This is a genomic window from uncultured Winogradskyella sp. (assembly GCF_947496485.1).
In the GTDB taxonomy this organism is placed as follows: domain Bacteria; phylum Bacteroidota; class Bacteroidia; order Flavobacteriales; family Flavobacteriaceae; genus Winogradskyella.
On the sequence record NZ_CANMCZ010000003.1, the window covers coordinates 346,030 to 403,700 of the forward strand.

Annotated in this window: 48 protein-coding genes (2 of these 48 only partly in view); 37 read left to right on the forward strand and 11 right to left on the reverse strand. The window is 32.2% G+C overall.

Annotation, left to right across the window (positions count from 1 at the left end; genetic code table 11):
* A protein-coding gene (locus tag Q0822_RS11910) for an aminoacyl-histidine dipeptidase (RefSeq protein WP_299123888.1) crosses the window boundary here: on the reverse strand, positions 1-786 show its 5' portion. The gene continues 678 nt to the left of window position 1, outside the view; the window shows 786 of its 1,464 coding nt (coding positions 1-786); it begins with the start codon at positions 784-786; its stop codon lies off the left edge, out of view.
* Positions 787-882: 96 nt separating this feature from the next.
* Here Q0822_RS11910 and Q0822_RS11915 point away from each other — a divergent pair, with 96 nt between their 5' ends.
* From Q0822_RS11915 to Q0822_RS11925, 3 genes are all read left to right on the forward strand, one after another.
* Positions 883-1,950 carry a DUF3810 domain-containing protein gene (locus Q0822_RS11915; protein ID WP_299123890.1) on the forward strand — a complete coding sequence of 356 codons (1,068 nt, stop codon included), beginning with the start codon at positions 883-885 and terminating at the stop codon, positions 1,948-1,950.
* 168 nt (positions 1,951-2,118) lie between these two features.
* Complete coding sequence (locus Q0822_RS11920) at positions 2,119-5,082, forward strand: amidohydrolase family protein (protein WP_299123892.1); 2,964 nt, start codon at positions 2,119-2,121, stop codon at positions 5,080-5,082.
* A gap of 11 nt (positions 5,083-5,093) precedes the next feature.
* On the forward strand, positions 5,094-6,404 hold the full coding sequence (locus Q0822_RS11925; RefSeq protein ID WP_299123894.1) for an amidohydrolase family protein: 1,311 nt from the start codon (positions 5,094-5,096) through the stop codon (positions 6,402-6,404).
* 120 nt (positions 6,405-6,524) lie between these two features.
* Here Q0822_RS11925 and Q0822_RS11930 read toward each other — a convergent pair whose 3' ends face one another.
* Both Q0822_RS11930 and Q0822_RS11935 read right to left on the reverse strand, forming a co-directional pair.
* Positions 6,525-7,322, reverse strand: a complete 798-nt coding sequence (locus tag Q0822_RS11930; protein WP_299123896.1) for a DUF6503 family protein — start codon at positions 7,320-7,322, stop codon at positions 6,525-6,527.
* Between the two features lie 164 nt (positions 7,323-7,486).
* The gene (locus Q0822_RS11935) at positions 7,487-8,233 is read right to left on the reverse strand and encodes a hypothetical protein (protein ID WP_299123898.1); all 747 of its coding nucleotides are present in this window, start codon (positions 8,231-8,233) and stop codon (positions 7,487-7,489) included.
* A gap of 329 nt (positions 8,234-8,562) precedes the next feature.
* Here Q0822_RS11935 and Q0822_RS11940 point away from each other — a divergent pair, with 329 nt between their 5' ends.
* From Q0822_RS11940 to Q0822_RS12005, 14 genes are all read left to right on the forward strand, one after another.
* Positions 8,563-9,360, forward strand: coding sequence for an RNA methyltransferase (locus Q0822_RS11940; RefSeq protein WP_299123900.1), 798 nt, complete (start codon positions 8,563-8,565; stop codon positions 9,358-9,360).
* Positions 9,361-9,363: 3 nt separating this feature from the next.
* On the forward strand, positions 9,364-10,596 hold the full coding sequence (locus Q0822_RS11945; protein ID WP_299123903.1) for a M48 family metallopeptidase: 1,233 nt from the start codon (positions 9,364-9,366) through the stop codon (positions 10,594-10,596).
* Between the two features lie 55 nt (positions 10,597-10,651).
* Positions 10,652-11,155: a hypothetical protein gene (locus tag Q0822_RS11950; protein ID WP_299123905.1), complete on the forward strand. Its 504-nt coding sequence runs from the start codon at positions 10,652-10,654 to the stop codon at positions 11,153-11,155.
* 169 nt (positions 11,156-11,324) lie between these two features.
* A complete protein-coding gene (locus Q0822_RS11955) occupies positions 11,325-11,846 on the forward strand; it encodes a hypothetical protein (protein ID WP_299123907.1) in 522 nt (173 codons plus the stop codon).
* A 292-nt stretch (positions 11,847-12,138) separates the two neighbouring features.
* Entirely contained in the window at positions 12,139-14,346 is a 2,208-nt protein-coding gene (locus tag Q0822_RS11960) for a RelA/SpoT family protein (protein WP_299123909.1), read from the forward strand.
* A 114-nt stretch (positions 14,347-14,460) separates the two neighbouring features.
* The gene (locus Q0822_RS11965; RefSeq protein WP_299123911.1) at positions 14,461-14,913 is read left to right on the forward strand and encodes a transcriptional repressor; all 453 of its coding nucleotides are present in this window, start codon (positions 14,461-14,463) and stop codon (positions 14,911-14,913) included.
* 13 nt (positions 14,914-14,926) lie between these two features.
* Positions 14,927-16,207, forward strand: coding sequence for an adenylosuccinate synthase (locus Q0822_RS11970; RefSeq protein WP_299123913.1), 1,281 nt, complete (start codon positions 14,927-14,929; stop codon positions 16,205-16,207).
* Positions 16,208-16,293: 86 nt separating this feature from the next.
* A complete protein-coding gene (locus Q0822_RS11975; RefSeq protein WP_299123915.1) occupies positions 16,294-18,126 on the forward strand; it encodes an OstA-like protein in 1,833 nt (610 codons plus the stop codon).
* 7 nt (positions 18,127-18,133) lie between these two features.
* Positions 18,134-19,309 carry an aspartate aminotransferase family protein gene (locus Q0822_RS11980; RefSeq protein ID WP_299123917.1) on the forward strand — a complete coding sequence of 392 codons (1,176 nt, stop codon included), beginning with the start codon at positions 18,134-18,136 and terminating at the stop codon, positions 19,307-19,309.
* Positions 19,310-19,470: 161 nt separating this feature from the next.
* Positions 19,471-20,877 (forward strand): tetratricopeptide repeat protein, encoded by a 1,407-nt coding sequence (locus Q0822_RS11985; RefSeq protein WP_299123919.1) that lies wholly within the window; start codon positions 19,471-19,473, stop codon positions 20,875-20,877.
* A 37-nt stretch (positions 20,878-20,914) separates the two neighbouring features.
* Positions 20,915-21,883 carry a DUF368 domain-containing protein gene (locus Q0822_RS11990; RefSeq protein WP_299123921.1) on the forward strand — a complete coding sequence of 323 codons (969 nt, stop codon included), beginning with the start codon at positions 20,915-20,917 and terminating at the stop codon, positions 21,881-21,883.
* Complete coding sequence (locus tag Q0822_RS11995; protein WP_299123923.1) at positions 21,883-22,902, forward strand: DUF368 domain-containing protein; 1,020 nt, start codon at positions 21,883-21,885, stop codon at positions 22,900-22,902. Before Q0822_RS11990 ends, Q0822_RS11995 begins: the two co-directional genes overlap by 1 nt.
* Entirely contained in the window at positions 22,871-23,632 is a 762-nt protein-coding gene (locus tag Q0822_RS12000) for a shikimate dehydrogenase (RefSeq protein ID WP_299123925.1), read from the forward strand. Before Q0822_RS11995 ends, Q0822_RS12000 begins: the two co-directional genes overlap by 32 nt.
* 91 nt (positions 23,633-23,723) lie before the next feature.
* Complete coding sequence (locus Q0822_RS12005; RefSeq protein ID WP_299123927.1) at positions 23,724-25,760, forward strand: DUF349 domain-containing protein; 2,037 nt, start codon at positions 23,724-23,726, stop codon at positions 25,758-25,760.
* Between the two features lie 317 nt (positions 25,761-26,077).
* On the opposite strand, the gene mazG is transcribed toward Q0822_RS12005, so the two are convergent.
* Genes mazG through ruvX form a run of 4 tightly spaced genes read right to left on the reverse strand, consistent with a single transcriptional unit; the run spans position 26,078 to position 28,335 of the window.
* Complete coding sequence (gene mazG / locus Q0822_RS12010) at positions 26,078-26,851, reverse strand: nucleoside triphosphate pyrophosphohydrolase (protein ID WP_299123929.1); 774 nt, start codon at positions 26,849-26,851, stop codon at positions 26,078-26,080.
* Positions 26,852-26,853: 2 nt separating this feature from the next.
* Positions 26,854-27,282, reverse strand: coding sequence for a DUF5606 domain-containing protein (locus Q0822_RS12015; protein WP_299123931.1), 429 nt, complete (start codon positions 27,280-27,282; stop codon positions 26,854-26,856).
* Between the two features lie 10 nt (positions 27,283-27,292).
* Positions 27,293-27,883: a peptide deformylase gene (def, locus tag Q0822_RS12020; RefSeq protein WP_299123933.1), complete on the reverse strand. Its 591-nt coding sequence runs from the start codon at positions 27,881-27,883 to the stop codon at positions 27,293-27,295.
* Between the two features lie 38 nt (positions 27,884-27,921).
* On the reverse strand, positions 27,922-28,335 hold the full coding sequence (gene ruvX / locus Q0822_RS12025; protein WP_299123935.1) for a Holliday junction resolvase RuvX: 414 nt from the start codon (positions 28,333-28,335) through the stop codon (positions 27,922-27,924).
* 394 nt (positions 28,336-28,729) lie between these two features.
* On the opposite strand from ruvX, the gene Q0822_RS12030 reads away from it, so the two are divergent.
* A complete protein-coding gene (locus Q0822_RS12030) occupies positions 28,730-29,545 on the forward strand; it encodes a 2,3,4,5-tetrahydropyridine-2,6-dicarboxylate N-succinyltransferase (RefSeq protein ID WP_299123937.1) in 816 nt (271 codons plus the stop codon).
* 3 nt (positions 29,546-29,548) lie between these two features.
* Here the strand turns inward: Q0822_RS12030 and Q0822_RS12035 are convergent, their stop codons facing one another.
* The gene (locus Q0822_RS12035; protein ID WP_299123938.1) at positions 29,549-30,295 is read right to left on the reverse strand and encodes a glycosyltransferase family 2 protein; all 747 of its coding nucleotides are present in this window, start codon (positions 30,293-30,295) and stop codon (positions 29,549-29,551) included.
* Positions 30,296-30,345: 50 nt separating this feature from the next.
* Entirely contained in the window at positions 30,346-31,350 is a 1,005-nt protein-coding gene (locus tag Q0822_RS12040) for a glycosyltransferase family 52 (RefSeq protein WP_299123939.1), read from the reverse strand.
* Between the two features lie 271 nt (positions 31,351-31,621).
* Between Q0822_RS12040 and Q0822_RS12045 the strand changes: the two genes are divergently transcribed.
* A complete protein-coding gene (locus Q0822_RS12045) occupies positions 31,622-32,383 on the forward strand; it encodes a glycosyltransferase family 2 protein (RefSeq protein ID WP_299123940.1) in 762 nt (253 codons plus the stop codon).
* Here the strand turns inward: Q0822_RS12045 and Q0822_RS12050 are convergent.
* Positions 32,380-33,150 (reverse strand): lipopolysaccharide kinase InaA family protein, encoded by a 771-nt coding sequence (locus tag Q0822_RS12050; RefSeq protein WP_299123943.1) that lies wholly within the window; start codon positions 33,148-33,150, stop codon positions 32,380-32,382. The genes Q0822_RS12045 and Q0822_RS12050 overlap by 4 nt on opposite strands.
* A gap of 224 nt (positions 33,151-33,374) precedes the next feature.
* Between Q0822_RS12050 and Q0822_RS12055 the strand changes: the two genes are divergently transcribed.
* The 12 genes from Q0822_RS12055 (at position 33,375) to Q0822_RS12110 (ending at position 44,696) form a co-directional block, all read left to right on the forward strand.
* Positions 33,375-34,562 (forward strand): UDP-N-acetylglucosamine 4,6-dehydratase, encoded by a 1,188-nt coding sequence (locus Q0822_RS12055; protein WP_299123945.1) that lies wholly within the window; start codon positions 33,375-33,377, stop codon positions 34,560-34,562.
* A gap of 3 nt (positions 34,563-34,565) precedes the next feature.
* Entirely contained in the window at positions 34,566-35,705 is a 1,140-nt protein-coding gene (locus Q0822_RS12060; protein ID WP_299123947.1) for a LegC family aminotransferase, read from the forward strand.
* 10 nt (positions 35,706-35,715) lie between these two features.
* Positions 35,716-36,366, forward strand: coding sequence for an acetyltransferase (locus tag Q0822_RS12065; protein WP_299123949.1), 651 nt, complete (start codon positions 35,716-35,718; stop codon positions 36,364-36,366).
* Complete coding sequence (gene neuB, locus Q0822_RS12070; protein WP_299123951.1) at positions 36,359-37,360, forward strand: N-acetylneuraminate synthase; 1,002 nt, start codon at positions 36,359-36,361, stop codon at positions 37,358-37,360. Before Q0822_RS12065 ends, neuB begins: the two co-directional genes overlap by 8 nt.
* Positions 37,357-38,514: a UDP-N-acetylglucosamine 2-epimerase gene (neuC, locus tag Q0822_RS12075; RefSeq protein WP_299123953.1), complete on the forward strand. Its 1,158-nt coding sequence runs from the start codon at positions 37,357-37,359 to the stop codon at positions 38,512-38,514. Before neuB ends, neuC begins: the two co-directional genes overlap by 4 nt.
* Before the next feature lie 9 nt (positions 38,515-38,523).
* The gene (locus Q0822_RS12080) at positions 38,524-39,561 is read left to right on the forward strand and encodes a nucleotidyltransferase family protein (RefSeq protein WP_299123955.1); all 1,038 of its coding nucleotides are present in this window, start codon (positions 38,524-38,526) and stop codon (positions 39,559-39,561) included.
* A gap of 1 nt (position 39,562) precedes the next feature.
* Positions 39,563-40,243, forward strand: a complete 681-nt coding sequence (locus tag Q0822_RS12085) for an acylneuraminate cytidylyltransferase family protein (protein ID WP_299123957.1) — start codon at positions 39,563-39,565, stop codon at positions 40,241-40,243.
* A gap of 109 nt (positions 40,244-40,352) precedes the next feature.
* Positions 40,353-41,768 carry an HD domain-containing protein gene (locus Q0822_RS12090; protein WP_299123958.1) on the forward strand — a complete coding sequence of 472 codons (1,416 nt, stop codon included), beginning with the start codon at positions 40,353-40,355 and terminating at the stop codon, positions 41,766-41,768.
* Positions 41,768-42,232: a GNAT family N-acetyltransferase gene (locus tag Q0822_RS12095; RefSeq protein WP_299123960.1), complete on the forward strand. Its 465-nt coding sequence runs from the start codon at positions 41,768-41,770 to the stop codon at positions 42,230-42,232. The genes Q0822_RS12090 and Q0822_RS12095 overlap by 1 nt, the downstream gene beginning before the upstream one ends.
* Positions 42,219-43,235, forward strand: a complete 1,017-nt coding sequence (locus Q0822_RS12100) for a COX15/CtaA family protein (RefSeq protein ID WP_299123962.1) — start codon at positions 42,219-42,221, stop codon at positions 43,233-43,235. Before Q0822_RS12095 ends, Q0822_RS12100 begins: the two co-directional genes overlap by 14 nt.
* A gap of 25 nt (positions 43,236-43,260) precedes the next feature.
* Positions 43,261-43,779, forward strand: a complete 519-nt coding sequence (locus tag Q0822_RS12105; protein WP_299123964.1) for a hypothetical protein — start codon at positions 43,261-43,263, stop codon at positions 43,777-43,779.
* Between the two features lie 125 nt (positions 43,780-43,904).
* Positions 43,905-44,696, forward strand: coding sequence for a hypothetical protein (locus Q0822_RS12110; protein ID WP_299123966.1), 792 nt, complete (start codon positions 43,905-43,907; stop codon positions 44,694-44,696).
* Positions 44,697-44,712: 16 nt separating this feature from the next.
* Here the strand turns inward: Q0822_RS12110 and Q0822_RS12115 are convergent, their stop codons facing one another.
* On the reverse strand, positions 44,713-45,774 hold the full coding sequence (locus Q0822_RS12115) for a hypothetical protein (protein WP_299123968.1): 1,062 nt from the start codon (positions 45,772-45,774) through the stop codon (positions 44,713-44,715).
* A 140-nt stretch (positions 45,775-45,914) separates the two neighbouring features.
* Here Q0822_RS12115 and Q0822_RS12120 point away from each other — a divergent pair, with 140 nt between their 5' ends.
* The 6 genes from Q0822_RS12120 to Q0822_RS12145 all read left to right on the forward strand — a co-directional run.
* Complete coding sequence (locus Q0822_RS12120) at positions 45,915-46,832, forward strand: ATP-binding cassette domain-containing protein (RefSeq protein ID WP_299123969.1); 918 nt, start codon at positions 45,915-45,917, stop codon at positions 46,830-46,832.
* A 36-nt stretch (positions 46,833-46,868) separates the two neighbouring features.
* A complete protein-coding gene (locus Q0822_RS12125) occupies positions 46,869-47,693 on the forward strand; it encodes an ABC transporter permease subunit (RefSeq protein WP_299123971.1) in 825 nt (274 codons plus the stop codon).
* Between the two features lie 109 nt (positions 47,694-47,802).
* On the forward strand, positions 47,803-51,219 hold the full coding sequence (locus Q0822_RS12130; RefSeq protein WP_299123973.1) for a T9SS type B sorting domain-containing protein: 3,417 nt from the start codon (positions 47,803-47,805) through the stop codon (positions 51,217-51,219).
* Entirely contained in the window at positions 51,216-53,675 is a 2,460-nt protein-coding gene (locus tag Q0822_RS12135; protein ID WP_299123974.1) for a T9SS type B sorting domain-containing protein, read from the forward strand. The genes Q0822_RS12130 and Q0822_RS12135 overlap by 4 nt, the downstream gene beginning before the upstream one ends.
* Before the next feature lie 38 nt (positions 53,676-53,713).
* On the forward strand, positions 53,714-55,495 hold the full coding sequence (locus tag Q0822_RS12140; protein WP_299123975.1) for a gliding motility-associated C-terminal domain-containing protein: 1,782 nt from the start codon (positions 53,714-53,716) through the stop codon (positions 55,493-55,495).
* A 525-nt stretch (positions 55,496-56,020) separates the two neighbouring features.
* Positions 56,021-57,671, forward strand: the start of a protein-coding gene (locus Q0822_RS12145; protein ID WP_299123977.1) for a choice-of-anchor L domain-containing protein. 3,116 nt of this gene lie beyond the right edge of the window; the window shows 1,651 of its 4,767 coding nt (coding positions 1-1,651); its start codon is at positions 56,021-56,023; the stop codon falls past the right edge of the window.

Consider the following 57,671-nt stretch of genomic DNA (forward strand, 5'->3'; position numbering starts at 1 on the left):
TTCTCTAGGTATGGCATTTCTTAAGCTTCCTCCATCAATCTCTGATATACGCAATCCAAAATTTTCGAAACCATCAAATAATAAACGATTCATTATTTTATTTGCATTTCCTAGCCCTTCATGGATTTGCATACCAGAATGGCCACCTTGCAAACCTTTTACAGTTATTGAATAGCCGATCTTAAATTCAGGTGTTTCTTCCTCTTTATATCCGCGCGTAGCAGTAACATCTACTCCACCAGCACAACCTACTCCAATTTCATCATCTTCTTCTGTATCTAAGTTTAAGAGAATCTTACCTTTAAGTAACCCTCCTTTTAGACCCATAGCACCTGTCATCCCTGTTTCTTCGTCAATAGTAAATAAAGCTTCAAGAGCAGGATGCGCAATCGTATCGCTTTCTAAAACAGCCATAATTGTTGCCACACCAAGACCATTGTCAGCACCAAGAGTTGTTCCTTTTGCTTTTACCCAGTCATCTTCAATATACATTTCTATGCCTTGTGTATCAAAATCGAAAACCGTATCATTATTCTTTTGATGTACCATATCTAAATGCGATTGCATAACAATAGATTTACGGTCTTCCATACCTTTAGTTGCTGGCTTACGAATAATGACATTACCAACCTCATCTTCTATAGTTTCTAAACCTAGTTTTTCACCAAAGTCTTTCATGAATTGAATCACACGTTCTTCCTTTTTAGAAGGTCGAGGCACAGCATTTAAATCTGCAAAATTATTCCATAATTCTTTTGGTTCTAAGGCTCTAATTTCTGAACTCATATATCTTTATTTTGTTATTGCAAATTTACAAAATACTAGCTACTATTTTTTATCATTCTAAACTTGTTTCAGAATCTCTTTTCTTATTTTTGAAACATGCGTATAAACAAAAAGCTAGGTCTTGTTATTTTTCTTGGAGTTCAAATTATTGCCATTGCAATATTGAAAAATTACCCTGAGTTTGTTGAACAATTCTATAGTAATGGAATTTACGTTTTCTTATCTAAACTAATGCGTTATGTTTTTGGATGGCTACCGTTTTCTGTTGGTGATGTTTTTTACACTTTAGCTAGTATTTATCTTATCAGATGGTTTTTTATAAACCGAAAACGCGTTGTTAAAGACACTTTAAATTGGTTATTAGATATTGGTGCAACATTATCAGTTGTATATTTTGCCTTTCATATACTTTGGGCTTTTAACTATTACAGGCAACCACTTTATAAATCATTAAATATTGAAGCTGAATACTCTACTGAACAATTACTTTCATTTACAGAAAAACTTATAGCAAAATCGAATATAATTCATAATAAACTTGCCCAAAATGATACTGTAAAAGTTGAATTCCCATTCACAAAATCTGAAATTTTTGATAAAGTAAAAAACGGTTACGAGATACTTTCAGTAGAATATCCCCATTTGGATTATCAACCAAAAAGTATTAAAAAATCCATTTACAGTATTCCATTAACCTATATGGGATTTTCAGGTTATTTGAATCCATTTACTAATGAAGCGCAGGTTGATGCTTTAATTCCCACTTACAAGTTCCCAACAACATCATGTCATGAAGTTGCTCATCAGTTAGGTTATGCTGCAGAAAATGAAGCTAATTTTATTGGAAGTTTAGCTGCTATACATAACGAAGATATTTATTTTAAATACTCAGGTTACACGTTTGCGCTCAGACATAGTTTAGCCGAATTATATAAGAGAGATTCGGAAGCGTATTATAAAATACTAGAAACCGTAAATAAAGGGATTATTAAAAACTACCTAGAAGTTCAGGATTTTTGGATGGCTTACAGAAACCCTTTAGAGCCTGTTTTTAAAAAAACATTTGATAATTTTCTAAAGGCAAATAATCAATCTAACGGAATGAAAAGTTATAATTATGTGGTGGCACTTTATGTCAATTATTATCAGGATAAAGAACTGTGAATATATCATAATCTCAGGTTGAGCGCAGTCTAAACCTATAATATGATAGACTTTTCGACTTTAGTGAGATGGCATACCGTTAATCTTGAAACGTTAAAATATTCAAATTAAATTCTTCTTAGAGCTATAATTCCTATCTTTAAGAAGTTAATTAACCAATCCAATTTTATGATAAAATTACATTTACGGCTGCTCATTTTTATGTGCAGTTTTTCGCTATTCGCGCAAGATTACTTTCCTAGTAATTCTGGAGTCAAATCGAAAAATTCAAATTACACAGCATTCACAAATGCTACGATTCATGTTTCACCAACCGAAGTTATAGAAAACGGAACCCTCTTAATCAAAGAAGGGAAAGTTGTTGGTGTTGGAAATTCTGTAAATATTCCGAAGAATACAACAAAAGTTGACCTTTCTGGTAAAAGTATTTACCCATCATTTATTGATATGTACACCACATTTGGTGTAAAAAAACCTAAACGAGGTGGAAATGGACCACAATACGGAGCAAGTCGCAGTGGTTTTTATTGGAATGACCATATCATGCCAGAACAAGATGTGATGGCTAGTTTTAAATATGATTCTAAATCAGCTTCCGAAATGCACAAACTAGGTTTTGGAGTTGTCAATACACATATGCCAGATGGTATTGTTCGTGGAACAGGAGCTTTGATTGCACTCAATAATAATGCTGATAATTCAATGCGAGTTGTAGATGGCGAATCTTCTCAACAGTTATCATTTAGCAAAAGTGTTACATCACGTCAAAGATATCCATCTTCTATTATGGGAAGCATGGCATTACTGCGCCAAATGTATAATGATGCAAAATGGTATAGCGGAGGAAATGTTGATACGAAAGATTTATCATTAGAAGCTTTAAATAAGAATAAAAATCTCATCCAAATTTTTGAAGCTGGTAGTAGAGCAAATCTATTACGCGCTGATAAGGTTGGTGATGCTTTTAATATTCAATATACCATCGTTGGTGGTGGTGACGAATACGAACGTATCAATGAAGTTAAAAAAACCAACGCAACAATTATTCTACCTATAAACTTTCAACTGGCTTATGATGTTGATAACCCTTTTTTAGCAAGTACATTATCTCTAAGCGATATGCGTTCATGGAATCAAGAACCACACAACCCAAAAATACTAGCAGAAAACGGAATTAATTTCGCATTAACGACTCATGGTTTAAAGTCTAAAAAATCCTTTAAATCTAACTTAATGAAAGCTATTGAAAGTGGACTTTCAAAACAAAAAGCCTTAGAGGCATTAACAACAATTCCTGCTAAACTATTAGGAAAATCAGACATTTTAGGAACATTAAAAACGGGAAGTTATGCCAATTTTTTGATTACTGATGGAGATATTTTTAAGGAGAAAACTAAGCTCTACGAAAACTGGGTTCAAGGTACACCTCATGTTATTACAGATATGGATACTAAAGATATTGATGGTGATTACACATTTAAATTAGCTGGTGATAATTATAAACTTTCAATATCAGGAAGTACAGATAAACCTAAAGCAAAATTAGAATCTGGAGATAAAAGCTTAGGTACTAAAATGAGTTATAAAAATGATTGGATCAACCTCACATTTAAAACCGCAGACAGTACTAAAAAAGAGTATATAAGAATTGCTGCTCATACAGGCAGTGGAAAAAGTTTAAATGGTAAAGCCACATTACCAAATGGTAACGACTTATCTTTTTATGCTAACAAGGAACCAGAAATATTAGAAACTAAATCTGGTGTTGATGGAAAAGTTAAAATTCCACCAACAATGAAACCAGTAACTTATCCGAATATGGCTTATGGATTTACAGAAAAACCTAAATCAGAAACTTTACTGTTTAAGAATGCCACAGTTTGGACAAACGAAATAGATGGCATTTTGGTGAATACAGATGTCCTGATTAAAGACGGAAAAATTTCAAAAATTGGAAAAGATTTATCAGATAGAAATGCAAAAGTAATTGATGCTTCAGGTAAACATATCACTGCTGGCATTATTGACGAACATTCACATATTGCCGCAGCATCAATAAACGAAGGCGGTCAAAACTCTTCTGCAGAAGTAACTATTGAAGATGTCATAGATGATGAAGATATCGATGTTTATAGAAATTTAGCTGGTGGTGTAACTTCAATTCAGATTTTGCATGGCTCGGCAAATCCAATTGGTGGTCGTTCTGCCATTATAAAATTAAAATGGGGTGCATCTGCGGATGATTTGATTTATGATAATTCTCCAAAATTTATCAAGTTTGCTTTGGGTGAAAACGTTAAGCAATCACGTAGTAGTACTAATTCACGTTTCCCACAATCGAGAATGGGAGTTGAGCAAGTTTACATGGACTACTTTAGTAGAGCCAAAGCTTATGACCAACTTAAGAAAAGTGGAAAGCCTTATCGTAAAGATGCCGAAATGGAAGTCTTGGTTGAAATTCTGAATAAAGAGCGCTTTATTTCGTGTCATTCATATGTACAGAGTGAAATTAATATGTTGATGAAAGTTGCAGAGAGATTCAATTTTAACATTAATACGTTTACTCACATTCTTGAAGGTTATAAGGTTGCGGACAAAATGAAGGAACACGGAGTTGGAGGTTCAACTTTTAGTGATTGGTGGGCTTATAAGTATGAAGTTAATGATGCGATTCCTTTTAATGCAGCTATTATGCATAATGCTGGTGTAACTGTTGCTATTAATAGTGATGATGCAGAAATGTCTCGTCGTATAAACCAAGAAGCTGCAAAATCTGTAAAGTATGGTGGTATTAGCGAAGAAGAAGCATGGAAGTTTGTGACTTTAAATCCAGCAAAATTATTGCACTTAGATGACAGAGTTGGCAGTCTTAAAGTAGGTAAAGATGCTGATGTGGTGTTATGGTCGGATCATCCATTATCTGTTTATGCTAAAGCTGAAAAAACCATTATTGAAGGGGTTACTTATTTCGATTTAGCTAGGGACAAACAAATGCGAGAAGCTATTATGGAAGAAAAAAGTGAACTTATAAATTTGATGCTTCAAGACAAAAACAAAGGCTTAAAAACACAGCCTGTTAAGAAAAAAGAAAAAGAACTGTTGCACTGCGACTCAATAGATTTACACAACTAAAATATTTAGACATGAAAACATTAAATAAAATATATAGCCTAATATTTCTATTGTGTTTAACATTAGGATTTGCACAACAAACACCTGCACCAAAGCAAACCAAAGATTTTGCTATTGTTGGTGCTACTGCTCATATTGGTAATGGAACTGTTATTGAAAACAGTACTATAATTGTAAGTGATGGAAAAATAATTACTATAGGACCAGAAGCTTCTACTCCAGTGACCAAACAAGCAATGGATATCATTGATGCCAAAGGCAAACATGTTTATCCAGGATTTATTGTTTCTAATGGCACCTTAGGTTTAGTAGAAGTCGATGCTGTAAAAGCCTCAAATGACCTTTCAGAATTAGGAACTTTTAATCCCCATATTAGAAGTATTATTGCTTATAATGCCGAATCAAAAATTGTAGAATCTATGCGTCCAAATGGTGTTCTCCTTGGGCAAGTTGTACCAAGAGGTGGACGTATATCTGGCACATCGTCTATTGTTCAATATGATGCCTGGAACTGGGAAGATGCTGCTATTAAGACAGATGATGGTATTCATATCAATTGGCCAAGTAGTTTTAGTCGTGGACGTTGGTGGTTAGGAGAAGATCCTGGATTAAAACCTAATAAGAACTATGATAAACAAGTTAAAGAATTAGTAGATTATATGAATGAATCTAAGAGCTATAACAAAGGTGGTAAAGATGAAAGTCATTTACCATTTGAAGCCTTAGCAGGATTATTTGATGGATCAAAGCGTTTATACATCAATGTCGATGATGAAAAAGGGATTACTGATGCTGTCAATTTTGCAAAAGAACAAGGCATTAATAATATTACCATTGTTGGTGCTTACCAAGCTGGGAATCTTACTAATTTCTTAAAGCAAAACAATGTGTCAGTATTTTTAAGACGCGTACATACTAGGCCAGAGATGGAAGACGATGATTACGATTTACCGTTCAAGCTAGCTAAAAAACTAGTTGATGCTGGTATTTTAGTGTCGCTAGAGCCAAGTGGACAAATGGAGCGTATGAACTCTCGTAACCTTCCTTTTTATGCCGGTACAACAGTTGCTCATGGTCTAACTAAAGAACAAGCATTACAGTTAATTACCGAAAATGCTGCCAAAATTATGGGCATTGATGATTTGTACGGAACTTTAGAAGTTGGTAAAAGTGCTACACTTTTCATCAGCGAAGGAGATGCCTTAGATATGCGTACCAATCAATTATCACATGCTTTTATTGATGGTAGAAACCTGAGTTTAGAAACACATCAAACTGAACTTTGGAAACGGTATTCTGAAAAGTATAATCAGCAAGATTAAAATAAAAAAAGCGAGCCAATTGGCTCGCTTTTTTATTCATACTGTGTCAATCTGAACTTGTTTCAGATTCTTATTTATAGCATAGATTCTGAAATAAATTCAGAATGACATTATATAGACTTATTCAATTAGTTTAGCACCTTCTTGCATCATAAATATGTCCTTTTTTGGAGCATCTTCAGAAAGTGTAACATCTAAAAATTCAACTGTATTTCGTAATTCTATAGGAGTATTGTTTTCATATGTATACCAACTAATACTTTTTGGTAATACCAAACCATTAATGGTTTGCCAGTCATTGTATCTGATATATTTAAAGTTTTTACTCTTTCCGTCTTTACCAAAAGTCACCGTATAACTCAGCCATTCCATTTGTGCAGTTTCAGCATCATAATAAACAACATATTGATCATCTGGTGATACTCCCACTCCAGCCTCGTAAGAAATTAAAATTCCTGGATAGGTTTTACCTTCAAAAGTCAGTGGTTCTGTATCTTCATATATAATTCCTTGATCACCAACTATAAAGGGCATGGCATAGAAATACATCATCAAACCTTTGTAGAATCTCGCATTCCCTTTATATTCATTTCCATCTTTTTCATTCACCCAAAGTTGATTTCCATCATAACCCATTGTGTATGTTGGAGTATCTATAAGTTCTGCTCTGGTTTTTAAATCTGTGGTCGTCACTTCTTTACCATTTGGTTTTTCCATAGTAAAGGATAGCGTTTGCATTTTATTCCAATTATCTATTCCTCCATGGGCATCGAATACTTTGGTAATAGATTCTGGATAAATGCTTGTCGTAATATCTTCTTTAGAAAAATCTTCTACAATAGTTGATTCTGTTTTTGATTCATTTTTACATGCCGTGATTAAAATTGTAAATAAAAATAACAATGCTATTTTTTTCATAATATGATTTTTTAGTTGATGTTTTTGGACGAAATAAAATAGAACTTATTACAAAAGAATGTGAAATAATGAGATTTACGACTTCAAACTTAAAGACTCCTTCAAGACAAATTAACTAAACTACATTAAAACTTTATTCTTAAAATAACTGGATTCTTAGAAAACTATTCAGACTTCGATTCATACGTCGCTAAATCCTTAGAGTTATAGATTGGTGAGACGTTAAAGAATTTTGATTTTTTAGACTTATAATACTTACGGTTTTTAAGTTGCTTTTGCATAAATTTTGATTTGTCATACACTTCGTAAACTTTCAATTTATTATATCTTCCGTATTTAGTCTTCAATTCTAATTCAATTTTAGAAATTAAGTCTTGAATCTCGTCAATATATTTTAAGCCCATTGTTTTTCCAGATGAAAATTGAGAATTATTCTCATATACAACCCAATACATTTTATTTTCTTTAAGTAAATACTTATCTGAATTCTGGTCAGGTTTTGAGACATTCTCATCTGTAATTATAACTTTTTCTGAATCATGGCTGTCTTTAGTCTCAGTATCATTCAAAATTTCATTTATATCCAGTTTTTTTTCCATATACATAACAATCCAGTCCCTACCTACCTTTGCTTGGATAACATAATTACCAATAGCTAACTTTTTAAGGTCAACTTTTACTTTAATAGTATCAACTTCTATCGTCTCTAAATAGTCGTCATTTAGTATATCTACTTGTTGTATCGGTTTTCTCCCACTTTCTAATATTAGACTATCTCCACTTTTATTTAGCTTTTGTACTAAATTTAATTTACGGGCAGCATAACTCGTATTTTCATGAAACGTAATTTCTTGACCATAAGAAAATATGGTTGTTAATAAGAGTACTAGGAAGCAATAACCCTTTATCATTATTCTTTATTAATGTATTACAAATTTATATCTATATGCTACTAGAATTAGGCTCTATTGATTTAAATTTTGATTTATCTAAGTGTAAAAAGTAATGAATCAATAAATCAACACAAACCTTAATATCGTGGTCTTGGTCACATTATTTTAATACAACATAAATGATGCCAATGTTGCTCATAAATTCAGATATTCTTTCATATGAAATCTAAAGTATTAGTTCCAAAATAGGTTTGATGAAGAAATCACCCTAAAATATGACGTAAATTCATAACTTTAGCTTCGCTTATAAACCACCAAATAACGACTAGGTTTAATCAATATTAAATATGCACAAAATTATTTCGAGTACGCAAAACTCGTTAGTAAAACAATTCGTTCTGCTAAAAGAAAAATCGCGAGAACGTAAAAAGTCTAATCTATTCTTAATTGAAGGAAAACGCGAGTTATCCCTTGCGATAAAAGGCGGTTATAAGATTGAAACCTTATTATTCTTTCCTGATTTATTCTCTGAAAGTGAGGCTAAAGCCATGAGCGCATATGGAATTGAAATCATAGAAATCTCAAAAGAAGTCTTTCAAAAGTTGGCTCACCGCGATACTACTGAAGGAGTCATAGCAGTAGTAAAATCAAAAACCCACCAGCTCGAAGATTTAAAACTAAAATCTAAGAACCCATTAATTTTAGTTGCAGAAGCACCTGAAAAACCAGGTAATATTGGAGCACTACTTCGTACAGCAGATGCCGCTAACGTAGAAGCTGTAGTTATTGCCAATCCAAAATCAGATTTATATAATCCTAACATTATTCGTTCTAGTATTGGTTGTGTGTTTACAACAGAAGTTATAATGGCTAGCTCTGAGGATGTAATCGCATTTCTAAAAAAATACAATTTCAAAATTTTTTCTGCTATTTTACAAGAATCAGAGCCTTACCACTTGCAAGATTACACATTACCCACAGCTATAGTAGTTGGTACAGAAGCTACAGGTTTAACCCAGGAATGGCGAGATGCAGCAACAAAAAACGTAAGTATACCAATGCAAGGTGTTATAGATTCTATGAATGTTTCTGTTGCCGCAGGAATTCTTATTTTTGAAGCTAAGCGACAACGCGATTTTAAATAAAATATGAAAGCAGAAACCCTATTCTATATAATCATCGGAATCATTGTAATTAACTTCATAAAAGATAAGATTCTTAACACGATAAATGCAAAACACTTTAACGATCCAATCCCTGAAGAATTAAACGATGTTTACGACCAAGATGAATATAAAAAATCACAAGCCTATAAAGCCACAAATTATAAATTTGGTATTTGGACATCTTTGTTTTCCTTAATATTGACCTTAGGTTTTCTATTTTTTGATGGTTTTGAATATGTCGATAACATTGCCAGAAGCTATTCTGATAAACCAATTGTAATTGCTTTAGTTTTCTTTGGTATTATAATGATAGCCAGCGACATTATAACAACACCTTTTGGGTATTACAAAACTTTTGTGATTGAAGAAAAATTCGGCTTTAATAAAACTACAAAAAAGTTATTCCTTTTAGATAAGCTAAAAGGCTTAGTAATGATGGCTGGTATAGGTGGTGGCATCATTGCACTTATTATTTGGTTTTATCAGCTTACAGGAAATCAGTTTTGGCTCTATGCTTGGGGAATCGTGACCGTATTCACAGTATTTATGAATATGTTTTATTCCAAACTCATTGTACCTTTATTTAATAAGCAAACACCATTAGAAGAAGGTGATTTACGCAATAAAATCTCAGATTACGCTAAGTCTGTTGGGTTTAGTTTGAAAAAGATTTTTATCATTGATGGTTCAAAACGAAGTACCAAAGCTAATGCCTATTTCTCTGGTTTTGGAAGTGAAAAACGTGTAACACTTTACGATACCCTAGTGAACGATTTAGACGATGAAGAAATCGTTGCTGTTTTAGCACATGAGGTTGGGCATTATAAAAGAAACCATATTATTTTTAATTTAATAACCTCTATACTACTCACAGGATTAACCTTATACATCTTATCGCTATTCATTTCTAAACCATTACTATCTAATGCCATTGGCGTAGAAACACCAAGTTTTCATGTTGGTTTAATTGCTTTTGGATTACTCTACTCGCCTATTTCTGAGATAACTGGATTAGTAATGAATTACGTCTCACGTGTTTTTGAATACCAAGCCGATGACTATGCTAAAAACACCTACAAAGCTGAACCTCTAATTACCTCATTAAAAAAACTCTCTAAAAATAGTTTAAGCAATTTAACACCTCATAAAGCCTATGTGTTTATGCATTATTCACATCCTACACTTTTGGAACGGGTTAAGAATTTAAGGAAGTAACTACTATGTCCCATATTAAGAGCTAAATTTTAAATGATATATATGACAAATTAGGTTGAACAGATTTAAAACTCCAATAACTAATATTATAATTAAGATTCCAGTAATTATTATTGCAATACTAATATTTATCCGTGACTATAATTCTCTAAAAGATTATTTTGAACTTACAGGAAATAATAATTCATTAACAGATTGTTTGCAGGTCATCTTTACCACGTCAATCTTCAGGACGTCATTTTTAATGCTAATTCCTTTAATTGGAATCTTTTTGAAATCGAAAATTGGCTGGCTTTTAATACTTTCCTTTTATTATTTGTTTTTAATTACAATCTTATATACTGGTTTTGAGACTGAATTTGAACGTGATGGAACAATAGTAATTCTGTTTTTTATCTTTATATTACCTATCGTATTCATTGGAGTTATGAATAACGAGGACAATACTAATGTATATGATATCAATCGAAGTGAATTACTAAAAATGAACATTGCCTCAATTACAATTGCATTAATAGAATTAGCTATAATTCTATTTTTAAATCTTACACAGTCATAGTTGTACTAATTAGCAACACCTATATACTTTCAAACGCTTTTAGAACGTATTCTTAATTTGAAGAATTAAAGCTTGACTTTCTAAAAAAAATCAACGAACTTCGTTAACGTCTGATATAAGTCATTGAAACGGACTCATATCACTAAGTTAGCCATAATTAAACACAGCTGTGACGTATAAAGAAATCAAAAATAAATTAGACAATAGTGATTTTGTTTTTTATTATCATTATTTCTATGGCTTTTCTGAAAAGATGTGTGAGTATACTTTTTTTATTAATAGTAATTTTAATTTTGATTTAATATTAAAATTTTATGAGAAGCCAATTGATTTCTCAAAGGAACTGTCAAATGATATAAGAGATTATAGAAGACAACTTTATTTAAATTGTAAAACACCAGAAGTTATAAGACATAGGCTAAAATATATATTGGACAATTCATTTGAACTAAAAGACTCATATTTGAAAAAATCTGAAATTGGTAAATATTCTTCATCTGACGCCGTTGAAAAAAGCTCATACATAAATCATAAGAATGGAAAATTCTCAATAAATTTAGGAGATGGGTTTGATCGAAATTTAATAATTACAAATGCAGAAATTGATTTTATGGAATTAGTGAAAATCGTTCATAAATGGATAGACGAAATTTCTGATGATTTAATGAAATATTACGGTTACACGAAATGAAATAGAATAGAATAACTATGGCTAACAACGTGTATAGTTCATTGCTCGGAAATTCCTAATCGGAATTTCTGTCGCTTCTGAACAATGGGTTCCTGTTTATTTGCTAACTTAGAGCAAACGCAACGAAACCATACACGAACACGTTAACGAAAGATCTGTCAAAGACTTTTTTATAATATTTCACTAAACACTAAAACTTACAAAACCTACCATTCCACGAAATTTCAAATAATTTTGAAATAAGCTTTAAAATTACATTGTTCATTTACAACCAATTCACTACTTTAGTTCTATGACTGAGGAAGCCATAGAAAAGGAAAATAAAGCTATCGCAAAAGCTTACAAAGAGTTACTTAAGGTAAGCTATCAAACTTTGAGTACTGACGATAAAAAATTGATTCGTCATGCTTTTGAGGTTGCATTAGATGCGCACAAAGACCAGCGTCGTAAGTCTGGTGAGGCTTATATTTTTCATCCTCTAGCTGTTGCGAGAATTGTAGCAAAAGAAATTGGTTTAGATGCCACCTCAATTGCTGCGGCTTTATTACACGATGTTGTAGAAGACAATCCAAATTACACTATTGCTGATATAGAGCAACTATTTGGTGAAACCGTTGCCAGAATTGTGGATGGTCTTACCAAAATTTCTTCATTAAAGAAAGATATGGATGTCTCACTTCAAGCTGAGAATTTTCGAAAAATGCTTCTTACATTAAATGATGATGTAAGAGTTATTATTATAAAAATCGCAGATCGTTTGCACAACATGCAGACTATGGATTCTATGCGAGCAGATAAGCAAGTCAAAATTGCTTCAGAAACGTTATACATTTATGCACCTCTTGCACACAGAATTGGACTTTATAATATAAAAACCGAACTTGAAGACTTAGGGCTTAAATACACAGAACCTGAGGTATATAATGACATCTTAGAAAAAATACAAGAAAGCAAAGAAGAGCAAGACGAATACATTAAATCATTTTCTAAGGTCATTGAAAAAACCTTGGACAAAGAAGGTTTAAACTATGAAATTAAAGGACGACCAAAATCAATTTTCAGCATTAGACGAAAAATGATTAAACAAGGTGTTTCTTTTGATGAAGTCTATGATAAGTTTGCTGTTCGTATTGTTTATAAGTCTGATCTAGAGAACGAAAAATTTCTGGCTTGGAAAATTTATTCTGTAGTTACAGATCACTTTACCCCAAACCCAATTAGGCTTAGAGATTGGATTTCTTCTCCTAAATCAACGGGTTATGAGGCGCTACATATTACTGTTGTAGGACCTAAAAGTCGCTGGGTCGAAGTTCAGATTCGTAGTGAGCGTATGAACGAAATTGCTGAGAAAGGCTATGCTGCGCATTACAAATACAAAAATAAGGACGATAAAGAAGATAATCTCGATCTGTGGATAAATCGCCTCCAAGAAGCCTTAGAAAACAACGAAGCAGATGCTGTTGATTTTGTAGAACAGTTTAAACTCAATTTATATTCCAAAGAAATTTTTGTGTTTTCACCAAAAGGGGATTTAAAATCACTTCCTAAAGGTGCAACTCCGCTAGACTTTGCTTTTAGTATTCACACAGAAGTGGGCATGAAAACACGTGGTGCGAAGGTCAATGGAAAATTGATGCCTTTGAGTCACGAATTGCAAAGTGGTGATCGTGTGGAGATTATGACCTCTGAAAGTGCCAAACCAAATGCTAATTGGTTGGACTATGCAACTACAGCAAGAGCACGAAGTAAGATTAAATCCGCATTAAACGCAGACACAAAAGAAATTGCTGAAGAAGGAAAGGAAATTTTAAGACGTAAGCTAAAACAGCTCAAAATTACATTGAATGAAAGTTCAGTGAATGAGATGGTTAATTATTTTAAACTGAGCACCTCATTAGATTTATTTTATCGTGTAGGTATTGGCACTATTGATAACAAAAAATTAAAAGCTTTTGCATCTTCTCGTAGCAACATGTTTGTTAGTTATTTAAAAAATAAAATTTATAAGCCTACTGCACCAAAAGATATTCATAAAGAAGAGATAACTTCTAAATATGATATGCTAGTTTTCGGAAAAGAAGAAGACAAACTAGACTACTCTTTAGCAAATTGTTGCAACCCTATTCCAGGCGATCAAGTGTTTGGTTTTGTAACAGTTAATGAAGGTATAAAAGTGCATAAAAAGAACTGCCCAAATGCAGTGAGTTTACAATCTAATTATGCTTATAGAATTATGCAGGCTAAATGGATTGATTCTAGTCAACAGGTATATAAATCACAGATAACCTTATCTGGAATTGATAATCTAGGGTTAGTTAACGATATCACTAAACTGATCTCTGAAAACATGCACGTTAACATGAAGAGTATAAGTTTTTCTAGTGATGATGGTGTATTTACTGGTAAAATCACGGTTGAAGTGAACAATCAAACCTTGTTGAAAAAACTTATTAATAATTTAAAAAAGATTAATGGTATTGATAAGGTCACTAGAGTTTGATTCTGTTTTTTAAGAGTTATAAACACTATTGAAAAGTTGTTCATTTCTTTTCTCTTAATCGCTGTTTTTTATCATTAATATGCTATTAAATTTACTTAAATTTGCGTCTTAATTATGAATGCAACTAAAGAAGAAAGTAATCAAGAAATTGTAAAGCGTGTATTTACTCAATTCCTTGAAGAAAAGGGTCACAGAAAAACACCTGAGCGTTACGCTATACTTCAAGAAATTTATGATAGTGAAGAACATTTTGATATAGAATCCCTCTATATTAAAATGAAAAACAAAAATTATCGTGTAAGTAGAGCAACGTTATACAATACTATTGAATTGCTATTGGAATGTTCATTAGTTCGTAAGCATCAATTCGGTCAGAATCAGGCACATTACGAAAAATCTTATTTTGATAAAAATCATGATCATGTCATTCTCACAGATACAGGAGAAGTTATCGAATTTTGTGATCCTCGAATTCAATCCATCAAAAAAACCATAGAAGAGGTTTTTGATATACAAATAACTAATCATTCACTATATTTTTACGGCAACCGTAAAAAAGACGACTAACTAATTTTTTAAAATGGCAGTAGATTTACTACTTGGATTACAATGGGGAGATGAAGGCAAAGGAAAAATTGTCGATGTATTTACCTCTAAATACGATATTATTGCACGCTTTCAAGGTGGCCCAAATGCAGGCCATACTTTAGTCTTTAATGGCAGAAAGCACGTATTACATACGATACCTTCCGGAATTTTTCATGATAATACTGTAAACCTTGTTGGTAATGGTGTCGTTATCGATCCTGTTATTTTCAAAAAGGAACTAGACAAACTAGACGAGCAAAATGTAGACTACAGAAAATCGCTCTGTATATCTCGCAAAGCACATATAATTTTACCAACACACCGTTTATTAGATGCTGCAAGTGAAGCTTCTAAAGGCAAAGCAAAAATAGGTTCTACATTAAAAGGTATTGGTCCAACATATATGGACAAAACTGGTAGAAATGGTATCAGAGTTGGTGATATTGAATTAGCAGATTGGAAAGATAAATACAGAGCTTTAGCAGATAAGCATGAAGCAATGATCGCATTCTACAACGTGGATATTCAATATGATTTAGATGAATTAGAAGCTGATTTCTTTAATGCTATTGAGACTTTGAAAAGTTTAAAATTTATTGATTCAGAAGAATTTATTCATCAAGCACAGGCCTCAGGAAAATCTATTTTAGCAGAAGGTGCACAAGGCTCTTTATTAGATATTGACTTTGGAACTTATCCATTCGTCACCTCTTCAAATACTACTGCTGCAGGAGCATGCACAGGTTTAGGTGTTGCACCAAGTCAAATTGGTGAGGTTTTTGGAATTTTTAAAGCTTATACAACACGTGTAGGTTCTGGGCCATTTCCAACAGAATTGTTCGACAAAGATGGTGAGACGATGGCTAGAGTTGGTAACGAATTCGGTGCCACAACTGGCCGTCCAAGAAGATGTGGTTGGTTAGATTTAGTCGCTTTGCGTTATGCCTGCCAAGTAAATGGTGTTACTCAACTTATAATGATGAAAGGTGATGTGCTTTCAGGATTTAAAACCTTGAAAGTATGTACAACATATAAATATAAAGGTGAAGAAATTACGCATCTGCCATATAACATTGAAGAAGAAAATGTGACTCCAATTTACACCGAAGTGAAAGGTTGGGCAGAAGACCTAACTGGGATGACTGAAGCATCAGAATTACCTGAAAATCTGAATGCCTATGTAGAGTTCTTAGAAAAAGAGCTTAACATTCCTATTACAATTGTTTCTGTAGGACCAGATCGTAAGCAGACCATTGTGAGAAAAACTGTATAGTTTCTAATCTCTAGATTCTGTTAAAAAAACTGTTAACTCGTACTAAAGCAAAACTATAAATGTTATTTTGTATAAAATATTTTGCTTTGAATCCATTAAAGAATCTTCTTTTTCTACTTTGTTTTAGTATTGCATCACTATGTTTTGCGCAAAAGCAAACGATAACAGTTAAATATTCCGGTTCGTTATCCTCAGATCCTGATATTGAAGATGGAGCTAAAGTTTTTCTAAGAGATAAATCGCAACAAGTGCATTTTATTCATAAAGGTGCAGATGTTTTCTGCGATAAAGCTATTTACTACGAAGACCAAGATTATCTCGAAGCCTTCAGCAATGTGGTAATGAAACAAGGAGACTCCATTAATATGACTGCGAAATATGTAGAATATAGTGGAAAAACACAAATGGCTTTTGCACGAGGTGATGTAGTATTAACAGAACCTCAGTCTGTATTAACCACTGATAAACTCTATTACGACAGAAACCGGCAACTTGCATATTATGATACTAAAGGGAAAGTAGTAAGAGATTCTTCTGGTACTATCACAAGTCAGATTGGTCGCTATTACATGGCGGCCAGCAAATATCAGTTTACTCAAGATGTTGTGCTCGTTAATCCTCAATATACATTAAACACAGAACGTCTTGATTTTTTTACAGAAAATGGTCATGCTTATCTTTTTGGACCTTCAACAATAGTCGGAGAAACTAGTAAAGTCTATTGTGAACGTGGTTTTTACAACACGAATAATGATATTGGTCATTTTCAGCGTAATGCCAAAATAGACTATGATAATCGAACTGTGGAAGGAGATAGCATATATTTTGATAGAAATAAAAGTTTCGCATCTGCAACCAATAACATTACGGTTACTGACACTATCAATAAGAGTATTGTTAGAGGACATTATGCTGAAGTCTGGAGAGCTAAAGATTCCATATTTATTACTAAACGGGCTTTAGCGATAACGGTTCAAGAAAAAGATTCAGTTTACTTACATTCGGATACCTTAATGGTAACTGGCAACGCTGAAAATCGTATTACGCGAGCTTATTACAATGCTAAATTGTACAAAAGTGATTTAGCCGGAAAATCAGATTCCATTCATGTAAATCATAAAACAGGATTAACTCAAATGATTAATTTGAGCCGGTTCAGCTCAACAGATGCCTTTGCTACTAAACGAAAACCTGTACTTTGGAATTTAGGTAATCAAATGACTGGAGATACCATCCATGTAATTTCTAATATAGAAACAGAGCAGTTAGATTCGCTCAAAGTTTTCAATAATGCGTTTCTGGTAAATAAAGATACGTTGAGTGAAGATGGCTATAATCAAATAAAAGGGCAACGGTTGATTGGACTTTTTAGAGATAATGAACTCTATAACGTTGATATTATTAAAAATGCAGAAGTCATCTATTATTCAAGAAATGCTGAAAATGAATTAGTCGGTATCAATAAATCTAAATCTGGAAGTATTAATATAAAAATTGAAGAACAGGCTATTGAAGAAATAAGGCTCATTCAACAAATAGATGGCCAGTTATTTCCTGAATCCCAGTTTCCTAAAAGTGGAAAGCGATTTAGAGGTTTTGATTGGAGAGGAGAAGAACGGCCAATGTCTGTCGAAGATCTGTTTAAAGATGATCCACCTTTAATACTTCCAAAAATTAAAGGATTAGAAGACTATGTCCCACCAGAAGAATTTATTGATGATAGTGTAAACGAGCGTATTGAAGAGGCTGGTAAAGCCACACCTAATAAGCCTAATAAAGCAGCCAGAAATTTACCAACACAACCTTCATTTCCACTACCTTTAAAACCAAAGTTAGAAGCTACTGATACAATTAAAAAACCTTCAAAAGGTACCCTAAAGGAAGCTATAAAGGTTAAAGAAAAAACCAAAGATCAATAATTGGTTTATGCAAGATGATTTCTTTAAATACCAAGCACAGACCACACCACATCCTTTGGCAATGGAGATTAGTCATGCCAAAGGTTCTTATATCTATGACACAAAAGGTAAAGCCTATCTCGATTTTGTAGCTGGTGTTTCTGCTTGTAGTTTAGGTCATTCACACCCAAAAGTAGTAAACGCAGTTAAGGAACAATTAGATAAATATCTTCACGTCATGGTTTACGGAGAATACATCCAAGAACCAGCTCTTGAGCTGTCTAAATTGCTAGCCAAACACTTACCAAAACCATTAGAGACAACTTATTTAGTCAATTCTGGTACTGAGGCGATAGAAGGTAGTATTAAATTGGCAAGGCGATTCACAGGAAGATCTGAAATAATTTCGGCAAAAAACGCATATCATGGTAATACAATGGGCTCCTTAAGTCTAATGGATTATGAAGAGCGCAAAGAACCGTTTTTACCACTCATTCCAGATATAAAACATATCACATTTAATTGCGAATTTTGCCTACGACAGATAACGAAACAAACAGCAGCTGTAATCTTAGAAACCATTCAAGGTGGCGCTGGTTTTATTGAACCTACAAATAATTATCTATACAAAGTACAACAACGTTGTAATGACGTAGGTGCTGTCTTTATTCTAGATGAAATTCAACCTGGAATCGGAAGAACAGGAAAACTGTTTGGATTTGAAAATTATAACTGCCGACCAGATATTGTTGTTACTGGGAAAGGTTTAGGTGGAGGTTTGCCCATTGGAGCATTTACAGCTTCTAAAAAAATGATGGATTCTTTGAGTGACAATCCCAAACTTGGTCACATTACAACTTTTGGTGGAAATCCTGTAATTGCAGCAGCAGCTTTAGCAACTTTAACAGAAATAACGACTTCTAATGTAATGGCTGAAGCACTAGAGAAAGAACAATTAATTAGACAACATCTTCAACATAAACACATTAAAGAGATCAGAGGTCGAGGTTTAATGCTAGCTGCTTTTACTGAAAGTGTAGAAATTACAAATGAGGTAATTATGCGTTGTCAAGACCAAGGTTTAGTTCTTTTTTGGTTGCTTTTTGAACCTACAGCTATCCGAATTACACCTCCTTTAACAATTTCTGAAGACGAAATCGTCAAAGGTTGCCAGATAATATCTTCAGTTTTAGATTCTATTTAACCTACTCATAATTATTTTAATTTCTTGATATTCAGAATTTAATATACCTCAGTGTAAAGTGAAATTTTAATGTTAACTATTTTGTTAAAAACAATAAATCAAAAATCTATGTAATGTGAACGATAAGATTAATTTTATTCTAGTGAATTTCTAAACCGCTTATGAATTACAGTCACGAAGACGAAAATTTTCCGCTTACCCGATTTGAATCGATGTTAAAGACAAATGATATTTTGTTTTTCGATTCAAGTGAATTCGAAAACATCATACACCACTATCTTGAAAACGGAAAGATTGCTTTGTCTAAGCGTGCTATAAAATTAGGTTTAGAACAACACCCAACATCTATAAATCTTAGACTTTTTCAAGTAGAAATATTAGTAATTGAGAATAAATTTACGGAGGCCGATGATCTACTTGACATGCTTCATGATTTAGAGCCTACAAATGAAGAAATTTTTATTCAAAAAGCTAACGTATTGTCTAAACAAGATGAGCATGCCAAAGCAATAGACACATTGTTAATTGCTATCAGCATGTCTAGTACTCCAGAGGATGACGCAGATTTATACGCTTTGGTTGGTATGGAATATTTATTCTTAGACCAATTTGATAATGCCATTGTGTATTTCAAAAAATGCCTAGAGGTAGATACTACTGACTATTCTGCTCTGCACAACATTGTGTACTGCTTTGACTTTTTAAACAAAAATGAGGAGGCAATAGAATATCTAAATGAATTTTTGGACAAAAATCCATATTGCGAAGTTGCATGGCATCAATTAGGCCGTCAATATTTTACCATAAAAGATTACGCTAAAGCCAACTCTGCATTTGATTTTGCAATCATTTCGGATGATACTTTTGTAGGAGCTTATATCGAAAAAGGTAAAGTGCTCGAAAAGCTCAAAAAATATGACGACGCCATAGAAAATTATAAAATAACTTTGGCTTTAGATGATCCTACATCATTTGCCTTGCTGCGTATTGGGTTTTGTTATGATAAATTAGGAAAAGAGGATTTAGCTATCCAATTTTTAAAAAAGACAATAGATGAAGATCCATTGCTTGATAGAGGTTGGATTGCCATTACTAAGTTTTACATGAAACGCCTTAATTATCAAAAAGCTTTATATTATATTAACAAGGCAGTAACAATCGATGGCGACAATGTGGTGTATTGGAAGCTATATGCAACAGTCAATAAGCGTTTAAATTTTCTTGAAGAAGCAGAACGTGGCTACAAACGTAGCTTAGAATTAGGAAATTATGAATTAGATACTTGGATAGAAAGAACTGATATATTAACGTCTTTGGGTGAATATGAAGCTGCCATTTATAATTTGATTCAAGCCACAGAATTCTATCCAGAAAATGCCGAAATTGAATACCGTTTAGGAGGCTTATATTTTACTATTCACCAAGCAGAAGAAGGGCGTTTTCATCTCAAGAATGCAGTTCAACTAAATATTGATTATAGTTTTATCATTTCAGAATTATTTCCAAATCTAGAAAACAAGCCAATGGTTAAGGCTATAATTTCAGATTCTAAAAAGACTTCCAACTAAAAAAATCCATACCTTAGCGATTCTTATTTTTAAAAGAATGCACAGACGATTTATAGATTACTTATTCATAATATTTAAGGGAATTGCCATGGGAGCAGCAGATGTTGTACCTGGCGTGTCTGGTGGAACAATTGCTTTTATCTCTGGTATTTACGAAGAACTTATCGAAAGTATTGATAAGATAAATCTCGGTGTTTTTAAAGTTTGGAAAAAAGAAGGTTTCAAAATAGCTTGGAAATCTATTAATGGAAATTTTTTACTGGCTCTATTTTCTGGTATTGCAATTAGTATTCTATCACTGGCAAAATTAATAAAATGGTTATTACACAATGAGCCTGTACTGCTCTGGTCGTTCTTTTTTGGATTAGTTTTAGCAAGTATATTGTATATAGCTAAACAAGTTAAAGGTTGGTCTATAAAAATCATTTTAGCAATAATAGTTACTTCTATTTTATCATATTTTATAACATTAGCAGAACCTTTTGCTTCACCAGAAAGTCCCTTTTACTTATTATTTTGTGGATTCATCGCCATTATAGCAATGATTTTACCTGGTGTTTCTGGAGCTTTTATTCTATTAATTTTAGGAGCCTATCAAACTGCAATTGACACCATTAATAATCTAATGGAGGGATTAACCACTGGAAACATGTCCCTTTTTAAAGATGCATTTCTAAAATTTATTTTACTTGCTATTGGTGCAGTAATTGGATTAAAGGTGTTCTCAAAAGCACTGAATTGGATGTTTAAACATCACAAAAATCTAACCTTAGCCATTTTAACTGGTTTTATGATTGGTTCACTAAACAAGATTTGGCCATGGAAAAAAATTTTAAAAACGCGTGTAAATTCTAAAGGCGAAGAAGTAACGCTATTAGATAAAAGTATTCTCCCCTCATCTTACGATGGGGATAACCAAATTGTTATGGCAATAATTTTTATTGTTATTGGTTTTGCAACAATTCTTATTTTAGAAGGTTTAGGCAAGCAAAAAAACAACGTATAATGCAAAGCACTAGAACCTTTACAGATCGCGTATTTCTGGTCATAAAAGGTTTGGCTATGGGAGCTGCCAATAAGGTTCCTGGTGTTTCTGGTGGTGTTGTAGCGTTTGTAGCTGGCTTTTACCAAGAGTTCATTTATTCACTTCAGCGAGTCAACAAAACAGCATTTAAACTTTTATTTAATGGACGATTTAAAAGTTTTTACCGCTATATTAATGGTAAATTTCTAGCACTCCTCTTCTTAGGAATGATTGTCAGTTATTTTAGTGTCTCAAAAATTCTAGATTATCTCATCGTTCATTACGAACTATATGTTTGGAGTACGTTTTTCGGAATGATTTTAGGCTCTATTTATTATATAAGTAAAGATTTTGGGGAATGGAATAAAAAAACTATTACAGCACTAATCCTTGGAGCAATTGTAGGTGTTAGTATTAGTTTCCTAGATCCTGCAACCGAAAATGACAATCTCTTTTTCGTTTTTTTCTGTGGTATTATTAGTGTTTCAGGTATGACACTTCCTGGCTTTTCTGGTTCTTTTATTCTAATCCTTCTTGGTAATTATGTATTACTTCTTGTGGATTCTGTAAATGCACTATACGATACCATTTCTGATATTTTTAGTGGAGATTTTGAGTTCATCCGTAATGAGGCACGACTTCAAATGCTGAAAGTCTTAGCGGCATTTACTTTTGGTTCAGTAACAGGATTAGTTACCTTTTCTCATATTCTAAACTATATCTTAAAAAATTATAAGAACATTACTTTGGCGACCATAGTAGGATTCATTATCGGGTCCTTAGGAGTGGTTTGGCCTTGGAAAAAAACGATTTATAAAATAAATACAGATGGATCTCATATCTTAGATTCTACTGGAAAACAAATTGTTGAAAACTACCAACGTTTTTTCCCAGATTTCAATACTCAAACTTATATAGCAATTGCTTATATTGCCCTAGGAATCCTCATAGTTTTAGCATTAGAATGGTATGGACAACGCACAAGACAACTCAAAGTTTAAATTCGGACTCGTAGGTAGAGATATCTCTTACTCTTTCTCAAGAGGATATTTTGCTGATAAGTTTAAAGAGGAAAACTTAGCACATTCTTATGTGAATTTTGATTTACAATCCATCGACGAACTTGAAGACATCATAAAAAACACCTCTAATTTAAAAGGATTAAATGTTACTATTCCATACAAAGAGGAAGTCATGCCAATACTCAATAGCTTAAATAAAAAAGCAAAAAAAATTGGAGCCGTAAATACCATCAGAATTACATCAAGTAAAAAATTAATTGGTTATAATACTGATTTCTATGGTTTCAAAAATTCAATACAACCCCATTTAAAAAAATATCATAAGCGTGCCCTTATTTTAGGTACAGGAGGAGCTTCAAAAGCTATTGCCTATGCGCTTAAAAAACTAAAGATTGAGTACAACTACGTCTCGCGATCTAAAAAGAAAGGTGTTGCTTATTTGTATTCAGACTTAACAAATGAGATTGTTTCAGCCCATTCAATAATTATCAACTGCACACCAATTGGCACCTTTCCAAAGATAAATGAGTGTCCAGACATTCCATATGATGCTATAACAAAAAAGCACATTCTTTACGATCTTATTTACAATCCAGAAAAAACTAAATTTTTGAATAATGGAGAACTAAAAGGTGCTACAATTATTAATGGCTTAGAGATGTTGAAATTACAAGCAGAAAAGTCTTGGGAAATCTGGAATAAGTCTTAAAACTCTTACAAGAATCTAAGTGATAACAGCATTTGCATTCATATTTGCGCATTTGTCACTATCTTTAACCACCTATAAAAAAATTTGACACATGTCTGAGAATGATATCCTGCCAGAAGCAGATGGAAAAAAAGAAGTAGAATCTAAAGAAACTACCACCACAGAAAAAACTACAGAAGTAGAAACTAACAATGAAGTTGAGTCAACGCCTGAAGAAGTTGTTGAAGAAGCTACTAATGAAATTGAGTCCAAAACTGAAGACACTAAAGAAGTTGAGCCAGTTGAAAATGAATCTGAAGTTGAAAATGAGTCTGAAGTCGAAAAAACTACAGATGACCATGTCGATGAAATAGAAGCTTCAAATGCTGAAGACGCAGAGGATGAATCTAATGCAGAGCGCCATACAGTTGAACAAAAAGATTACCATGCCATGACCATGGATCAATTGGTAACGGAATTCAATAGATTACTAAAGCATCATAAAATTCAAACAATTTCAAAACACGTTAATGAAATTAAAGGTGAGTTTAATGCAAAATTTGGTGAACTCTTAGATGAGAAAAAAGAGGAATTTATTACTAATGGTGGTAACGAAATAGATTTCTATTATACTAACGATACCAAAAAGTTATTTAATACACTTTATAAAGAGTATAAGCAATCTATAAATGCTTATTACAAAGAAAGAGAACAAAATCTTAAGCAAAATCTAGAAAATCGATTGGCCATTATTGAAGACATTAAAGGATTGCTTAATGTTGAAGAAAACATGGGCACAACCTATAAACACTTCAAAGAATTACAAGAAAAATGGCGCAATGCTGGCCCGATTCCAAGAGATAAATATAATAATGCTTGGAATACCTATCATCACCATGTAGAGCGTTTTTACGACTTCTTGCATCTCAATAATGATTTGCGAGACATGGATTTTAAGCACAACTATGAACAAAAATTAAAAATCATAGAACGTGCAGAAGAGTTAGCTAAAGATGAGAATACCAACCGCTCGTTTAGAGAACTTCAAGTTTTACACAAACTATGGAAAGAAGAACTCGGACCTGTTGGTAAGGAGCATAGAGAAGAAATTTGGGAACGTTTTAGTAATGCCACCAAAGCTATACACGATAAGCGCCAAGCGTATTATGCTGATATGGACAAAGCGCACGAAAAAAATCTTGAGCGTAAAGAAGAGATTATTGCGCAGATTAATGCTGTAAACGAAGACAGTAATAGTTCGCATAGTGCTTGGCAGAAAAAAATAAAGACCATTGAAAAACTTCGTCAAGACTTTTTTAATGCTGGAAAAGTCCCTATAAAAGTTAACGAAGCGACTTGGGCAAAATTTAAGGAAGCTGTAAGAACTTTTAATCGTAGTAAGAATCAATTCTATAAAGATTTAAAGAAAGATCAGTACGAAAATCTTAACAAGAAAAAAGAATTAATTAAAATTGCTGAAGACAATAAGGATAGTGAAGATTTTAAAACCGTTACTCCTTTAATGAAAAAAATTCAGACCGACTGGAAAAAAATTGGTCATGTACCAAGAAGAGATAGTGATAAAATCTGGAAACAATTTAAAGGAGCTTGTAATCATTATTTTGACAGAATGCATGCTGAACGCAAGTCTGAAAACCAACATTTATATGATGCATTTGATAAAAAAGTAAAACTTCTTGACGATTTAAAAGCATTGAAGCTAACTGAAGATTCAAAAGCGGATATAAAAACATTACAAGATAAAATCTCTGAGTGGAAAGCTATTGGTTATGTACCGCAGAACAAACGATATATTGACGGAAAATTCTACAAAGCCATTGATGATGCTTTCGATAAGTTGAAAATGGATAAATCGAAGTTAGAAATGATAAAGTTTGATAGCAAACTTGAAAATTTAACTAATCCTGAAGACACAAGATTATTAGATAACGAACAAAACTTTATCCGCAAAAAAATAGGTGAAGTACAATCTGAAATTACACAGTTAGAGAATAATCTTCAGTTTTTCTCTAATGTAGATTCTGATAACCCACTAGTTAAAGATGTACATAAAAACATTGCTAATCATAAAAAAGAATTAGATACTTGGAAAGCAAAGTTGACTAAGGTACGTAAAATGTATTCTTAAAAACATAAAGTAATACCAAATCAAAACCCATCTACTTTCTGCAGATGGGTTTTGCCCTAACTAAACTAAATTAACCTTAATTACAACCGCTTAAAATAATAATTAAGATCTCCTACTAAGATTATAAAAACGTTTTTTGTTTTTATATACAGTATTTACGTAGGAAAATTACTTTTGGATGTTTTAGCATTAAATTTTTGAAAGTTTTAACAAATTGTTGGATATTTTTTTAAAAAAGCAGTGGCTTTTTTATGATACCTGCGAATACAGAATTCAATGATAATCCTATAATAAATCGGATTTCTATATTTAATGCATTATAATGATTTTGCCTCTTCCCAAAATACATCCATCTCTTTAAGTGTCATATCTTGTAATGATTTATTTAAGTTTTTGGCTTTGCTTTCAAGATACTGAAAGCGTTTAATGAATTTTTTATTGGTACGTTCTAAAGCATTTTCAGGATTAACTTTAAGAAAACGTGCATAATTTATCATAGAAAATAGTACATCACCGAATTCACTTTCAATTTTATCTTTATCTCCTTTAGCTATTTCAGCTTTTAATTCAGCGAGCTCCTCCTCTACTTTTTCAAAAACTTGTTCTGGATGTTCCCAATCAAAACCAACTCCGGCCACTTTATCTTGTATGCGATTAGCTTTTACCATAGCTGGTAAACTTTTTGGCACACCTTGAAGCACGCTTTTCTTACCTTCTTTAAGCTTTAGTTGCTCCCAATTTCGTTTAACATCCTCTTCATTTTCAACTATTACGTCTCCGTAAATATGAGGATGGCGATCAATGAGTTTATCACATATACTATGACATACATCTGCAATATCAAAGTTATTGGTTTCACTTCCTATTTTAGCATAGAACACAATGTGTAGTAATACATCTCCCAATTCTTTTTTAACCTCATCCAAATCATTATCTAGTATAGCATCACCAAGTTCGTAAACTTCTTCAATAGTTAAATGACGTAATGATTCTAGGGTTTGCTTTTTATCCCATGGACACTGCTCTCGCAACTCGTCCATTATTATTAACAAACGTTCAAAGGCTTCTAATTGAGATGTTTTATTTGACATGTTTATTCTTCCTCAGAAGTATCTTCATCGTTTTTAGACTCTTCTAAAGCATCTAAAAGATTATTCTTTTGAAGTAAATTATACCATTGCACAACCTTTTTTATATCGGAAGGATATACTCTGTCTTCATCATAATCTGGCAATACTTCGAAGAAAAATTCTTCTAAAGTATCTTTACCATCCTTATGACTAATCGCTGTTGGTTTTCCACCTTCTTTTTCCTTTACTTTTTTAAGAACATCTCTTAAAGGCACTTCTTCAGTTAAGGTATAAATAGCGATTTCGCTTAGAATACTAATGTTACTGTGTGCTCCAACTGTAATGCGTTTTTTATCTATTAACGATTCTACAACAGCACCTGTTCTGGTCTGTGTAACAATTTGGTACAATCCTGGTTTCCCAGAAATGGATAAAATTTTGTCTAAACTCATATATATTGTATTAACGCTTTCTACTCATAGCAGGAAAACGCATTTTGTAATCAATTTTAATCTTACCCTTAGAAATATTAGTAAGCTTACCTTTTATCAAACGCTTTTTAAATGATGATAGTTTATCCGTAAATAAAATGCCTTCAATATGATCATATTCATGTTGAATTACTCTTGCGATTAAACCGTCATATTCTTCAACATGTATTTCAAAATTTTCATCTTGATATTGAATTTTAATCTTTGGTTGTCTAAAAACATCTTCCCTTACATCTGGAATACTTAAACAGCCTTCATTAAAAGCCCACTCATCACCTTCTTCTTCAATAATTTGAGCATTAATAAACGTTTTTTTGAAGTTTTTCATTTGCTCTCTTTCCTTTTCGGAAAGATTTTCATCGTCAGAAAATGGTTCTGTATCTACTAAAAATATACGAATAGGTAAACCAATTTGAGGAGCAGCTAAACCTACACCGTATGCACCATACATAGTTTCGTACATGTTTTCGATAAGCTCATTTAGTTTAGGATAATCCTTATCTATTTCCTTGGCTTTCTTTTTTAAAACGGCATCGCCATAGGCAACGATTGGTAAAATCATGTTTTATTTATTTTCGAGTGCAAAAATACAATTCTTATTTAAGATTGTGAAGCCAAATAACTCTGTAGTATAAGTGTTGCGCTAATTTCATCAACCAATGCCTTATTCTGACGTTGTTTTTTCTTTAGACCGCTATCAATCATAGTTTGAAATGCCATTTTGGATGTGAAACGTTCATCAACACGTGCAACTGGAATATGAGGGATTGATTTAGCCAATTTTTCTAAAAATTCTTGAATATAGACCTCACTTTCTGAAGCAGTATTATCCATTTGCTTTGGCAAACCAACGACAAATTTATCTACATTTTCTGAAGATATATAGTTCTTTAAGAATACTAGTAGTTCTTTAGTATCAATAGTTGTTAGTCCAGATGCAATGATTTGCATTTCGTCAGTTACAGCGATACCAGTTCGCTTTGTGCCATAATCTATCGCTAAAATTCGTGCCATATTTTGCAAAGATACAAGAAGTTACCTTCTAACAATAAAAAACGCTTCCTGATTAATAGGAAGCGCTCTTAGTAGTCAATTTTAATTAAGTTAAGATTTATTACCCTCTAAATAAGTAAATCTTGTTAATTGCTTATAAGACACAAAAAATATTCACAGGTCACTTTTGCAACCCAATTTTGTAAAAAAGAGAAAACTCCTCAATCTTAAGGGGAGAGGAGTTTTCGAAATTAGCTATTAATTAAATTCTCAGATAAAGTTATTAGAAATAAACTATCATCGATTCAATCATTATTAAGACACAATCTTTTTTAATAGGTCACATTTTTTTAAAAAAGAATTTTAGCTTCAGTTATTATAGAAGTATCTTTGGTGCATAAATCTTATCGTATACATGAAACAATTACAATCCGTTATAGAAAATGCTTGGGAAGATCGTTCTCAATTGAAAAACAGAGTTACTGTAGATGCTATTAGAAGTGTTATTGATTTAATTGATGCTGGTACATTGAGAGTTGCAGAACCTACTGTTAATGGCTGGCAAGTTAATGAGTGGGTAAAGAAAGCCGTTGTACTATATTTCCCAATTCAGAAAATGGAAACTTTTGAAGTTGGTATTTTTGAGTATCATGATAAAATTCCTTTAAAACGAAACTATGCAGATAAAGGTATACGAGTGGTTCCTCACGCAGTAGCAAGACATGGAGCTTATATTTCTTCTGGCACTATTTTAATGCCGAGTTACGTCAATATTGGTGCTTATGTGGATGAAGGCACTATGGTAGATACTTGGGCTACAGTTGGTAGCTGTGCTCAAATAGGGAAAAACGTACACCTTTCTGGAGGTGTTGGTATTGGCGGTGTTTTAGAACCTTTACAAGCTTCGCCAGTGATTATTGAAGATGGTGCTTTTATTGGAAGTCGTTGTATTGTTGTTGAAGGTGTCCGCGTAGAAAAAGAAGCCGTTTTGGGAGCTAATGTAGTATTGACAATGAGTACAAAAATTATAGATGTAACTGGTGATGAACCTGTTGAAACGAAAGGAGTCGTTCCTGCACGTTCTGTAGTAATTCCTGGAAGTTATACTAAAAAATTTAAGGCTGGGGAATTTCAAGTACCTTGTGCATTGATTATTGGAAAACGTAAAGAAAGTACAGATAAGAAGACATCACTAAATGATGCTTTACGGGAGTATGATGTAGCGGTTTAATCTTTATTTCTGTCGTTGTAATTTTAGAAGTTTAGCGTATTTCGTATAGGAAAAAAAACCCTGTATTAATGCAAATGTTAGACCGTCTAAACCATTAAAAATTCCACGTTTAAAAATATAACACCTAAGAAATGCAACAGTTCCATTTAATATAGGTTTAAAACTGCTAATTCTTTTACCTTGGTTGAATAACTGATTAGCGTGCCATGTAGAATATTGATTTTTCTTGGCAATAATTTGATCTAGTGAACTCCATCCGTAATGCAAGATATGAACAGGTACTTTCTTTTCTTTAGTAGCAATAATTTTTTGATGCACTTTAGAGGGTGAAGGTGTCGCTGTTAACTTATTAAAAAAACGAACTTTGTAGTCTGGATACCAACCCGAAAAATCTATTAACTGATCCCCTAGAAAATTTTTAACCCTAAAAGAAAACGCATCGAAATCTTGATTTAAATAAGCTTTACTTTCTAAAAAATTCTGAGCATCTTCATCTAAAAATTCATCGGCATCTAAATTTAGAATCCAATCGTTTTTACAATACTGTAAACCATGGGTTCGCTGTGGACCATCGCCTAAAAAAGCTTGAGAAATAACTTTGGCACCTTTTTCTTCTGCAATAGTAACTGTATTATCTTTGCTTAACGAATCTACCACTATTACTTCATTGCACACTTTAAACAATGCATCAATACAGTCGCCTATATTTTTTTCTTCATTGTATGTTATTACTAAACCACTTATTGCCATTTTCTCCTAATCGTTACATGTATCGTCTTACTATTAATTACATCTTTTTTTTATTTATAGACTTCACTAGCTTGCTCATGATAAAACACTTTTTGGTTGCAATATTTTAAATGACCTAAGGCTGATGAGTGATAGGTATAACCTATTTCAAAATTGAAATCTTCACTTAAATTAAAGATTTCTAGCGGAAATAATCTTGGCATTAAAATTAATGAGTCTCCAAAAATTTTATAATAATCAGTTTTTTCGCGCGGATGTGTCTTAAGATAAACTTTATAATCTTGTTTATTAGCATCTTCGACCATAGACTTGTAAATATCAATTTTTTTATTTTCTGACATTAAGTCCATTTCAGACAGTGGCTGGGTGATTATTAATGCTTTTTTCTCATTTACCAAATTTAAATTATGATCTAAAAACGCATTGACTACATTTAATTTCTCTGTTTTTGTTAATCCATTTTCTAACGCTTCAATATCTAATTTTTTTACTTTATCTTTTAATACTTCATCAAAGACTTTCTCTGGATATTGTACTAAAAATTCTTTTACTTGCTCATCATGTCCTTTTAATAGTGGAAATCTTGTGATATATTTTCTGTTAAATATTCTAGTTTTTGACAGTTTTCTTTCATAGGCACTCAAGCCATCTTCATGCATTCGCATAAAATTATCTGGATACTTAATTATAAAGTAAGCACGCGAGCGGTTAATCTCGAATAAATTCAACTCTGAATTTAAAAAGAAATCTTTATTCGCTAATAACTGTGGATTATTTGCTTCAATACGCATTTTTAATGCTTTTGCTCTATTAAAGACATAATCAAAAAAACCAATTTTATTTTTTAAATCTACTATTATGCTATAGGCCTTTATTGGCACTACGGCTTCAAAAGCATCAATTTTATTTAATTTTGGTAGTAACTGTTCTCCATCTTCAATCTTATCTGTAATAAAAACCAACCGACTCTTATAGCCTAATTTTTTATACTTATACGCCTCTAAAATAGACAAGTAAATATGGTATGTGGTACAACATACGAATGTTTGGTTCATATTAATCTTTTATTTAATTCCAAAAATACTTAATTTATACCAACAACGATAAAGTGTATAATATTAGATTATGATAAAAGCAAGTAATAACATTGCTAGTGTATTTTAAAACATAACTATTTAGAGATTATCGGTTTTTGAGATTTTTTATAAAATAGTTTAAGTTGATATACAATAATTTCGCTTCAGAGTAATATAAAATTGTGCACTTACAATTCTTAATTATACATAACTTCAAAAATGCTATTTTTACCGAACAATAAGTTTAAGAATGATAAAATACTCTGGTGTTATAATAACCTATAATGAAGAACGCTATATTGAAACTTGTATTGAGTCAATTATTAATGTAGTGGACGAAATCATTATTGTGGACTCCTACTCTACTGATAATACTAAAAGTATCTGCGAAAAGTATAATGTCACTTTTATTGAGCAAGAATTTTTAGGCTATATAGAACAGAAAAATTTTGCGCTATCAAAAGCCAAATATGACTATATAGTTTCATTAGATGGTGATGAGTCATTATCTAAAGCACTCCAAAAGTCGATTTTAGAATTAAAAAAAGATTGGCAATATGATGGTTATTATTGTAATAGATTAAATAATTTTTGTGGTCAATGGATTAAGCATTCTGATTGGTATCCAAATAAAAAATTACGTGTTTTTGATCGCAGAAAAGCAGAATGGAAAGGTATTAATCCTCATGATAAAATTAAGCTAACAGAGGAAGCAACAAAAGCTGGAAAGCTAGAGGGTGACATTTTACACCTTACATACCAGTCATATTCAGAGTTTAATTTAAAAATGGAAAAATTTTCCTCAATTTCAGCCGATTCATATTATAAACTCGGTAAAAAAGCTCCACTTTTTAAGATTTTCTGGAACCCTTTTTGGGCATTCTTTAAAGCCTACTTTTTAAGACTTGGTTTCTTAGATGGATTTAATGGTTTTGTTATTAGTTATCAAACAGGTCATCTTACATTTTTGAAATATTCAAAATTGCGCGAACTTTATAAAATGAACAGTTAAGACCTCTTCTTCCAAAACTTGAGCTTGTTTTTTAATCGACGTCGTCTCCAAAAGCGATCCTGAAAATCTTGCGTATCTTTCCACATTAAATTAAATACTTTTTCGTAAGGTTCATTACAACATTTAGCATATTCATCACTTACGATTTTAACCATAGATTCATGAGTATTTAACTTAGCAAAGTTCTTAATACGCTCATTTAAATCCATAACTTTAAATTCCATTCTATTAAGGTCTACCAAATAAAAGCTATAGTTATTATCTGTTATTTTAATTAATGTATTACCAGGCGAATGATCTAAAAACTTAACATTATTTTCATGAAGCTGAAATGTGAATCTGGTAAATGCTCTTAAAATTTCTTCATGATTTGGATAATTTAAATCTGTTGTCAATTCTCTGTAGGTTATATCACAATCTAAGTGCTCTGAGATGTAATAACTTTTTTTAAATAGAAAAGGAGTTTTAAATTCATAATATGCAATTGGCTGTGGCGTACCTATATTTAAGTCTTTTAGCTTATTAGCATATTCAAAAGAGCGTTGGGCTTTACTTTTTCTAAAAAATTTATAAGCAATTTGATTTACAAGATTGGGAATTCTAAATGACTTAACGTTAAGCGTACTATCTTCTAGCTTAAATAACTTTAACGAATTGCGCTCTTGGTTTCCAAAAGACTGACCTTTAATGTCGAAATAGGTAATAATATCATCTAAAAAAACATCATGCGCTTTAAAATTCTCATGTATTTTTCTTGTTCTTTGCACTTTATAATTCTACTTTTTGAGTACACAAATATAATGTGAATTATCAATACATATTCACCCCATAACTAATTCAGTTTTATCTATAAAGTTTTAAATGATTATAGTTTACCATTTGAAAAAAGAATGAAAATACACATCTTTGGATTCGGAAGGTTAAATGAAAGTTGTTTTACATATCCTCATTACCAAACATTATAGTATTTTTACCCTAAATCAGAATTTTTATGCAAATTTTAGAGCTTATTGGTAGACAAAAAGAACTCTTTGTAGCAGATATTGAAACTCACCAAGAGCAACTGAAAACTATTGTTTCATCTTCTAAGTTTTTAGTTATCGGAGGTGCTGGTTCTATTGGCCAAGCTGTGACTAAAGAGATTTTTAAACGTAATCCAAAAAAATTACATGTTGTAGATATAAGCGAGAACAATCTAGTTGAACTTGTCAGAGATATTCGGAGTTCATTAGGTTATATAGATGGTGATTTTAAAACTTTTGGTTTAGATATTGGTTCTATAGAGTACGATACTTTTATAAAATCTGATGGACAATATGATTATGTGCTAAATCTTTCTGCTTTAAAGCATGTAAGAAGCGAAAAAGACCCTTTTACATTAATGAGAATGATTGATGTAAATATTATTAATACCGATAAAACTATTCAACAGTCCATAGACAACGGAGTTAAAAAATATTTCTGTGTTTCAACAGATAAAGCAGCAAATCCTGTAAATATGATGGGTGCTTCTAAGCGTATTATGGAAATGTTTTTGATGCGAAAAAGTAAAGATATTTCTATTTCCACAGCACGTTTTGCTAATGTTGCATTTTCTGATGGTTCTTTACTCCATGGATTTGATCAACGTATAAAAAAACAACAACCCATAGTAGCACCTAATGACATTAAACGCTATTTTGTAATTCCCAAGGAATCTGGTGAATTATGCTTAATGTCTTGCATCTTTGGTGAGAATAGAGATATATTTTTTCCTAAGCTTAATGAATCATTACATCTTATTAGTTTTGCAGATATTGCTATAAAGTATATAAAATCGTTGGGTTACGAACCGCATTTATGTAATAGCGAAGATGAGGCTAGAACATTGGCTAAAACTTTACCACAACAAGGAAAATGGCCTTGCTTATTCACAAAAAGTGATACGACTGGAGAAAAAGATTTTGAAGAGTTTTTTACTGATAACGAAACTCTAGATATGGATAGTTTTATCAATTTAGGGGTTATAAAAAATGAGTTACACATTAATTATGAAAAACTAAAGTTTTTCGAAAACACCATTAAAGATTTAAAGGCAAGTAAGTCCTGGAAAAAAGAAGACTTAACCGAATTATTCTTTAAAATGATTCCAGATTTTAGGCATAAAGAAACTGGAAAATATCTAGACCATAAAATGTAATTGATGTACCAAGATATTATTAAATTTATTCGAGAAATCTACGATACCGATAACTTTATTCCACTACATGAACCTAGATTTAGAGGTAATGAAAAAAAATACCTCAACGAATGTATAGATTCTACTTTCGTTTCAAGTGTTGGTAAATTTGTAGATCAATTTGAAGCTTCTGTCGCTAAGTTTACAGGCTCTAAATATGCAGTCGCAACCGTAAACGGAACTGCTGCTCTGCACATAGGTTTATTACTAGCTGATGTAAAATCTAATGATGAAGTTATAACACAACCTCTAACATTTGTTGCCACTGCAAATGCAATAAGTTACTGCAACGCACATCCAGTTTTTGTTGATGTTGATATTGATACAATGGGTTTATCACCAGAAAAACTTAAAAATTTCTTAGAGAAAAACACTTCAATTATAAATGGAAAATGTATTAATAATTCAACTAAACGAATTATTAAAGCTGTTGTACCAATGCACACTTTTGGCTTACCTATGCGAATAGCTGAAGTTGTAGAAATTTGCAATTCGTTTCATATAAACGTAGTGGAAGATGCTGCCGAATCTTTAGGGAGCTATAATGATAATAAACACACAGGGACTTTTGGTTTAATTGGCACATTAAGTTTTAATGGTAATAAAACAATTACTACAGGTGGTGGAGGTATGTTAATTACAAATGACCGTATACTAGCAGAACAAGCTAAATATATAACCACAACTGCAAAAGTGCCACATCCTTGGGAATACCATCATGATATGACTGCTTATAATTACCGTTTACCAAATCTTAATGCAGCATTAGGTTGCGCACAGATGGAATCCTTACCTAACTTTTTGAAAGCTAAACAGAAACTTGCAAGAAAATACAGCTCGCTTTTTAAGAAAAAAGAAAAAATACACTTTAGAGAACCCCTTGCAAAAAGCACTTCAAATTTTTGGCTAAATGCTATTGAATTAGAAAGCTTAGAAAAAAGAAATGAATTTTTAAAAATAACTAATGATGAAGGTGTAATGACAAGACCCATCTGGAAACTCATGAATTCTTTACCTATGCATTCAACTGCACAATGCGGTAATCTTGATAATTCTACATATTTAGAAAATAGAATCGTAAATTTACCTAGTAGTGTTATTTAAAAAATCATAAATGAAATCTACCTATATAGTTGGAGCAAGCGGAGCAGCAAAAGAAATATTCTTGCTCCTAAAAACTATTAATAACGTTGAACATGTATTCGACTTTAAAGGTTTTATTGATTTAAATCCAAAAGAATCGACACTTAGTATTGGAAAAAATAAATTCAATATTTTTAATGAAGTTGACTTTCTTAAGAGTCAAAAAGAGTCATGCAATATTATATTTGGTATTGCTTTTCCTGAGCGTTCAAAATTAATAATGGAAAAATATAAGTCGTATTCAAATTTTAGTTTTCCAAATTTGATTCATCCTCAAGTTAATAAAGACGAATCTGTTACTATTGGAATTGGTAATATAATTTGTGATGCTGTAGTTCTCACAGTAGATATAACAATTGGGAATTTTAATTTGATTAACAGAGGTGTTCATATTGGACATGATGTTACCATTGGAAATCATAACGTGATTAATCCTTGTACTGTCGTTTCTGGCGGAGTTACAATTAATAATTTGAATTTAATTGGTACTCATGCAACAATTCTTCAATACTTAGATATTGACTCAAGTAATATTGTTGGAGCAGGTGCAGTAGTTACTAAATCTATTTCAAACAATAACACCGTCATTGGAATACCCGCAAAATCTATTAACAATGGGTAGTACTTTAATCATCGCAGAAGCAGGAGTCAATCATAATGGCAATATAGATTTGGCAAAACAATTAATTGATGTTGCTGCTGAAGCTGGAGTTGATTACGTTAAGTTTCAAACGTTTAAATCGCAAAAGCTGGTTAGTAAAAATGCTCAAAAAGCGAATTATCAAAAAGAGAATACAAATAACAGTAATGAATCGCAACTAAAAATGCTTCAAAAATTAGAGCTTAGTGAAGCAGACCATCTAGATTTGATTGCCTATTGTAAATCAAAAAATATTAAGTTTTTATCTACTGCATTTGATTTAGAAAGCATTGACTTTCTCCACAAACTGAGTATTGATTTATTTAAGATTCCTTCTGGTGAACTCACAAATTATCCTTATTTAGAAAAAATCGGAAGCTTAGGAAAACCTATTATTATTTCAACAGGTATGGCTTCTCTAAAAGAAATTGGTGATGCAATCAAGGTTGTAACGGAAAATGGAGCTTCGCAAAAAGATATAACAGTTTTACACTGTAATACAGAATATCCAACCCCTATGGAAGATGTTAATCTTAATGCAATGCAAACCATTGCAAATAAATATAGTGTACCCTTCGGCTATTCTGACCACACCTTAGGTATTGAAGTGCCGATTGCTGCAGTTGCAATGGGAGCGACTGTTATAGAAAAACATTTTACTTTAGATAAAACCTTATCAGGACCAGATCATAAGGCGTCTTTAGATCCTCAAGAACTTATAGCAATGGTAAAGGCAATACGCAATATTGAAAATGCTTTAGGGCAAAAAGAAAAAGAGCCTACTCCAAGTGAACTAAAAAATAAAATAGTTGCTCGTAAAAGTATCGTTGCAAGCACTCACATAAAAAAGGGTGATATTTTAACTAAAAATAATATAACAACCAAAAGACCTGGTAATGGAATCTCTGCTATGCAGTGGCCCAATATAATAGGTACAATTGCAACAAAAGATTATGACGAAGATGATTTAATATGAAGAAAACAATTGCCGTAATAACAGGAACCAGAGCAGAATATGGTCTTTTGAAACCATTAATTACTGCATTGCATAACGATAGCAACATAACTATGCAATTGTTGGTCACTGGGATGCATTTATCAAGCATACATGGCAATACCATTAATGAAATTAAGACAGACAGATTTGAGATTACAACGAAAATAAATAGTCATTTAAAAGATGACTCCTCAATTGGTATTTCATTATCCATTGCAGAAACAATTAAAGGTTTTTCAGAAGCTTTTGAAAAGCTAAATCCAGATTTAATAGTTGTTCTTGGTGATCGTTCTGAGATTTTTGCTGCTGCTATTGCTGCAACTGTAAAAGGTATTCCAATTGCTCATATTCATGGTGGCGAAACAACTGAAGGTGCTTATGATGAAGCTTTTAGACATTCAATTACAAAAATGAGTCATTGGCATTTTACGGCTACGCAAACTTATAAAAAACGAGTTATTCAACTAGGTGAACAACCTAATTCTGTTTTTAATGTTGGTGCTATTGGTATTGATAGTATAACCCATTTAGACTTAATGTCTAAACAAGAATTTGAGGCTTCAATCGATTTTAAGTTGAACAAAAGGAATGTTCTAATTACATTTCATCCTGTTACCTTAGAAAATAAAACCTCTGAACTTCAGTTTAAAGAACTGCTTTTAGCTTTGGACAAATTAGAGAATACAACTTTAATTTTTACAAAACCAAATTCAGATAAGGATGGAAGAATAATAATTAGATTAACAGATGATTATGTTACTAAACATCCTAATAAAGCAGTTGCCTTTAAATCTTTAGGGCAATTACGTTATCTATCTGCATTGAAATATATGGATGTTGTGGTTGGTAATTCTTCTAGCGGAATTATTGAAGTGCCACTATTTAAAATTCCTACTATAAATATTGGAGATAGACAAAAAGGAAGATTGATGCCAGCAAGTGTTATAAATTGCAAGCCAGGTAAAGTCTCGATAACTAAAGCATTAGAAAAATCATTCTCATTAGAGTTTTTAAATTCAATTAAAGACTTACCCAATGATTACGGTAATGGGACAGCCACTAAACAGATTATGGAGATCATTACTAAAAATCCTATTCCAGAAATTAAGAAATCTTTTTTTGATCTAAAATAAAGTAATAAAATGTCTGAACAATATATCATACATACTAAAACAACTATAAAGGAAGCACTTGTAGAACTAGATAAGTCTTTAGGAAAAGCACTATTTATTGTTGATAAGAACAATAAAGTATTAGGAAGCCTTTCTGATGGAGATATAAGACGTGCTCTTATTAATGGACATTCTATAGAAGAACCAGCTATTGATATTGCTCATAAAAACTTTAAGTTTATTCAACAAAATACAACTAAAAAGGAAGAGCTCGAACAGTTTAAAGCCAATAAAATCACTTTAATTCCCATATTAAATACTAATATGGAATTGGTGAAAATCATTGATATTTCACAGGTTAAAGCCATGCTTCCTTTAGATGCAGTAATTATGGCTGGTGGCAAAGGGTCGAGGTTAATGCCGCTTACAGAAAAAACACCCAAACCTTTATTAAAAGTTGGTGGAAAACCTATAATAAAACACAATACAGATCGTTTAGCATCTTATGGCATTAGAAATATAAATATTACTCTCAACTATTTAGGAGAACAAATCGTTAAATTTTACGATGAAAATAATGAACATCAACTTCACCTAAATTACATCACAGAAGATAAACCATTAGGAACTATAGGTGCACTTAAACTTATTGAGAATTTTGAGAATGATTATATTCTATTAATGAATTCTGACTTGCTTACCAATGCCGATTTTGAAGATATTTTTAATAATTTTCTACTTAAAGAAGGAGATGCATTAATTGCAACTATTCCTTATAAAGTAAACATTCCATATGGTGTTGTAGAAACAAATGAGGATTACGTTGTTGATTTAAGAGAAAAGCCATCTTACACTTACTATTCTAATGCTGGGATTTATATTTTCAAAAAAGAATGTTTAGAGTACGTTCCTAAGGGTGAATTTTTTAACGCAACAGATTTAATTGATATACTTTTAAAAAATGAAAAAAAAGTTATCAATTATCCCATATTAAGTTATTGGTTAGATATTGGTAAGCACGAAGATTATGAAAAAGCACAAGAGGATATTAAACATATAAGACTATAATATGAAGTTTTTAGTCATTATAACCGCAAGAGGTGGTAGCAAAGGTATTCCAAAGAAGAATATTAAACTACTTAACGGTAAACCTTTAATTCAATATAGTATTGATGTCGCTAAGGAAATAGCTAATCTAGAGGATATATGTTTTACTTCAGATAGTGATGAAATTATTGATGTTGCTAAAAAGCTAGGGTTAAAAGTAGAATTTAAAAGACCAGAAAAACTGGCAACAGATACTGCGAATTCTCAAGATGTGATGTTACATGCATTAGAAACCTATGAGAAACTAAATGATCAGATTTATGATGCCATTATCTTATTACAACCAACCTCACCTTTTAGAACATTACAACAAATAAAAAATTGTGTTGCCTTATATACTAATGATATAGACATGGTTGTATCTGTAAAAGCAGCATCTGGAAATCCTTATTACAATTTGTTTGAAGAAGAAAATGGGTATTTAGAACCTTCAAAAAAAGGAAGCTTTACAAGGCGGCAAGATTGTCCTGAAGTATGGGAATTTAATGGTGCTATTTATGTGATAAACTGTAAATCAATTAGAAACAACAAAATAAAAGAGTTTTCTAAAATCAAAAAATATGTAATGTCTGAAGAAACTTCAATTGATATTGACACTCAATTGGATTGGAATATTGCCGAATTTTATCTTCAAAATTATTAGAAAAAAGCATAGCGTAAAAAGCTCACATTCTGCTTTAATACCTTCCATTCATGCCTTATCTTTGCAAAACCTATTTTTTAAATAAAATATTGGTGTATTCTTAGCAAAAATGAATCACAAACAAGCTTTAAAACATAATATCTTTAAAATTATTTCGCAATCTGCCGAAGAGTTGAATCTAGACAGCTATGTTATTGGTGGTTTTGTACGGGATTATTTCTTAGAACGAGGTGACGCAAAAGATATTGATATAGTTGCAGTTGGTAGTGGGATTGCTTTAGCAAAACAAGTGGCTAAAAATCTACCTGACCAACCAAAAGTCCAAGTTTTTAAAACCTACGGAACTGCAATGTTGCGCTATGATGATATTGAAATTGAGTTCGTTGGTGCACGTAAAGAAAGCTATACAGAAGATAGTAGAAATCCTATTGTTGAAAATGGTTCTTTGCAAGATGACCAAAACCGACGTGACTTTACCATCAATGCTCTAGCATTAAGCTTAAATAAAGATAATTTTGGTGAATTATTAGATCCCTTTAATGGCATTTATGATTTAGATAAAGGCATTATTAGAACCCCTCTAAATCCGAATATTACATATAGTGACGATCCTTTGCGCATGATGCGCGCCATTCGTTTTGCAACACAACTTAACTTTAAAATTGAAGACGCTTCGCTTAAAGCTATTACTGATAATAAAGACCGAATAAAAATTATCACAAAAGAACGTATCGTAACAGAGTTAAATAAAATTCTTGAAAGTAAAACACCTTCCATTGGTTTTATACTACTTGAAAAAACAGGTTTATTAAATTATATTTTACCAGAGCTTACAGCCCTAAAAGGTATAGACGAAATTGAAGGGCAACGTCACAAGGATAACTTTTATCATACCTTAGAAGTCGTTGATAATATTGCTAGAACCACAGATAATTTGTGGTTACGTTGGGCTGCACTTTTGCATGATATAGGAAAAGCACCAACTAAGAAATTTCATAAAAAAATCGGTTGGACGTTCCACGCTCACGAATTTGTTGGCTCTAAGATGGTTTATAAATTATTCAAACGTCTTAAAATGCCATTGAATGACAAAATGAAATTTGTACAGAAAATGGTATTTATGAGTTCGCGACCAATTGTCTTAGCGACAGATGTCACAGATGCTGCTGTTCGTCGTTTGGTGTTTGATGCTGGTGATTATGTTGATGATTTAATGACACTTTGCGAAGCAGATATCACAACTAAAAATCCCAAGAAATTCAAAAGATATCATAATAATTTTCAAAAAGTTAGAGATAAAATAGTTGAAGTTGAGGAACGTGATCAAATTAGAAATTTTCAACCACCAGTTACTGGTGAAGAGATTATGGAAGCTTTTAACCTGAAGCCTTCTAGAGAAATTGGAGTCATCAAAGAAGCCATTAAAGAAGCTATTCTAGAAGGTGAAATTCCTAATGAACACGAAGCGGCTTATAAATTGATGTTAGAAAAAGGAAAAAAATTAGGACTTAAAGTCAATGAATAATGATAAAACTCATTAGAACAAATTCAGAAAATAAAGACTTTATACTTTTAGTAAAACAGCTCGATGCTTATTTAAAAATAACAGATGGTGACGAACACAATTTTTATAATCAATTTAATTCCATAGCTACTTTAAATCATGTAGTTATTGCTTATTTAGACAATAATCCTGTTGGTTGTGGAGCGTTTAAAGAATTTAATAAAACTAGTGTAGAAATTAAGCGCATGTTCACCTCAACTGAAACTCGAGGTAAAGGAATTGCGACGCGAATTTTAAAAAAACTTGAAAATTGGGCTTCTGAAATAGGTTTTTTGTCTTGTGTCCTAGAAACTGGTATTAGACAAACCGAAGCCGTTCAGTTTTATAAAAAGAATTTATACAAAACCATACCAAACTATGGACAATACATTGGTATAGAAAATAGTCTGTGTTTTGAAAAAATATTGAAAAATGAAAAAGGATAATAAAGTAGTTATCTATTGGCTGCTTACTGGTTGTATTTTAATTTTTATTATGGTAATTGTCGGAGGGATTACAAGATTGACCCATTCTGGCTTATCTATTTCTAACTATAAGCTAATTTCAGGAACCATTCCTCCTATGAACACTGTGGAATGGAATGAAGCTTTTGATCTTTACAAGCAATACCCTGAATATCAGAAGTTAAACTATAACATGAACTTAGATGAGTTCAAAAATATATACTTTTGGGAATGGATTCATAGAGTGATTGGTCGCTTTATTGGCTTGGTTTTCATTATTCCATTCCTCTACTTTTTAATTCGAAAACGACTTACCAAATCAACTATTAAAAAGGCCATTATACTCTTAATTATGGGAGGTTTTCAAGGATTTTTAGGTTGGTATATGGTAAAAAGTGGTTTAGTAGATCGACCAGATGTTAGTCATTACAGACTTGCTGCTCATCTAACCACAGCATTTTTAACTTTTGCTTACACATTTTGGGTCGCTTTAGATTTAATATTCCCTGATAAAAAAGTGATTGAGAAGAAATTTCGAAATTTTATAAGAATAAGTTTAGTAGTGCTCATTGTTCAAATTATATATGGCGCTTTTGTTGCCGGTTTAGATGCTGGTTGGATTCATAATAATTGGCCATTTATGAATGAAGGTAAACTTATTCACGAAACGGTTTATACAGAACAAAACCCAACTTATTTAAACTTTATTGAAGGTAAAAGTGGTGTACAGTTTGTGCACCGAACTTTAGCTTACGTTGTCGTCATCTTTATTCTATCTATATGGTATAAAGCAAAACAAATGACATTAACAACTCTACAAACTAAAGGAATTAATGGCCTTTTAATTATGGTTGGTATTCAGTTTTTACTCGGTGTTTTAACATTGATTTACGCAGTACCTGTTTGGTTAGGTGTATTACACCAAGTAGGCGCATTTATTTTATTAAGCGCAATGATTTTTACGTTACATCGTTTCAGTAAATAATTAAAAAATCGATTAACTTTGCAGCATGATATATAGATTTAGAGTTATACTAGATAATGATACCGAAGATGATGTCTTCCGTGATTTAGAAATCCGCGAAGGAGATACTATGGAAGATTTGCACAACATTATAACGCAATCCTTTGGTTTTGATGGTATGGAAATGGCTTCTTTTTATGTCAGTGACGACGAGTGGAACCAAGGTGAAGAAATTGCCATGATGGATATGAGTGAAGCAGGCAATAAAGTTAAGATGATGAACGAAACCATCATAAACGATATTATACATGAAGCTTCTACAAGACTAATATATGTTTACGATTTTATGAACATGTGGACTTTTTATGTAGAATTGGGTGAAATTGTTGAAGAAGCCCAAGGTACAGACTATCCTAATCTAATGTATGTTCATGGTCAGATACCAGATGAAGCACCAGAAAAAACATTTGAAGCCGAAGAGGATGAAGATCCTTACAACGAATTTGAAGATGACATTGATGTTGATGATTACAGTGATCTAGATTTTGATGAAAATTGGAATTAACAAACTATTCAGTATATTTTTTGATTTAAAACTACCTCTTAAACCCTATTCCTTGCACAATAACAGATGAAAATAGGCTATGACCTGTAAAATTTTATATTTGCTTTTTTTAAATTACAAAAACTATGAAAGCGTTTATAAAAAAATATGAAATCTGGATATTTTTAGTTTTGGCTCCTATAGTCAATGTTCTTTTCGTTTACGTCAGAGCTGAAGGCCATATGAATAGTTTTTCTTATAATCATGGCCGCTTTGGTGTGTTACTATTATTACTAGTTCTTATAGTAAAATTTACCAGAGGCAATGAAGGTATAAAGGATATGTTTAGACCAATGCTAAAGTGGAAAGTTCATCCTAAGTGGTATTTACTTAGTTTAATATTTGCATTTACAATAGCCTCTTTAACATTGATACTGAAAAATATTTATCATGGAGTTGAGTTTTCTTCACTATTAAATTTTGATGTTACAATCAAATCTCTAAATATGACTTTTATAGTTTTGATATGGGCTTTTATGGGTGAAGTTGTTTGGGTTAGTTATTGTATTCGTCAATTATCAAAAATCACAAATCCTTTTTATGCAAGTCAAATTGTTGGTGTTGTATGGACGCTATGGTGGATGCCTATCGTACTTCATGGCGAAGCTGTTATCCCAGATTTTCCTTTTTGGTTTTTATTAGTGGGTATGATGGGAACTGCTGGTATGTGTGCAGTTGTATATGGACATACTAAAAGTGGCATTGCAGTTTGGTTATTGCAGTTTATGTTAAATATGTCTCTTTTAATGCTCGCAGTATCGCCAAGACGGGGAGGTATACCAACATATGCAACATTTGTTATTCTTTATTATCTAGTAATGTTAGGGTTTATGTATTTCATGTTGAAGCCCAAAAATAAAGTTAGCATGGTAAAGTAGTATTAACCTATAAATATTAATAAGATTTAGTATTTACACCTTCATAATTTCGTTTTACGAAATCGAGAGCATTTTTGAGTATTTGTCCCATATTTTTACTTTTTCTAAACTTTAAATCCAAGGTGTAATTATAAATATCTTCTTTTAGCATATCAATGTGCTTTTTAATAGAGATATTATCATTTTCCATACAATCTAGCAAGGCGTTTATTCTATCCAAGTAACTAATCATTCGCTTTGCAACAATTGAACGCTCTTCAATTTTGTACTGGTCTACAGACTCATTCTGTATTTTATCACGAACCAATTCTACCATTTTATAATTTTCTTTAAAAAATTGTGGTCTATAAATTTTTAAATTACCCTCATAAGACTGCTGATCGAAATCAATAGCTCTAATTTTAAAAACAACATGGTCAAAATCGTGTGTAGGAACAATAACATAATTATAAGAACGCATGTCACCCAAAAGCCTAATTAGACAACGTTCATTAAACTTTACAAACTCTTTGGCTATCTGAGCTTTCTCAGATGAATTACAATCATTGAGCATATTTTTTATAAACTCATCACCTGGTATTCCTGCTATGTGTTCTTCTATTAAAGTATCTCTACAAACCAAAAAATTGAGATTATACGGCGATAACATATGCTCTAACTCCAATCCATACACTCTTGAAGCATCTGCCTTTTTCACATAAAAATAAGTGTAATTATCATTAAGGATATTTCTAACTTTTATTCTAAATGGTTTAGAATTGCCGAAGGTGCAAAAATCTATAGCATCTACGTTTAGATATTTTAAAATACCTTGACTTCCATCAGAAATTAAACTAGAGTATACTTGCTTTAAACTCAAATCTATTTCTTCACGTTCATATTCATTGTAATAAACTCTAACCCATAAAGTGTCTTCATCATTTTTATCATAAACCACAACAGAACCTTGAAAACGCAATAAATCTGAATAAAAAATTGGCAGATCAATATTCCTTCTATAATTAGAAAGGTAAAGATCCAATTGGCTAGAAATTGGGTACGAAGGTTTCTTTTTTGATATTTTTAAATCCTCTTCCATTTTCTAAATTTAAGGGTTTTATTGAAATAATTGTAACAAATAAATGACTGAATCGTCTTACCTTTATAACCAACCAATATATAACAGTCACTCTTGAGTTTTTTCAGCAGTGTCATTATATATTTAAAAATCAATCAATCTTGGAGCCAATCCTTACAATCAATAATCTTACGAAAAAATTCGGCTATCTCACAGCTGTCAAAGATTTAAGTTTCACCATTAATAAAGGTAACGTTTATGGTATTTTAGGACCAAACGGAAGTGGAAAATCAACAACTTTAGGCATAGTGCTAAATGTAGTCAATAAAACCAACGGAGATTTCCATTGGTTTGATGGTAATACTACAACACATGATGCTTTAAAGCAAGTTGGAGCTATTATAGAGCGACCTAACTTTTATCCTTACATGACAGCTGAACAGAACTTAAAGTTGGTCTGCAAAATAAAAGGTGTTGACCACAGTAAAATTCAAGAAAAATTAGAAGTTGTAGGATTACTCGAAAGAAAGGACCATAAGTTTAAAACCTATTCCTTAGGTATGAAACAACGTTTAGCCATAGCTTCTGCTTTGCTTAACGATCCTGAGATTTTAATTTTAGACGAACCAACAAATGGATTGGATCCTCAAGGTATTCATCAAATACGCCAAATTATAAAAGATATTGCCAAAGATGGCACTACCATTTTACTCGCCTCTCACCTACTCGATGAAGTTGAAAAAGTATGCTCACACGTTGTCGTTTTAAGAAAAGGCGAAAAACTCTATTCTGGTAGAGTTGATGAGATGATTAATAGTCATGGTTTCTTTGAATTAAAAGCAGAAAAGCATAATGAGTTATTGGCCATTTTAGAAAACAGCACTGACTTTGGAAAAATTAAAATAGAAGATGATCTGATAACTGCTTTTTTAAACGAACCAATGTCAGCACCAGATTTTAATAAATTAATGTTCGACAAAGGTATTTTACTTTCGCATTTAGTGAAACGAAAAGAGAGCTTAGAAGAGCAATTTTTACAACTAACGGACAACCAAGAAATCAATCAAAAAACAGCATAATTCCTTTTACAGGAATATGTAAAACCAATCAACAATATGTTACGTCTTATACAATTAGAATTACAAAAACTTTGGCTTAATAAAACTAGTCGAGTGCTGATAATTATTTCATTTCTTCTGCCTTTCACTGTATTAGTACTATCGTCAATAAAAATAAATTTCTTTGGCTTTTTTACTTTAGAATTAGGAGAACTTGGAATTTTCAACTTTCCAATAATTTGGCATATAAGCACTTTTTTCGCGGCCCAGTTCAAGTTTTTCTTTGCTATAGTTGTTGTTAGTATGATCGGCAATGAATACAGTAATAAAACTTTAAAACAGAATCTTATTGATGGGTTAAGCAAAAAAGAATTTATACTTTCTAAATTTTATACCATAGTATTCTTTTCGCTTTGTGCTACTGTATTAATTGGTTTGGCAACTTTCTTAATCGGTTTATATTATTCTAGTTATACTGAAGCTTCTATAATTTTTAGAGAAATAGAATTCTTATTAGCCTATTTCGTTAAACTTGTTGGCTTCTTCAGTTTGTGTTTATTCTTTGGAATGTTATTAAAACGATCTGCTTTTGCTTTAGCATTTCTCTTTATTCTATTCATATTTGAATGGATTATGTTTTTAGTTTTTAAAAGTCAGATAAGTGGTGATTTTGCATGGAAAATTCATAATTTCATGCCTATTCAATCAATGTGGAACCTTGTCGATCAGCCTATTCAACGTATAGTAATGACCAAATTCCCAGAAAAGACAGATATTGTCTACGACTACGCTGTGCATTGGTATGAAATTGCTATCGTTCTGGGTTGGACTGCCCTTTTTATCTTTTTATCCTATCGATTACTGAAAAAGCGAGATTTATAATATCTTTGGTAGCCATTGCTATTTAGTTTTTAATACTAAACAGAGGAATTTTTGAGTTCTAACTGTTATATAGTATTAACTAGTGTGTTTGCTATACACCAAAGCTATTATGAAAAAGATTTATTTTACGCTTCTTTCGCTTGCTTTTTGCTCCCTAATATTTGGGCAAAATGAAGCATCATATTGGTATTTTGGACAGAATGCAGGTTTACGTTTTGATGCAGGTGCTGGAACAGTTACAGCAATTACCGATGGACAAATCGATACTTTAGAAGGTTGTACTTCTATCTCAGATACTGATGGTAATTTGGTATTCTATACAGATGGTAGAACGGTTTGGAATCAAAATCACCAAATAATGCCAAATGGTGATTATTTTGGTGGCACAGGACTTTTAGGTGATCCATCTAGCACATCCTCTGGTCTTATCGTTCCAAAACCAGAAGACCCAAATCAATACTATATTTTTACTGTTGATGAACCTCATCATAATAATGCGGCGACATATCCAAATCAAAATCTAGATGACGCAGTACCCTCTGGAGATGATGGTTTTAATAATGGTTTTAACTACTCCCTAGTTGATATGACATTGAATGGTGGTATGGGTGATGTTGATCCTGCTGAAAAAAACGTTCACTTAGTGACCTATGACCCAAATGACACCGAAGAAATTAAATATAAAAGTTCTGAAAAAATTACAGCAGTTAGAGCAGAAGATTGTTCCTCATTTTGGGTAATAACACATTTTACTAATAAATTTTATGCTTTTAGAGTAGATGTGAATGGTGTTAATACAACTCCTGTGATCTCTACTGTTGGTCCAACCGTACCTATATCTGGCTACCGTCGTAACGCGTTAGGCTACTTAAAAGCTTCGCCAGATGCTTCAAAACTAATGGCTGCCAATTTTGGTTATGCAACTGGAGAAGGTGCAGTTGCTTCTGGTAGTATTGATTTATTCGATTTTAATAATGCAACTGGTATAGTTTCGAACCATTTAGAGCTTTACAGCCGACAAAATAACACTAATCCTTATGGTGTAGAGTTCTCAGCAGAGAATAAAAAAGCTTATGCAACCACTGGTCCTGTAGGAGCTCAAGGTAGTCAGGTATTGCAATGGGATTTAGAATCTGCAGATATTCCAAATTCTGCGGTAACTATACATACATCTGGGAGTATTAGTGCTGGTGCATTACAGCTCGGTATTGACAGGCGTATTTATAGAGCACAATACGAGTTTAGCAATCCAAATGGTAATACTCGACGTTATTTAGGTGTAATTAATAATCCAGAGGCAGATGGTTTGGATGCAAACTATAACCAACAAGGTATTCTTTTAGATATCAATGGCAACAGTCAAAATCGAAGTTTTATTGGCTTACCTCCATTTATTCAATCTTTATTTAATTCTGAAATAGATATTATTCGAAATGACCTTAGCACAACAGAATTAAAACTTTGTACTGGAGATAATTACACACTTACAGCAGATGATATTGCTGGTGCTGACTATTTTTGGACCCGAGATGGCAACCCATTAACAGAGGACACCTTCGAATTGTTTGTAGATACCCCTGGTTTTTACGAAGTATATATAGAACCTAATAATGGTGATTGCCCGATTGAAGGTAGTGCAGTAGTTGGTGTCTATGATATTCCTGTTGCAAACCCAATGACAGATGTTTTCGTTTGTGATGATGCTTTTAACGATGGTGTGGCAACATTCTTTTTTAGTAATAAGGATGAAGAAGCACTACTAGACCAAACACCTGGAGAATATAATGTTGGTTATTATGAAACTATTGATGATGCCACCAATAGAGAAAATGAAATCGTATTTCCGTATGATAACTTTAGTAATCCTCAAACCATATATGTTCGTGTGGATAACAATGAAAACACCAATTGTTTTGATGTAACGAGTTTTGAACTCGAAGTGTTTAATACCCCACAAGTCATTCAAGCTAATACAATAGAATTTTGTGACAATGAAGGTAATGTAATGGATGGTATTGCAACTGTAGATTTATCAGAGCTAATTCCTAACATTGTAAATCAACAACAAAATGTAGCTGTTTCTTTTCATACTACACAAGAAAATGCAGATGACAACACAAATCCTTTACCTCTAAATTATAGAAATACAACTGCTTTTAACGAAACCATTTTTGTTAGAATTGAGAATACTTCTAATACTACATGCTTTGCTGTTGCTAGTTTTGAACTTATTATAAATGATGCACCAATTGCAAATGACATTGCCATTATACAGTGTGACGAAGATGGTATTCCAGAAGGATTTACAACGTTTAATATTTCTCAGTTTACAGATGATATAACTGATAATACTTCCGATGTAACTGTTCAATTTTACTTATCAGAAGCTGAAGCTGAAAATCAATTAAATGAAATTATAAACCCAGAAGCTTTTGATAATTTTTTCAATCCACAGACTATTTACACTAGAGTAATAGACAATAACACTGGGTGTTTTAGCTTTAGTGAAATCTCATTAGAAGTTAGTACTACATCATCAAACAATACCAGTTTACAAGCTTGTGATGACGATGGTACTGAAGATGGGTTAACATCATTTAATCTTTTAGACGCAAACGCAAGTGTTTTGGCCAATGCACCTACTGATTTAGATATAGAATATTATGAAACGTATGAAGATGCTCTAGTTGAAAATAATACACTTAACAGTAATTTCACTAATACAATTCCTTACAATCAAACCATCTATGCAAGAGTTGAAAACTCTAATGCCTGCTATGGTATAAGCGAAATAGAACTCACGGTTTTTGAATTACCAAATATAGAAACTGAGTCAGAAAAATTTTATTGCCTTAACTTTTTCCCTGAACCAATAACTCTAAGTAGTGGTATACTAGATGATTTACCAAATAACTATTACTATGAGTGGTCAACCGGAGAAAACACATCAACTATTGAGGTTAATTCCCCTGGTAATTATACAGTCAGAATATCAAATACTGATGGCTGTTTTAAAGACAGAACAGTACGTGTTTTACCATCTAATATAGCTACTATTGCAGATATTGAAGTAGTAGATGCTTCTCAAAACAACTCTATTTCTATTGTTGTAAATGGAGAAGGTGATTATGAATATGCTTTAGATAATATAGATGGACCATATCAGGATAGTAACACTTTTGAAGATGTTCAGCCAGGTTTATATACTGTTTTTGTGCGTGATAAAAATAATTGTGGGATTGTAGAAGACTTAGTTTCTGTTATTGGTTTCCCTAAGTTCTTTACTCCAAATAATGATTCTAAAAATGATCATTGGCAAGTGTATGGTATTAAAAATAATATTCAAGATAATTCTTTAATATTAATATTTGATCGTTACGGAAAGCTTTTAAAAGAACTCGATCCATTAAGCGTTGGATGGGATGGAACTTACAATGGAACAAATATGCCTACTAGCGATTATTGGTTTAAGGTTACCCTTGAAGACGGCAGAACATTTACAAGTCATTTTACCCTTAAACGATGAACAGGACACCAAATCTTTATATAAAACCTATTCTATTCTGCTTACTATTCTTTTCTGTAATAATTTATGCACAAGAACCAAATGATTGTGTTAATGCTGTTACAGTTTGTGGAAATTCAAATTTTAGTCTAGATGTCAATGGTATTGGCACACAAGAACTCAATAATTCTAACACATGTGGGAGTCGAGAAAATAATAGTATTTGGCTTAAGGTTAATATAGCAACAGCTGGTACTTTAGCATTTACATTAACACCAGGCAGTACAGATATCAACGAAGATTATGATTTTTTTATTTTTGGCCCTAATGTGAGCTGTGGAAATATAGGTCAAGCAATCAGGTGTTCAACGACCAATCCTGTCGCAGCAAATCAGGGTAGTAATTTAACAGGATTGAATTCTACAGATCCTGATCCTGATGAAGGTCCAGGTGCTGACGGAGATAGTTTTGTAAGCGAAATAGATGTACTAGTTGGCGAGAGTTACTTTATAGTTATTGACAGGCCTATTGGAAATAGTCCATTTTCTATAGAATGGACAGGTACTGCTACTTTTCCTGATAATCCATCAAATCCTTTAGTTGCAAGCCCTAGCACAACAACTTTGCCAGATTTAGATTTATGTGACGCCGCATCGCCTTTTGGCGATAACATCACAGAAATTGATCTTACTAATCTTACTCAAGATATTATCAATGGAGAATCTGATGTTGCTGTAACGTATCACATTTCCGAAAGTGATGCTAATATTAAGAAAGATCCTTTGGGAGATGTTTTTAATAACACATCGAGCAATCAAAGAATTTTTATTAGAATTGAAAATACAACAACTGGCTGTTTTATAATTAACAGGTTTGATTTGAATATAACAGCACTCACCAATTTTAATACACCATTATATTATGAAGCTTGTGATGATGATACAGATGGAGACGACCAAAATGGTATTACAACTTTCGATTTTAATTTAATAACACAAGAAATAGTTAGTGGCATCGCTGGAGTAAATTATGATATTTCTTATTATTTAAGTCAAAGTGATGCCGAAACTTCTACAGCTCAGCTTCCTATTAATTACACAAATACAGCACCTACACCAACTGAAATATTTGTTAGAATTGAAGATATTGACTCTGGTTGCTTAGGATTTACCAGTTTAAATATTGAAGTGAAGTCAAGACCTATTGCAAACGATGTTTCACTTATACAATGTGATGAAGATGGTATTCCAGAAGGGTTTACAACTTTTAATTTAACTGAGGTTTTAGAGGATATTACTGGTGGTAATCAGACGTCTTCTGTAGATTTTTATTTATCTCAAAATGATGCAGAGAATGAATTAGATGCTATAAATGGTGCTACATTTGATAATTTTTTCAATCCTCAGATTATCTATACCAGAGTCACCAATACTAATACTGGTTGTTTTAGTTTTAGCGAAATTTCTTTAGAAGTTAGTACAACAGCTTCAAACAATGCAAGCTTACAATTATGCGATACAGATGGTACTGAAGATGGTTTTATGCCTTTTAATCTAACAGATGCCGATGTCAATGTTTTAGCTAATACTCCTGCTGGTTTAGATTTACAGTACTATGAAACTTATAATGATGCACTATTAGAAAATAATCCACTTGAAACAACATTTACTAATACTATTCCTTATAATCAAACCATTTACGCACGTGTAGAAAATACTAATGCTTGTTATGGTATAAGCGAAGTTGAACTTACTGTTTTTGAATTGCCAAATATTGAAACTGAATATGAAACACATTACTGTCTCAACTTTTTTCCAGAACCTGTAATGTTAAATAGCGGTCTTGTTAACGACTTGGCAAATAACTACTTTTATCTATGGTCAACTGGTGAAAACACCTCAACCATTGAAGTTAATTCTCCAGGAACTTATACTGTTAGAGTATCAAATACCGATGGTTGTTTTAAGGACAGAACTATCACTGTTTTACCTTCCAATATTGCGACTGTATCAGATATTGAAGTTGTTGATGCTTCAGAAAATAATTCTATTTCTGTTTTAGTAACTGGTGAAGGAGATTACGAATATGCTTTAGATGATATAAATGGCATATACCAAGACAGTAATACTTTTGAAAATGTACTGCCTGGTTTATATACCGTTTATGTTCGTGACAAGAATAATTGTGGAATTACTGAAGAACTAGTTTCTGTTATTGGTTTTCCAAAGTTTTTTACCCCAAATGATGATGACACAAATGATTACTGGCAAGTTAATGGTATTTCTTCTCAGTTTCAAGAGAACTCATCGGTTCTAATATTTAATCGTTATGGAAAACTCTTAAAGGAACTTGATCCATTAAGTGTTGGTTGGGATGGAACTTTTAATGGTGCTGCAATGCCAACCAGTGATTATTGGTTTAGAGTTAAACTTCAAGACGGACGGACTTTCACTAGTCATTTTACTCTAAAACGCTAAATTTAAAAAGTGTAATTTAGTTTTATCAATTTATAACTTTGAAAAGGGTTCAATACATATTATGTTTACTCTTATTTTTTGCAACCCTTTCGGTATATGCACAAGACATTTCTTTGTATCAACAATTTAATGGACGATACGATTACACAGCTATAGGTAATACCTTAAATACTGCTGAAAATGGTTTTGGTGGATCTTGCTCAATTTTAACAACTTCTTCAGCCGATTTAAACCTTAGCTCCAATCAAAATGTAGTTGCTGCGTTTTTATATTGGGCTGGTTCTGGTAATGGTGATTTAGATATTGCCATAAATGGAATTCCTATAACTGCTCAACGCACTTTTAGTGATGCATTAGATATTACACGTGTGTTTTTTGCAGCTTTCGCAGACATTACAGATATTATAACTACTCAAGGTAATACGACATACACCATTTCAGATTTTGATTTGACAACAACAATAGCACCTTATTGCGAATCAGGTACTAATTTTGGTGGTTGGGCAATAAGTATAATTTATGAGGATACTAACTTACCACTCAATCAGCTGAATGTTTACGATGGTTTACAAAGTGTACCAACATTATTAAACATCAATTTAGATAACCTAAATGTTTTGGATAATGAAGATGCCAAAATTGGCTTTATTGCTTGGGAAGGTGATAGAGGTCTAGCCGTTAATGAGCAATTAACCATCAATGGAAACTTGATTAGTAATTTCCCTTTAAATCCTGCAAATAATGCATTTAATGGTACTAACTCATTTACAGGTGCAACCAATTTATACAATATGGACATTGATGTATACAATATTCAGGACAATATAAATATAGGTGATACCTCAGCAACTATTACACTTACTTCTGGACAAGACTTTGTAATGATTAATAATATCATTACTGTTTTAAACAGTCAGTTACCAGATGCAACTATAAGTATTGATAATAATATTGTGAATTGTGGTGATAATAGTATCGAACTTTTTTATACTGTTTATAATAATAACAGTACAGATATTTTACCGGCAAATACACCAATTGCTTTTTATTTAGATGGTACTTTAATTGGTCAAAGTCAAACTACAAATGATCTTGCAATCAATTCTAGTGAAAGCAGTTCTATTAGCGTTACTGTGCCAGATGATGTTGATCCAAGTTTAACCATTGTTGCTATTGTTGATGATAATGGGAACATGACAGGAACAGTCACCGAAACCAATGAAGATAACAATATCACTTTTGAAAATATTGAATTACTAATCATTCCTGATATTACCATTTTACCAAATCTTATTGGTTGTAATGAAGGTTTTGAAATCTCAACATACAACTTATATGATGCTGTTGTAAGTATAAATTATAACGAAGAAGACATTGCTTTTTATAATTCTATAGAAGATTTAGAAACAGAATCTAATAACATATTAATTCCAAGTGACTATAATAATACTTCTAGTCCTGAAACCATTTATGTAAGGTTGGTAAGTCCACCATGTTATGAAATTTTCCAATTCGATCTTACTATCGAAAATTGTCCGCCATATATCCCTGAAGCATTTTCACCAAACGAGGACAATTACAACGATTGGTTTAATATTCAAGGTTTATATAACATCTTTACAGAACACGAACTTAAGATTTATAACCGCTATGGAGACGTTGTTTTTCAGGGCAATAATGATAAACCTTGGTTCGGTGAAATAAATAGAGGTCTTAATAATCGCGGTAATACTGTACCTATTGGCACTTATTATTATATTTTAAATTTGAATGATCCAAATTATCAACCAATGGTTGGTTGGGTTTATGTAAACTATTAGAATGTTAAAATTTTAAGTCATTCATCTTATTTTTTTGTAGTTATGGTTCACTTCGTTTATTTTTATAATTGTTGATAGTGAGTGCTATTAAATCCCTCCATATTTCAAATTATTTCCCTCACAATTTGTCATTAAATTAAACTAAAATTGTAGACATAGATTAATCCATTGTTTCTAATTAAAGTATAATAATATTGAGTTTCAGGTTAAGAGACATTTTGTATTAAATGGCAAAGGTCTTAGAATTCAATTTGGGAAAAAGACCTCTACTAGAGGTCTTTTTTATGTAAAAACATAGGTAAATTCATTTAAAATGTTAACATTTTATGTATTTCATCGTGTTTTTTTGTATTTCATCTTTATTACACCTACTTTTCGCCCATCTTAAGCATGTGTAAGGTTAGTCCCAAATCAATCATACATAACAGCTTTTAAACTTAACTGAAACTGATGAATTATATTAACCGTTCCCTCTGTCTATTTCTATGCTTTATTTGCAGTACATTATATGCACAACAAATAACTGTGGATAATACTGTTTCCCCTCAAGATTTAATTCAAAATATCTTAATACAAGGTTGTGTTGAAGTATCAAACATATCTTCACCTACCAATGGAAGTTCTATCGGTCTTGGAAGTTTTGGTTATTTTGATAGAGGCCCTTCATCTTTTCCATTTCAAAATGGAATTGTTTTAACAACAGGAAACGCTAATGCTGCTGGAAACGGACAGAATACTGCCATCTTAAATGATGGAGACGATACTTGGGGAACTGACAGTGATTTAGAAACAGCTCTAGGAATTACAGGTTTATTTAATGCCACTTCTATAGAATTTGATTTTATTTCTATTTCTAATCAAATACAATTTAATTACATATTAGCTTCTGAAGAATATTTTGGTAATAATCCATGCGAATATTCTGATGGTTTTGCCTTTTTAATTCGTGAAGCTGGCACCACAAATCCATATACAAATATTGCACTAGTACCTGGAACTACAACACCTGTAAATACTAATACTGTGCATGATGAAATTGTAGGCTTTTGTGGAGCTTCAAACGAAGAATATTTTGACGGTTATAATTTAGGTGATACAAACTATAATGGTAGAACAACAGTACTGTCTGCTACAGCAACTATTCAACCAAATGTACAATATCAAATTAAACTGGTAATCGCCGACCAAACGGACGAAAATTATGACTCTGCAGTATTCATTGAAGGTAATAGTTTTAATGCTTCGGTAGATTTAGGTGAGGACTTTTCAACTTGTGCAAGTAATGTATTATTAGATGGTGATGTAAATAATATAGATGCCACATATTCGTGGTATTTTAATAACGCACTAATTCCTTCAGCAACTCAGACAACTTTTAATGCTGTACAATCAGGAAACTATCGTGTGGAAATAGAGCTTCCGTTTACGAGCGGAACCTGTACAATTGAAGATGATATTGATATTGTTTTAAGTTCTACGCAATCCTCAGATCCTATTTCAGATTATAATCTTTGTGACGATTTAAGTAATGATGGTTCAGAAACGTTTGATTTATCAACAAAAGATGCTGAAGTACTTGCTTCTGTCCCACCTGGTAGTTACACACATTCTTATCATTATTCGAGTGCTCAAGCGCTTAGTAACAACAATGCAATAAGTGGACCGATACAAAATACCAGCAATCCTCAAATAATTCATGTTAGGATTGAAGATAACAGTAATGGTTGTCTGGCATTTTCAACCATACAATTGAATGTATCTCAATTACCAACAATTGTTAATCCAAGCCCTTTGGAAGTTTGTGATGATCAAACCGCTGATGGATTTACTGCAATGGACTTAAACACGTTAAAAGATAATGAAATTACAAATGGACAAACGGACCTTGTAGTAACTTACCATAGTAATGCTGCTGATGCCGCTTCTACAAGTAATGCTCTTCCGATGCCCTATGTAAATACAACTGCAAATGAGCAATTATTTGTTAGTGTTACGAATCCTGAATCTGGATGTAATAGTACAACTACACTCGATATTACTGTTTTAGATACTCCAGTTATTAACCTAGACCCACATTATATAGATGCTTGTGATACAGATCATGACGGTTTTGCAAACTTTGATTTAACATCAATTATTCCTGAGGTTCTAGAGGGATTAACTGGTGTCTCTGTTA

Bases quoted from the DNA above. Each gene is read 5' to 3' on its own strand.
- Q0822_RS11960 (WP_299123909.1), top strand. From the start codon at position 12,139: ATGACTGAGGAAGCCATAGAAAAGGAAAATAAAGCTATCGCAAAAGCT.
- Q0822_RS12080 (WP_299123955.1), top strand. From the start codon at position 38,524: ATGTCTGAACAATATATCATACATACTAAAACAACTATAAAGGAAGCA.
- Q0822_RS11970 (WP_299123913.1), top strand. From the start codon at position 14,927: ATGGCAGTAGATTTACTACTTGGATTACAATGGGGAGATGAAGGCAAA.
- Q0822_RS12045 (WP_299123940.1), top strand. From the start codon at position 31,622: ATGATAAAATACTCTGGTGTTATAATAACCTATAATGAAGAACGCTAT.
- Q0822_RS12130 (WP_299123973.1), top strand. From the start codon at position 47,803: ATGAAAAAGATTTATTTTACGCTTCTTTCGCTTGCTTTTTGCTCCCTA.
- Q0822_RS12015 (WP_299123931.1), bottom strand. From the start codon at position 27,282: ATGAGTTTAGACAAAATTTTATCCATTTCTGGGAAACCAGGATTGTAC.
- neuB (WP_299123951.1), top strand. From the start codon at position 36,359: ATGGGTAGTACTTTAATCATCGCAGAAGCAGGAGTCAATCATAATGGC.
- Q0822_RS12090 (WP_299123958.1), top strand. From the start codon at position 40,353: ATGAATCACAAACAAGCTTTAAAACATAATATCTTTAAAATTATTTCG.
- Q0822_RS11930 (WP_299123896.1), bottom strand. From the start codon at position 7,322: ATGAAAAAAATAGCATTGTTATTTTTATTTACAATTTTAATCACGGCA.
- Q0822_RS11920 (WP_299123892.1), top strand. From the start codon at position 2,119: ATGATAAAATTACATTTACGGCTGCTCATTTTTATGTGCAGTTTTTCG.
- Q0822_RS12115 (WP_299123968.1), bottom strand. From the start codon at position 45,774: ATGGAAGAGGATTTAAAAATATCAAAAAAGAAACCTTCGTACCCAATT.
- Q0822_RS12125 (WP_299123971.1), top strand. From the start codon at position 46,869: ATGTTACGTCTTATACAATTAGAATTACAAAAACTTTGGCTTAATAAA.
- Q0822_RS12095 (WP_299123960.1), top strand. From the start codon at position 41,768: ATGATAAAACTCATTAGAACAAATTCAGAAAATAAAGACTTTATACTT.
- Q0822_RS12055 (WP_299123945.1), top strand. From the start codon at position 33,375: ATGCAAATTTTAGAGCTTATTGGTAGACAAAAAGAACTCTTTGTAGCA.
- Q0822_RS12000 (WP_299123925.1), top strand. From the start codon at position 22,871: ATGGACAACGCACAAGACAACTCAAAGTTTAAATTCGGACTCGTAGGT.
- Q0822_RS11980 (WP_299123917.1), top strand. From the start codon at position 18,134: ATGCAAGATGATTTCTTTAAATACCAAGCACAGACCACACCACATCCT.
- Q0822_RS12105 (WP_299123964.1), top strand. From the start codon at position 43,261: ATGATATATAGATTTAGAGTTATACTAGATAATGATACCGAAGATGAT.
- Q0822_RS12110 (WP_299123966.1), top strand. From the start codon at position 43,905: ATGAAAGCGTTTATAAAAAAATATGAAATCTGGATATTTTTAGTTTTG.
- Q0822_RS11990 (WP_299123921.1), top strand. From the start codon at position 20,915: ATGCACAGACGATTTATAGATTACTTATTCATAATATTTAAGGGAATT.
- Q0822_RS12040 (WP_299123939.1), bottom strand. From the start codon at position 31,350: ATGAACCAAACATTCGTATGTTGTACCACATACCATATTTACTTGTCT.
- Q0822_RS12100 (WP_299123962.1), top strand. From the start codon at position 42,219: ATGAAAAAGGATAATAAAGTAGTTATCTATTGGCTGCTTACTGGTTGT.
- Q0822_RS12030 (WP_299123937.1), top strand. From the start codon at position 28,730: ATGAAACAATTACAATCCGTTATAGAAAATGCTTGGGAAGATCGTTCT.
- def (WP_299123933.1), bottom strand. From the start codon at position 27,883: ATGATTTTACCAATCGTTGCCTATGGCGATGCCGTTTTAAAAAAGAAA.
- Q0822_RS12035 (WP_299123938.1), bottom strand. From the start codon at position 30,295: ATGGCAATAAGTGGTTTAGTAATAACATACAATGAAGAAAAAAATATA.
- Q0822_RS11965 (WP_299123911.1), top strand. From the start codon at position 14,461: ATGAATGCAACTAAAGAAGAAAGTAATCAAGAAATTGTAAAGCGTGTA.
- ruvX (WP_299123935.1), bottom strand. From the start codon at position 28,335: ATGGCACGAATTTTAGCGATAGATTATGGCACAAAGCGAACTGGTATC.
- Q0822_RS12065 (WP_299123949.1), top strand. From the start codon at position 35,716: ATGAAATCTACCTATATAGTTGGAGCAAGCGGAGCAGCAAAAGAAATA.
- Q0822_RS12005 (WP_299123927.1), top strand. From the start codon at position 23,724: ATGTCTGAGAATGATATCCTGCCAGAAGCAGATGGAAAAAAAGAAGTA.
- Q0822_RS11925 (WP_299123894.1), top strand. From the start codon at position 5,094: ATGAAAACATTAAATAAAATATATAGCCTAATATTTCTATTGTGTTTA.
- Q0822_RS11915 (WP_299123890.1), top strand. From the start codon at position 883: ATGCGTATAAACAAAAAGCTAGGTCTTGTTATTTTTCTTGGAGTTCAA.
- Q0822_RS11985 (WP_299123919.1), top strand. From the start codon at position 19,471: ATGAATTACAGTCACGAAGACGAAAATTTTCCGCTTACCCGATTTGAA.
- Q0822_RS11940 (WP_299123900.1), top strand. From the start codon at position 8,563: ATGCACAAAATTATTTCGAGTACGCAAAACTCGTTAGTAAAACAATTC.
- Q0822_RS11935 (WP_299123898.1), bottom strand. From the start codon at position 8,233: ATGATAAAGGGTTATTGCTTCCTAGTACTCTTATTAACAACCATATTT.
- Q0822_RS12085 (WP_299123957.1), top strand. From the start codon at position 39,563: ATGAAGTTTTTAGTCATTATAACCGCAAGAGGTGGTAGCAAAGGTATT.
- mazG (WP_299123929.1), bottom strand. From the start codon at position 26,851: ATGTCAAATAAAACATCTCAATTAGAAGCCTTTGAACGTTTGTTAATA.
- neuC (WP_299123953.1), top strand. From the start codon at position 37,357: ATGAAGAAAACAATTGCCGTAATAACAGGAACCAGAGCAGAATATGGT.
- Q0822_RS12135 (WP_299123974.1), top strand. From the start codon at position 51,216: ATGAACAGGACACCAAATCTTTATATAAAACCTATTCTATTCTGCTTA.
- Q0822_RS11945 (WP_299123903.1), top strand. From the start codon at position 9,364: ATGAAAGCAGAAACCCTATTCTATATAATCATCGGAATCATTGTAATT.
- Q0822_RS12060 (WP_299123947.1), top strand. From the start codon at position 34,566: ATGTACCAAGATATTATTAAATTTATTCGAGAAATCTACGATACCGAT.
- Q0822_RS11995 (WP_299123923.1), top strand. From the start codon at position 21,883: ATGCAAAGCACTAGAACCTTTACAGATCGCGTATTTCTGGTCATAAAA.